Source organism: Flagellimonas chongwuensis (genome assembly GCF_013376415.1).
In the GTDB taxonomy this organism is placed as follows: Bacteria; Bacteroidota; Bacteroidia; order Flavobacteriales; family Flavobacteriaceae; genus Flagellimonas; species Flagellimonas chongwuensis.
The window spans coordinates 1-57,671 of record NZ_WYET01000002.1 but is presented as its reverse complement, the minus strand read 5'-3'; the positions used below and the strand labels follow the sequence as shown (position 1 = coordinate 57,671).

General features: G+C 42.6%; 38 protein-coding genes (1 of these 38 running past the window's edge). 29 read left to right on the top strand and 9 right to left on the bottom strand.

What is annotated here, in order from left to right:
* Positions 1-795: the 5' portion of an exo-beta-N-acetylmuramidase NamZ family protein gene (locus GUA46_RS05070; RefSeq protein ID WP_176619586.1), read on the bottom strand. 429 nt of this gene lie to the left of the window's left edge; 795 of the gene's 1,224 nt are visible here — the first part of the coding sequence; the start codon lies at positions 793-795; its stop codon lies off the left edge, out of view.
* A 3-nt stretch (positions 796-798) separates the two neighbouring features.
* Between GUA46_RS05070 and GUA46_RS05065 the strand changes: the two genes are divergently transcribed.
* From GUA46_RS05065 to GUA46_RS05055, 3 genes are all read left to right on the top strand, one after another.
* The gene (locus tag GUA46_RS05065; protein WP_176619585.1) at positions 799-2,040 is read left to right on the top strand and encodes an ABC transporter permease; all 1,242 of its coding nucleotides are present in this window, start codon (positions 799-801) and stop codon (positions 2,038-2,040) included.
* A 65-nt stretch (positions 2,041-2,105) separates the two neighbouring features.
* The gene (locus GUA46_RS05060; RefSeq protein WP_176619584.1) at positions 2,106-3,404 is read left to right on the top strand and encodes a M20/M25/M40 family metallo-hydrolase; all 1,299 of its coding nucleotides are present in this window, start codon (positions 2,106-2,108) and stop codon (positions 3,402-3,404) included.
* Entirely contained in the window at positions 3,404-4,180 is a 777-nt protein-coding gene (locus GUA46_RS05055) for an aldose 1-epimerase (RefSeq protein WP_176619583.1), read from the top strand. Before GUA46_RS05060 ends, GUA46_RS05055 begins: the two co-directional genes overlap by 1 nt.
* Before the next feature lie 3 nt (positions 4,181-4,183).
* Here GUA46_RS05055 and GUA46_RS05050 read toward each other — a convergent pair whose 3' ends face one another.
* Positions 4,184-5,554 (bottom strand): exonuclease domain-containing protein, encoded by a 1,371-nt coding sequence (locus tag GUA46_RS05050; protein ID WP_176619582.1) that lies wholly within the window; start codon positions 5,552-5,554, stop codon positions 4,184-4,186.
* Positions 5,555-5,930: 376 nt separating this feature from the next.
* Between GUA46_RS05050 and GUA46_RS05045 the strand changes: the two genes are divergently transcribed.
* Together GUA46_RS05045 and GUA46_RS05040 are read left to right on the top strand one after the other, a co-directional pair.
* Positions 5,931-8,930: a SusC/RagA family TonB-linked outer membrane protein gene (locus GUA46_RS05045; protein WP_176619581.1), complete on the top strand. Its 3,000-nt coding sequence runs from the start codon at positions 5,931-5,933 to the stop codon at positions 8,928-8,930.
* Positions 8,931-8,940: 10 nt separating this feature from the next.
* Positions 8,941-10,539 carry a RagB/SusD family nutrient uptake outer membrane protein gene (locus GUA46_RS05040; RefSeq protein WP_176619580.1) on the top strand — a complete coding sequence of 533 codons (1,599 nt, stop codon included), beginning with the start codon at positions 8,941-8,943 and terminating at the stop codon, positions 10,537-10,539.
* A 107-nt stretch (positions 10,540-10,646) separates the two neighbouring features.
* Here GUA46_RS05040 and GUA46_RS05035 read toward each other — a convergent pair whose 3' ends face one another.
* The gene (locus GUA46_RS05035; protein ID WP_108247101.1) at positions 10,647-11,489 is read right to left on the bottom strand and encodes an AraC family transcriptional regulator; all 843 of its coding nucleotides are present in this window, start codon (positions 11,487-11,489) and stop codon (positions 10,647-10,649) included.
* A 135-nt stretch (positions 11,490-11,624) separates the two neighbouring features.
* Here GUA46_RS05035 and GUA46_RS05030 point away from each other — a divergent pair, with 135 nt between their 5' ends.
* From GUA46_RS05030 to GUA46_RS04990, 9 genes are all read left to right on the top strand, one after another.
* Positions 11,625-12,548, top strand: coding sequence for a dihydrodipicolinate synthase family protein (locus GUA46_RS05030; RefSeq protein WP_176619579.1), 924 nt, complete (start codon positions 11,625-11,627; stop codon positions 12,546-12,548).
* Positions 12,545-14,068 carry an aldehyde dehydrogenase (NADP(+)) gene (locus GUA46_RS05025; RefSeq protein ID WP_176619578.1) on the top strand — a complete coding sequence of 508 codons (1,524 nt, stop codon included), beginning with the start codon at positions 12,545-12,547 and terminating at the stop codon, positions 14,066-14,068. The genes GUA46_RS05030 and GUA46_RS05025 overlap by 4 nt, the downstream gene beginning before the upstream one ends.
* A gap of 35 nt (positions 14,069-14,103) precedes the next feature.
* On the top strand, positions 14,104-15,111 hold the full coding sequence (locus GUA46_RS05020; RefSeq protein ID WP_176619577.1) for a 4-hydroxyproline epimerase: 1,008 nt from the start codon (positions 14,104-14,106) through the stop codon (positions 15,109-15,111).
* Positions 15,112-15,124: 13 nt separating this feature from the next.
* Entirely contained in the window at positions 15,125-16,369 is a 1,245-nt protein-coding gene (locus GUA46_RS05015) for an NAD(P)/FAD-dependent oxidoreductase (RefSeq protein ID WP_108247097.1), read from the top strand.
* 167 nt (positions 16,370-16,536) lie between these two features.
* On the top strand, positions 16,537-18,789 hold the full coding sequence (locus tag GUA46_RS05010; protein ID WP_176619576.1) for a S9 family peptidase: 2,253 nt from the start codon (positions 16,537-16,539) through the stop codon (positions 18,787-18,789).
* Positions 18,790-18,845: 56 nt separating this feature from the next.
* Positions 18,846-21,893 carry a beta-L-arabinofuranosidase domain-containing protein gene (locus GUA46_RS05005; RefSeq protein WP_176619575.1) on the top strand — a complete coding sequence of 1,016 codons (3,048 nt, stop codon included), beginning with the start codon at positions 18,846-18,848 and terminating at the stop codon, positions 21,891-21,893.
* Positions 21,894-21,970: 77 nt separating this feature from the next.
* The gene (locus GUA46_RS05000) at positions 21,971-23,668 is read left to right on the top strand and encodes a DUF885 family protein (RefSeq protein ID WP_176619574.1); all 1,698 of its coding nucleotides are present in this window, start codon (positions 21,971-21,973) and stop codon (positions 23,666-23,668) included.
* A 75-nt stretch (positions 23,669-23,743) separates the two neighbouring features.
* A complete protein-coding gene (locus GUA46_RS04995; protein ID WP_176619573.1) occupies positions 23,744-26,446 on the top strand; it encodes a DUF5695 domain-containing protein in 2,703 nt (900 codons plus the stop codon).
* Between the two features lie 62 nt (positions 26,447-26,508).
* Positions 26,509-28,620 carry a family 43 glycosylhydrolase gene (locus GUA46_RS04990; protein ID WP_218109513.1) on the top strand — a complete coding sequence of 704 codons (2,112 nt, stop codon included), beginning with the start codon at positions 26,509-26,511 and terminating at the stop codon, positions 28,618-28,620.
* A gap of 13 nt (positions 28,621-28,633) precedes the next feature.
* On the opposite strand, the gene GUA46_RS04985 is transcribed toward GUA46_RS04990, so the two are convergent.
* Positions 28,634-29,368, bottom strand: coding sequence for an NUDIX hydrolase (locus tag GUA46_RS04985; protein ID WP_417942536.1), 735 nt, complete (start codon positions 29,366-29,368; stop codon positions 28,634-28,636).
* A 241-nt stretch (positions 29,369-29,609) separates the two neighbouring features.
* Here GUA46_RS04985 and GUA46_RS04980 point away from each other — a divergent pair, with 241 nt between their 5' ends.
* The 7 genes from GUA46_RS04980 to GUA46_RS04950 are packed head-to-tail and all read left to right on the top strand — an operon-like array spanning position 29,610 to position 39,879.
* Positions 29,610-31,151 (top strand): alpha-N-arabinofuranosidase, encoded by a 1,542-nt coding sequence (locus tag GUA46_RS04980; RefSeq protein WP_176619571.1) that lies wholly within the window; start codon positions 29,610-29,612, stop codon positions 31,149-31,151.
* A 6-nt stretch (positions 31,152-31,157) separates the two neighbouring features.
* Positions 31,158-33,134, top strand: a complete 1,977-nt coding sequence (locus GUA46_RS04975; RefSeq protein ID WP_176619570.1) for a glycoside hydrolase family 127 protein — start codon at positions 31,158-31,160, stop codon at positions 33,132-33,134.
* A gap of 4 nt (positions 33,135-33,138) precedes the next feature.
* Positions 33,139-34,815 carry a ribulokinase gene (locus GUA46_RS04970; protein WP_176619569.1) on the top strand — a complete coding sequence of 559 codons (1,677 nt, stop codon included), beginning with the start codon at positions 33,139-33,141 and terminating at the stop codon, positions 34,813-34,815.
* Between the two features lies 1 nt (position 34,816).
* Entirely contained in the window at positions 34,817-35,518 is a 702-nt protein-coding gene (locus tag GUA46_RS04965) for an L-ribulose-5-phosphate 4-epimerase (RefSeq protein ID WP_108247088.1), read from the top strand.
* A 14-nt stretch (positions 35,519-35,532) separates the two neighbouring features.
* Positions 35,533-37,038: an L-arabinose isomerase gene (gene araA, locus GUA46_RS04960; protein WP_176619568.1), complete on the top strand. Its 1,506-nt coding sequence runs from the start codon at positions 35,533-35,535 to the stop codon at positions 37,036-37,038.
* A gap of 26 nt (positions 37,039-37,064) precedes the next feature.
* Complete coding sequence (locus GUA46_RS04955) at positions 37,065-38,249, top strand: aldose epimerase family protein (protein WP_176619567.1); 1,185 nt, start codon at positions 37,065-37,067, stop codon at positions 38,247-38,249.
* A gap of 10 nt (positions 38,250-38,259) precedes the next feature.
* A complete protein-coding gene (locus GUA46_RS04950; RefSeq protein ID WP_176619566.1) occupies positions 38,260-39,879 on the top strand; it encodes a sodium:solute symporter in 1,620 nt (539 codons plus the stop codon).
* A 50-nt stretch (positions 39,880-39,929) separates the two neighbouring features.
* Here GUA46_RS04950 and GUA46_RS04945 read toward each other — a convergent pair whose 3' ends face one another.
* The 3 genes from GUA46_RS04945 to GUA46_RS04935 are packed head-to-tail and all read right to left on the bottom strand — an operon-like array spanning position 39,930 to position 45,394.
* The gene (locus GUA46_RS04945; protein WP_176619565.1) at positions 39,930-41,237 is read right to left on the bottom strand and encodes a TolC family protein; all 1,308 of its coding nucleotides are present in this window, start codon (positions 41,235-41,237) and stop codon (positions 39,930-39,932) included.
* A gap of 3 nt (positions 41,238-41,240) precedes the next feature.
* Positions 41,241-44,327, bottom strand: coding sequence for an efflux RND transporter permease subunit (locus GUA46_RS04940; RefSeq protein WP_176619564.1), 3,087 nt, complete (start codon positions 44,325-44,327; stop codon positions 41,241-41,243).
* Between the two features lie 17 nt (positions 44,328-44,344).
* Positions 44,345-45,394 (bottom strand): efflux RND transporter periplasmic adaptor subunit, encoded by a 1,050-nt coding sequence (locus GUA46_RS04935; protein ID WP_176619563.1) that lies wholly within the window; start codon positions 45,392-45,394, stop codon positions 44,345-44,347.
* Positions 45,395-45,662: 268 nt separating this feature from the next.
* Here GUA46_RS04935 and GUA46_RS04930 point away from each other — a divergent pair, with 268 nt between their 5' ends.
* Both GUA46_RS04930 and GUA46_RS04925 read left to right on the top strand, forming a co-directional pair.
* A complete protein-coding gene (locus GUA46_RS04930; RefSeq protein ID WP_176619562.1) occupies positions 45,663-46,508 on the top strand; it encodes a universal stress protein in 846 nt (281 codons plus the stop codon).
* Positions 46,509-46,512: 4 nt separating this feature from the next.
* On the top strand, positions 46,513-47,373 hold the full coding sequence (locus GUA46_RS04925) for a universal stress protein (protein WP_176619561.1): 861 nt from the start codon (positions 46,513-46,515) through the stop codon (positions 47,371-47,373).
* A 1-nt stretch (position 47,374) separates the two neighbouring features.
* Here GUA46_RS04925 and trxA read toward each other — a convergent pair whose 3' ends face one another.
* Positions 47,375-47,674: a thioredoxin gene (gene trxA / locus GUA46_RS04920; RefSeq protein ID WP_108247080.1), complete on the bottom strand. Its 300-nt coding sequence runs from the start codon at positions 47,672-47,674 to the stop codon at positions 47,375-47,377.
* 159 nt (positions 47,675-47,833) lie between these two features.
* Between trxA and GUA46_RS04915 the strand changes: the two genes are divergently transcribed.
* Positions 47,834-48,598 carry a 3-keto-disaccharide hydrolase gene (locus GUA46_RS04915; protein ID WP_176619560.1) on the top strand — a complete coding sequence of 255 codons (765 nt, stop codon included), beginning with the start codon at positions 47,834-47,836 and terminating at the stop codon, positions 48,596-48,598.
* 132 nt (positions 48,599-48,730) lie between these two features.
* Here the strand turns inward: GUA46_RS04915 and GUA46_RS04910 are convergent, their stop codons facing one another.
* Positions 48,731-49,732 (bottom strand): DUF6340 family protein, encoded by a 1,002-nt coding sequence (locus tag GUA46_RS04910; RefSeq protein ID WP_176619559.1) that lies wholly within the window; start codon positions 49,730-49,732, stop codon positions 48,731-48,733.
* Positions 49,733-49,920: 188 nt separating this feature from the next.
* Here GUA46_RS04910 and GUA46_RS04905 point away from each other — a divergent pair, with 188 nt between their 5' ends.
* The 5 genes from GUA46_RS04905 to GUA46_RS04885 all read left to right on the top strand — a co-directional run bounded on the left by GUA46_RS04905 (position 49,921) and on the right by GUA46_RS04885 (position 57,391).
* Complete coding sequence (locus GUA46_RS04905; RefSeq protein WP_176619558.1) at positions 49,921-50,439, top strand: DUF5004 domain-containing protein; 519 nt, start codon at positions 49,921-49,923, stop codon at positions 50,437-50,439.
* A 242-nt stretch (positions 50,440-50,681) separates the two neighbouring features.
* Positions 50,682-51,263 (top strand): RNA polymerase sigma-70 factor, encoded by a 582-nt coding sequence (locus GUA46_RS04900; RefSeq protein ID WP_176619557.1) that lies wholly within the window; start codon positions 50,682-50,684, stop codon positions 51,261-51,263.
* 70 nt (positions 51,264-51,333) lie between these two features.
* The gene (locus GUA46_RS04895; RefSeq protein ID WP_176619556.1) at positions 51,334-52,278 is read left to right on the top strand and encodes a FecR family protein; all 945 of its coding nucleotides are present in this window, start codon (positions 51,334-51,336) and stop codon (positions 52,276-52,278) included.
* A 143-nt stretch (positions 52,279-52,421) separates the two neighbouring features.
* On the top strand, positions 52,422-55,799 hold the full coding sequence (locus tag GUA46_RS04890) for a TonB-dependent receptor (RefSeq protein ID WP_229418444.1): 3,378 nt from the start codon (positions 52,422-52,424) through the stop codon (positions 55,797-55,799).
* 17 nt (positions 55,800-55,816) lie between these two features.
* A complete protein-coding gene (locus tag GUA46_RS04885) occupies positions 55,817-57,391 on the top strand; it encodes a RagB/SusD family nutrient uptake outer membrane protein (RefSeq protein ID WP_108247073.1) in 1,575 nt (524 codons plus the stop codon).
* Positions 57,392-57,671 lie beyond the last annotated feature (280 nt).

The following is a 57,671-nucleotide window of genomic DNA, read 5'->3' as shown; positions in this document are numbered from 1 at the left end:
CGAAGTATCGTTGGGTAAGTTCGGAGAAGGCCGTATGGGCAAGTGGTATTCGGACTCGTGGGTGTAGTTTTCCAGTTCGATCACGGTCAAATCGGCTTTGCTGCCGTTTTCCAGCCATCCTTCACCGTTCAACATTTGGGCGTATTCGCCCATCGTCATCCCATACACCAGAGGAATCGTGTTCAAACCTAAGTAGCCAGTATGTTCTTTCATCATGGTAGGGCCATCAACATAATGTCCGTTGGGGTTGGGGCGGTCCAACACAATAATGGGGACGTTGTTTTCGGCACAGGCCTCCATTACTAGCTGCAATGTGGCAATATAGGTGTAGAACCGCACGCCCACATCCTGAATATCAAAAACAACCACATCCAAATCGCTCAGTTGTGCTGCGGATGGTTTTCTGTTTTTACCATACAAGGAAATGATGGGCAGGCCCGTTTGGGTATCCACACCGTCCTTTACATGTTCTCCGGCATCCGCTGTTCCCCGGAAACCATGTTCGGGCGCAAAAACCTGCTTTATATTTATTCCTGAGGACAGTAAAGAATCTACCAAGTGGGTATGTCCTTTATCATTAAAAACTACACTCGTGGGGTTGGCCACCACAGCTACGGATTTTCCCTGCAGCATGGGCAGGTACACCTCGGTTCTGTTGGCCGCAACTTTTATGGGAGCAGGAGCCTCAATTTCAGGTTCCGTGGCCGAAATGGTTTCTTTTTGTTGTCCCTTACATGCGGAAAACACCAAAAACAACAATAAAACTGTACTTTTGATTCTAGATAAAATGGGCATTCGTTGAATTTAGAATTATTTATTGCCAAACGCCTTGTTACAGGGAAGGAACATAAAATTAGTATTTCCGCCCCGATAATAAAAATTGCCATTGCCGCAATCGCAATCGGTGTGGTGATGATGCTCATTGCCATTGCTACGGGCACGGGCCTTAAGAATAAGATTCGGGAAAAGGTGGCGGCCTTTAACGGCCATATCCAGATTTCAAATTTTGATAACAACAATTCCGAGGTTTCCCTGACGCCGGTTTCCATGGATCAGGATTTTTATCCCGAATTTAAAACTGTTGATGGGGTAAGGCATGTTCAAGCGGTCGCCACCAAAGGTGGGATTATCCGAACGGCCGAAACGTTTGAGGGGATGCTGGCCAAAGGAGTGGGCACCGATTACGATTGGAGCACTTTTGAAGAATATCTGGTCGATGGAAGGCTTCCCGATTACAGCGGCGACCTTAATGAAGAAGTGCTTGTTTCCAGTTTGATGGCCAATAGGTTGCAATTGAAAGTTGGCGATAGTTTCTTTTCCTTTTTTCTGCGTGATGGGGATGCGTCCAAACCACCGAACAATCGTAGGTTCGAAATTGTTGGCATTTACGATAGCGGTTTTGAGGAGTTTGATGAAACCTACGTTTTTGTGGACATTCGTCATATACAACTGATGAACCGATGGGAGGAGAATCAAATCGGCAACTTTGAGGTCTTTATCGACGATTTTGGGCAAATAGATGAAAAAAGCAACGAAATCTACAACAATACCCTATCGGTCTTGGATACCCAGAACATCAAATCCAAATACTTCCGCATATTTGAATGGATAGGTTTGTTCGATTTTAATATTGCCCTCATTATTGGTATCATGATTATTGTGGGCGGCATCAATATGATCACCGCTTTGCTGGTCCTTATTTTGGAACGTACCCAAATGATAGGGATTTTAAAGGCATTGGGCTCTGCCAACTGGAGCATTCGAAAAGTGTTCTTGTACAACGCGGCCTATTTAATCGGTATTGGGCTTTTTTGGGGTAATTTGATTGGTCTCGGGGTAATTTTTCTTCAGAACAAGTACCGGATGTTCAAGTTCCCGAACCCCGAAGAGTATTACATAGATTACATTCCTGTCTACATAGACGTACCTACCATTTTGTTATTGAATGTTGGGGTAATGTTGCTTTGCTTGCTGATGCTTTTGATACCGTCCTATATCATCACCAAGATTACACCTGTTAAGGCCATCCAGTTCGAGTAGAAGATGTTGTCCAACTTGGTGTTTATCATTCTAAATTGATAACTTGGCAGACAAAATAACCCACCATGAAAATTCAATATACTTCCAGCCTTATTGCAATGCTTTTTGTTGCTTTTGTTTCTGCACAAAAACTTTCCAGAACAGAAAAAAAGATTGTCTCTACCATAGAGCAGAACAATACCGAAGCCATAGATTTTTTGGAAAAAGTGGTCAACATTAATAGTGGTACCCTGAACGCCAAAGGTGTGAAGGAAGTGGGTATGGTTTTTAAAGATGCCTTTGACCAAATTGGTTTTGAGACCAATTGGATAGAAATGCCCGCAGAGATGAACCGTTCAGGTCATCTTTTTGCGGAAACCACCGGAAACAAGGGAAAAAAACTGTTGCTGATAGGGCATTTGGATACTGTTTTTGAAGAAGATAGCCCATTCCAGACGTTTGAAATGGTCAACGATAGCATTGCCCATGCCCCCGGCGGAAACGACATGAAAGGTGGGGATGTCATCGTACTCTATGCCTTAAAGGCACTTTCTGATAATGGCCTGCTGAACGATGCCCAGATTATCGTTGCGTTTACAGGGGATGAAGAAAGTACGGGGAAACCTCTGTCAATAAGCAGAAAAGATTTGATTGATGCTGCCAAGCGAAGCGATATTGCCCTTGGCTTTGAAACCTCCACCGGATTTAACTATGCCACCGTGGCCCGAAGAGGAGCTTCTGGCTGGGCCGTAGAGGTGGAGGGAAAACGGGCCCATTCCTCTGGAATTTTTAGTGAAGGTACGGGTGCCGGAGCCATTTTTGAAATGTCGAGGATCCTTCATCAATTTTATACCGATGTCAAAGGTGAAGACCTGTTGACCTTCAATCCAGGTGTTTTGCTTGGGGGCACCTTCGTAAACTATGATGAATTGACCAGCAAGGGCGATGCTTTTGGGAAAACCAATGTGGTCGCTCAAAAGGCGATTGTTAAAGGCGGTCTCCGTTTCATATCCGAAGAGCAAAAGGAGCGTGCTAGGAACAAGATGAGGGAAATCGTTGCCAATAACTTGCCGCAGACCTCTGCAAGTGTAAGTTTTACGGATAGTTATCCTGCCATGCAGCCAACGGAAGGTAATCTAGCTTTGCTACAAACTTTGAACGAAGTGAGCTTGGACCTAAAACAAGGAGAGGTGTTGGCCTACGACCCAGGAAAAAGGGGAGCGGCCGATGTGTCCTTCGTGGCTGAATATGTGGATGGGCTGGACGGTCTGGGAACCATGGGAAGTAATGCGCATACGCCTCAAGAAACCGTTAACCTGAACACTATTGAAGCCTTGACCAAGCGTACAGCAATTCTCATCTACCGATTGATAAATACAAAATAATGGTAACACTTAGCGTAAATAATACCACAGTAAAAATTGATGCAGGAGAGCTGGTAGGCTACGAAGTTAACGGTCACCAATTTATCCACCAAAAGGGGAGCCCTGGTTGGGGAAGCGCCGATACGGAAATGTTTCCCATCATCGGTCCGGTGAACGAGGCCGGGTTTCGCGTAAAAACACCGAAAGGAGAAGCTGTGCAGGATCAACATGGGCTTTTACGCCAAATGGATTACCAATTGGAACATCAAACAGAGACATCCGCGGTTTTTGTCAAGGAGTATCAATCGGGAACAGGAGTGTATAACTCAAAGTTCCCAGAGAAATCAACAGAAGAAAAACTTACCTGGCCCTACGATTTTAGGTTTGAGAAATCATTTTTGTTGACGGATAACAGCCTTGAAATCCATTTTAAGGTTTCTGGAGAAGAGGCAATGCCATTTATGTTGGGATACCATCCAGCATTTAAACTGCACTCAAAATCACCTGTAATTTTGGCAAAGGGCAAAGAGATTTCGTTGGATGAGGTGTTGGCCGTTGGGAGCCGAGCATTACAAGTGGATGATTGTACTTCCATCACATTAAGGGATGAAAAGGAAATCACCATAGAAACCGAAGGTTTTGGCAATTTTATGTGTTGGACGGAGGTTCGGAACATGGTATGCATAGAACCGATTACCTTCTACCCCTATGCCGTGGAGCAATCCAATTTGCACCAAGGTTTCCAAGAGTTGAAGGATACAGCTCAATTCAAAGTGGTTCTGAGGCCTAAATCATAACTTTTATGTGGCAAGCACTTGACTTTTGCTATGCTTCAAAAAATATTGGGTAAGAATACTTTCTGTTTCCAAAGTATGCTTCTGTGGTGTAATAAAAGCTTCGATATCCTCCAATGTGGATATTTCGATATCGGTATCAATAAAACCAAAGCCTTTGTAGATTCCGTCGGCAATTAAAACCACCGCACTCTCATTTTCCGCCCTGCCTTTTTCTTTGATTATGCGAACTTCCGATGATAGCATTTTCATGTGAACTATCGCTTCCTCGACTTTTTGGTTGTAATCCTGTGACGTTTCTTCGCCCCTGCAAATTCCTTCGCAGGTATCAATTTCATGATGTGAGCAAGCGGTAGTTGTCTCTTGTAGATGGCAATATTTAGGACAGAGCGAAAAACTTTTGCAGACTTCTTCCAAATACGCTCGGCATTCAGTTTGATTATGGAAGACTTTCAACGGACTTGGAACACCCTTAATAATATTGTATGCCAAGTGCATAATCCCGTTTCTATCCTCGTAGGTGAAAATGGCATATTGCTTGCCCTGTCTTTTTTGAGCGCGGTTGTAAGGAGGGAAAAGTCGTTTTATTTCTGCGGACTCCATCAATAGGGCCACTAATTCGCTGCCTGCTAACTTAAAATCAATATTGGCCGTTTCACTGCACATTTGAAGTTCTTTGCGGCTCTTGTCATAGAAGTGCCCCAACACCCGTTTTTTTAGGTTGATGGCCTTTCCCACATAGATAATTTCCCCTTTCTGGTTCATAAAATAATAGATGCCCGGTTGTTGAGGGATTTTATCAAAAACAGCTTTGGACAAATGGGGCGGGAGGGTAGCTTCTTGACTTCTGGCGTTCAAAAACCTTTTGAATACCAGTTCGGATTCAGGTTGCTCCAAGAGTTTTTCGAACAGCAGAACGGTGGCATGGGCATCTCCGCGAGCACGGTGCCTATCCACCAATGGAATGTTCACTGCAGAACATAGTTTCCCCAAACTATAGGAGCGAAGGCCCGGTATCAACTTTCTGGATAGGCGGACCGTGCAAAGTTTTTTACGGGTAAAGTCCACTCCGATTTGTCGAAACTCCTCTTTGATCACCCCGTAATCAAAGTTAACGGAGTGGGCCACAAAAATACAGCCGTCAGTAATGCGCAAAACGTTTGGGGCAATCTCCTTAAACGTAGGTGCATTTTGAACCATTTGATCATCGATTCCCGTAAGTCCTGTAATAAAATAAGGGATGGGGCTTTCAGGGTTGACCAAGGACGTGAACTCGCCCACAATTTGACCACCATCATATTTAAAAATGGAAATCTCGGTAATCTTGTTGCCCTTGATTCCGTTCCCTGTGGTCTCTATGTCTATTATCGTGTACAATCAATTTGAATTGAATCCTTAAAGTTAATGTTTTGTATAATTTTTTTAGAAACGGGAATTATTTAAAATGATGACTTTTTGTTCTGAAGGGCAGATTGTTTTCGTCTTCTCATGAAATAACGATTTAATAACTATTAAGTGTTGAAAACATACTTGTTATTTTCTGACTGATAGGATTAAAACGGTTATATATGTAAAATACCCACCTATTGGTCAATATAGTATCAAAACCGGATAATATTTCCCGAAAACTTAGTATTCAGAAGATTACATTTACAAGTGTAAATTTAACGCTTCTTAATTCTTAACTCATTTTAAAGAATAACGGAGTATCGATTTTATGAAAGCAATTAACTAAACAAACTAAACATGTATTATGAAATTGGCTAGCTTTTTATTCAAAAAATGTTTGGGAAAAAAACAGTTTCTGTTTTCCGTGTTTTGCCTTTTGATTTGGCAAGCTGGATACTCTCAACAAACAATTACAGGTAGCGTTACGGACGAGCAGGGTATCCCGATTGCCGGTGCGGCCGTTCTAGAGAAGAACACTACCAACGGAACTGCAACCAACTTTGATGGTAACTATGAAATTACCATATCCCAATCGGATGCTGTACTTGTCTTTTCCTATCTAGGCTTTTTGACCCAAGAGATTGCTGTTCAGGGAAACAGTTCTATCAATGTAGTATTGAAAGAAGATTTACAGCAATTGTCAGAAGTAGTTGTGATAGGTTACGGTACGCAAACACGTGCCGATGTAACCAGTTCCGTGGCAACAGTAAAGTCCGAGGACTTTGTACAGGGAAATGTAAAGGATGCCGCGCAGCTTATACAAGGTAAGGTTGCTGGTCTGTCCGTTTCCGCGCCTTCGGGCGACCCCACGGAAGGAACGCAAATCAACTTACGGGGTTTTTCCTCGCTAACAGGTGGGTCGAATCCGTTGGTTTTGGTAGATGGAGTTCCCGGAAGTTTGAATACCGTGGCACCAGAAGATATTGAATCGATAGATGTATTGAAAGACGGTTCGGCGACAGCTATTTATGGAACGCGTGGTACCAATGGTGTAATCATCATTACCACAAAAAAGGGTAGTGCAGATATGAAACCGACCATTGAATATAACGGCTATGCGTCCTTATCTACAATTGCGGATAGACTGGACTTTCTGGATGCTGGAGAGTTGAGACAAAAATTTAATGAAGGTTACACTTTTAATGGTGCAAATGTTGAGGACTTTGGATCCGATACAGATTGGGTTGACCAAATTACCCGCGATGCCTACAGCCAAGTACATAACCTGATTTTCAGGGCAGGTAATTCAACTTCCAATATGACGGCCTCATTGAACTACAGGGATATCGAAGGTATTTTTCTAAAATCCGATAACAAGAGGCATACCGCAAGAGTAAGTGTGAACCATGCCATGTTCGATGACAGATTAAAGGCAAACGTTGGGGTGATATTGAGCGAACAGACCTTTAATGCCTTGGGCGACGGAACAAGCTTTAACCCGTACATATACAGACAGGCCTTGATTAGGAACCCAACGGAGCCTGTTTACAACGGAGATGGTACCTGGTACGAAAGAGATGTGTACTTCTATGATAACCCTGTTGCCTATATACAGGAAACAATTGGTCAGAACAGATATAGGAACACTAGGTTCGATTTTTCCCTGAGCTATGATTTTGGGGATAATCTTACGGTGAAAGGACTCTATACACGCAAAGGAGATTCAAATATTAGAGGTTTTTATCAAACAAAAAACCATGTTTCCACTACTAAAAATGGGCAAGAGGGCTTTGCATCAAGGGGGACCAATGATTATGTTGGAAACTATGGGCAGTTTACCGTGGATTATGATAACAGTTTTGGAAAGCATAAAGTTACCGGTCTGGTAGGATATAACTACGAGGACAATACCACCGAGGGCTTTTGGGCAACCAACCGTCGTTTCCCAACAGATGGATTCACCTACAATAATTTAGGCAGTGGTCAAGGTCTGCAATTGGGTGAAGCAGGTATGGGAAGTGATAAGTATTCCGATAAATTGATCGCATTTTTCTCGAGGGTCACCTACAACTATGATGACCGTTATCTTTTAATGGCAAGTATGCGTCGTGAAGGATCTTCCAGATTTGGTGAAGATAACAAATGGGGAAACTTTCCTGGTATTTCTCTAGGTTGGCGTGTAGATCAGGAATCTTTTGCAGATAACTGGGATTGGTTGTCCAATCTTAAGTTAAGAACAGGGTTTGGTATTACAGGAATCAATGCGGGAGCAAATTACCAAGCTTTGAGCGGACTAACGTATGGAGATTATTTCTTGAACAATGGCCAATGGGTAAGAGAATTGGTGCCTTCGCGTAACGCAAATCCAAACCTGCGTTGGGAGAAAAAGGAAGAATTTAACCTTGGGTTGGATTTTGGGGTGCTGGATGGGCGCATCAATGGTTCCGTAGATTATTATAACAGAACCACAAAGGATGCACTGCTCAATTATAGCGTGCCAACTCCTCCTTACTTTTTTGGTACAATTGCGGCAAACGTAGCGCAGATTAAAAATACAGGTCTGGAATTTCTATTGAACGTAACCCCTTTTCAAACGGATAACTTCGAATGGACCGCAAACCTTACCTATTCCACAAATACAAACGAAGTAGTATCATTGTCCAATGGCGAGTTCCAATTGACCAATGATTTCTTTGACGAGGGATATACGGGCGAGCCAATACAGATTAGTACGCACAGGGTACAGGAAGGTCAGCCCATAGGGAACTTTTATGGATTAAAAAGTGTGGATATTACTGATGACGGCATATGGGTCATAGAACGTCCTGATGGCACACTTGTTCCTGCAACCGAGGCCACAACCGACGATAGACAAGTACTGGGGAACGGTTTGCCAAAAGCCTACTATAGCTGGAACAATACGGTTAAGTATAAGAACTGGGACTTGATGGTAAATTTAAGAGGAGCATTGGATTATCAAATATTGAACTTTTCCAGAATGTTCTACGAAAATCCAACCATCAGTTACAATACATTGGACTCCGCTTATGATATGGTTTATGGTAAGGCTGTCCTGCAAGATGTACAACGATTTGTGAGCTACTATGTGGAAGACGGGGATTTCCTAAAGATAGATAACGTTACCTTGGGATACACTCTGCCCAAGGATGCCATCAAGTTTGCTCAAAGCTTCCGTATATATGCATCCGGACTCAACTTGGCGACTATTACGGGATATAAGGGGATAGACCCAGAAGTAAATAGAAACCGCACTCCTAACGATGGAATTGTTCCAGGTAATGATAACAGGGATAAGTACCCCTCCATCAGAACATTTACATTGGGAATCAACTTCACATTCTAAAAAAAATATCATGAAAAATATATTGAACAAAGTGAATTCACTTATACCAAAAATTTTGACGCTCCTGGCAAGTTTATTGCTCTTGCCAATTGCCTGTACCGACTTGGAGGAAGAAGTGTTCTCGGAAGTGACAGAATCCTCTTTTGTGCCTTCGGAATCCGATATCATTTCGGTTATGGCATCCGCTTACACGCCAATGCGATTTGTAATGGGTTGGCAAGGGTATTTTGATTTGCAGGAAGAGCCCGGCGATATGTTCGTGACTCCAACACGCCCCAATGGTTGGGATGATGGAGGTACATACAAAAGAATGCACTTTCATGAATGGACAGAGACCCAATGGCAACCAAGAAACACATGGATTACCTGTTTTAATGGGATCAATAGTGCCAATAGGGTGATTCTACAAGTCGAATCTGGAGAACTACCGGTGAGCGAAGAGCAGGCATCTGCCATTATTTCAGAAATGAGGGCCTTAAGGGCATTGTACTATTCTATGTTGGTAGACACCCATGGCAACGTTCCCATTATAGCTAGTTATAGTGATGAACTTCCGGTACAGAGCCCACGTGCAGAAGTGTACAACTTTATTGTATCCGAGTTGACAGAGGTTATACCCAACCTTACTGAGGTCGTAGATCAATCGACCTATGGCCGTATGACGAAGTGGGCTGCTTATCATGTTCTGGCACGTGTGTATTTAAACGCCGAGGTATATACAGGAACCGCCCAATGGGGAAACGTTATCGATGCGTGTGATGAAATTATATCCAGCGGAGCTTTTGAGCTATCGTCGAATTACTCCGATATCTTTAGTACAGAGAACCAAGGAAATCCGGAAATGGTGTTCGCGATTCCTTACGATCAAATATTTGCAGGAGATTGGAGCGCCCATATGAAAATGCTTTTGCCAGATCATAGATTGGTTTTTGATATGCAGGCCCAACCTTGGGGAGGGTCTAGTTGTAATCCACAATTTATAGATAGTTATAATGCCAATGATAAACGCTTGGCGGATACCTGGTTGATGGGAGACCAATTGAACGCTTCCGATGGCAGTGTGGTAATGACCCTAAGAAAGGAGATGCCAAGTATTTACGATTGTGATTTTACAGACGGTTTTAGATGTGGTAAGTATGAAATAGAATCTGGTGCCACCGGAGGACTCAGCGTTGATTTCCCTTTTCTTAGATATACAGATGTACTTATGATGAAGGCCGAAGCTCTCCTAAGGACTAACCGAGCCGATGAAGCAGCTACCATAGTAACGCAGGTTCGTTTACGTTCTTTTGAAGATCCTGCCGAGGCCACCGTTACAGGAACTGAACTTGAAGGGGATACCACGGTGGAGTATGGAACGTTGGCCGAAGATGGAACCATAGACGAACCAGGAGACCAATCTGCTGTGCCATACGGTCGATTTTTGGATGAATTGGGATGGGAGTTCGCTGCAGAGGCAAGAAGAAGATCCGATATGATTCGATTTGGTGTGTACCAGACAAAGAATTGGTATAACCATACTCCACAAGGAGAACACACTATTTTGTTTCCCATAGGTCTGGAAGAACTTAACACCAACACAAACCTGAGCCAGAATCCTGGCTACTAGGGAAAAGGTGTAAACGATAAAACAAATTGTTGTAATTGTTTTGAGTTTGTTATTTAGTGCATAAGCGGATGGGGTTTCCCATCCGTTTTTTTATATAGATATGGATTTTAAAATTGCGCCCGGAACTGGGTGGGGGAACAGCCTTTCAATTCCTTGAATTTTCTGTTAAAGTTGGCAATGTTGTTAAATCCGCATTGATCGGAAATCAATGAAATAGCCAGTTCTGGACTTCCTAGAATAAGCTTACAGGCATTTTCTATTCGAATCTCAATAAGAAACTGGAAAAAAGTCTTGTTCGTCCGTTTTTTAAAATACCTACAAAATGCATTTTTGCTCATATTGGCCACATCGGCTATTTCATCCAAACTAATAGGTTCGTGGTAGCGGTCCATGGCATATTTAAAAACATCGTTCATGCGCTTGCCCTCATCATCGGAAAAAGACTTGCGGTAAACAAATGAGGAGAGGGGTGTTGTTTGGGATTGTGTTATACGGTTTATAATGACCAACAGAGTGGCTATTTGCTCTATTTTATTTTGAGTCTTTAGTTTGTTGAACTCTCCAATAATGATGTCTTTATTGGATATGACCCGCATTCCAAGTTCCGATTTTTTGAAGAATTCCTTTGTGGATGCAAGGTCTGTAATACGGAAAAACTCCTTTCCAAAAGAATTGATGTCAAAAAAAAGAGTGTACATAAGCGATGTTGGAGAAAAGGAGACATCACTCTTAAAAGCATGTGGGACATATCCTCCTATGACCAAGATATCACCCTCCTTATAATCACTAATGGAGTCGCCCACGATTAAGGACCCTGCACCTTTGGCAATATAACTTATTTGTATTTCTGCATGTTGGTGAAGTTGGTCATAAAAAACCCGTTCCCGGTCTACTTGATAGACCAAGGCTTCATCTTTGGGTTTCGGAATTTTAAACGGAAGAACTTTCACTACTTTTTTATACGAATATCATCATAATTATGACCTGAACCAATATTTGGGTTAATATAGTATTAGTATTCGTTAATAATGAAGCTTATCCTTGAAATTTAGTCATCTATTTTTGTATTCAAAATATATAGCATTATGATACATTGGGAAGGGGTTATGCCCGCTGTAACCACAAAATTCACAAGCGAGGACGAATTGGACCTTGCCATGTTTGAGAAAAATATTAACGCACAACTGGATGCCGGTGTACACGGGATAATTCTTGGAGGAACCTTGGGTGAGGCAAGTACACTTACCAAAGAGGAAAAAGAGACCTTGATAAAAACCTCGTTAAAGATAGTCCATGGTAAAGTTCCTGTGATTATCAATATAGCCGAGCAAAGCACAAAAGAAGCCATAGAAGTTGCCCAACATGCAGAAAAGGTAGGGGCGCAGGGACTAATGCTTTTACCTCCAATGCGCTACAAGGCAACTGACTACGAAACCGTTGTGTATTTTAAAGCCATCGCAAACAGTACATCTTTGCCTATCATGATTTACAATAATCCGGTAGATTATAAAATTGAGGTAACTTTGGATATGATGGAGGAGTTGTCAGAATGTGATAACATCCAAGCCGTAAAGGAATCGACACGGGACATCACCAATGTAATACGTTTAAAAAACCGTTTTGGCGATAGGTTCAAGGTATTCACAGGTGTTGATACTTTGGGACTTGAGAGTCTTGTGATAGGAGCCGATGGTTGGGTGGCAGGATTGGTTTGTGCCTACCCTGCAGAAACGGTAGCCATTTACGAACTCGTCAAGGCAGGTAAAATAAACGAGGCCCTGTCCATATATAAATGGTTTATGCCATTGTTGGAACTGGATATAAGCCCGCAGTTGGTACAGAACATAAAATTGGCCGAAGTGGCCACAGGAATTGGAACTGAAAATGTTAGGGCCCCAAGATTGCCCTTGCAAGGAGAAGAAAGGGAGCGGGTGCTCAAGGTTATTGAGGAAGCCATGAAAAACAGACCAGAGCTCCCAGAATATAAAAACCTAAAAAGTGTAGTATGATTACAGGTAAAAACTGTATCGCAGGAGAATTTAGTGCAAATGGAGAGGTTGAGTTCAAGACCATCAACCCTAAACTAAACAAGGAAAACCCCACAACTTTTGTAGAAGTAACAAAGGAGGAAATTGAAAAGGCGGTAGATGCCGCATGGGATGCCTTTAAAGTGTATAGAAGTGTGCCCGGTAAGCAAAGGGCAGCTTTTTTAAATGCCATTGCAGATGAGATTCAAGCATTGGATCAAGAATTGATAGATACCTATACCAAGGAATCAGGACTTCCCGAAGGTAGGGCGATTGGTGAGCGTGGCAGGACCATGAACCAATTGCGTTCCTTTGCAAAACTGGTGGAAACCGAGGATTGGAGGAGCAATACATTTGATGCGGCCGAGCCGGATAGAAAACCTATGCCCAAGGAGGACTTGAGAAAAACAATGATTCCTTTGGGCCCCGTGGCTGTATTTGGAGCAAGTAACTTCCCATTGGCCTATTCAACGGCCGGAGGTGATACGGCAAGTGCACTGGCAGCCGGTTGTCCAGTTATCGTTAAATCCCACCCCATGCATGCAGGTACATCCGAATTGGTGGCTTCAGCCATTGTTAAGGCAGTAGAGAAAACAGGCATGCCCAAAGGAGTGTTTTCCAGCATCAACGGAGGGATTCAGGCAGGAGTGGATTTGGTAAACCATCCCAAGGTCAAAGCAGTGGGCTTCACAGGTAGTATTACAGGTGGAAGGGCATTGTTCGATATCGCTGCAAAAAGAGAAGAGCCTATTCCGGTATTTGCAGAGATGGGAAGTATCAATCCGGTAATCATAACTCCGGACGCCATATCCAAAAGAGGAGGAGAGATTGCAAAGACTTACGCAGGATCTATCACGTTGGGAACTGGCCAATTTTGTACCAACCCAGGTCTGTTATTGACCATAAAGAATGACCACACAGAAGGTTTCATAGCCGAGTTGGCGAAAGAAACGATTGCGTTGGATCCGCAATGCATGCTGCACCCGAACATTAAGAGCGGCTACGAGAAAAAAGAAGCTGATGTAACATCCCAATCTGGGGTTGAAGTAGTAGGTAAAGTAGATGCTGATTTGGAACCGAATTATGCAGCTTCAGCGGTAGCAACGGTTTCAGGCAGAGAATTTTTGGCCAACCCAAAATTGCACCAAGAAGTCTTTGGCCCATTTTCCTTAGTGGTACAATGTAAGGATGATGCCGAACTCCTTCAAATAATCGAAGGATTGGAAGGGCAGTTGACAGGCACCCTTATCGCGGAAGAGAATGATACCATCAATTTGATAGAAGTGGTGGATGCTTTGCAGAATAGAGTGGGCAGGATCATTTATAACGGTGTTCCTACAGGAGTGGAAGTATGTCCATCCATGCAGCACGGAGGACCCTATCCGGCATCTACGGATTCTAGGTTTACGGCAGTTGGTGTGCATGCCATTAATAGATGGGTCAGACCGGTTAGCTATCAATCCTTTCCGCAGTCGTTGTTACCAGAACATCTCAAGGGATAGAAAATAAAAATAAGATGGTTTTTTAAAGATTGCTAGTGGCAAGAAAGACTTTTTTTTGTGTTGATGCACATACCTGTGGCAACCCCGTACGCGTAGTGGCAGGTGGAGGTCCCAACTTGATCGGGGCGAATATGAGTGAAAAAAGACAGCATTTTCTCAAGGATTTTGACTGGATCAGAAAAGGATTGATGTTCGAGCCACGTGGGCACGATATGATGAGCGGGAGCATTTTGCTTCCGCCGCATAATCCGGATAATGATTTTGCAATACTTTTTATTGAAACTTCAGGCTGTTTGCCTATGTGCGGACATGGAACCATCGGCACCATTACCGTAGCAATAGAGGAGGGATTGATTGTTCCCAAAATACCGGGAAAAATTAAAATGGAAGCTCCAGCAGGCCTCGTAGAGATTGAGTACCGCCAAACGGGCAAAAAAGTGGATTGGGTAAAATTGGTCAATGTAAAATCCTATTTGGCCGCTGAGAATTTGACGGTGGAGTGTCCGGAACTGGGACAAATTACATTTGATGTGGCCTATGGTGGAAATTACTATGCAATCGTTGATCCCCAGGAAAACTTTAAGGGCGTACATAATTTTACCGCTGGCCAAATTATACATTATTCCCAAGTGGTGCGGAAGCGCATCAATGAAAAGTATCCCGAGATGTTTGTGCATCCCGAGGATCCTACTATCAGGGATGTGAGCCATATGCTTTGGACCGGGGACCCTTTGGACCCGACATCTTCGGGTAGAAATGCCGTTTTTTACGGGGATAAGGCCATAGATCGCTCTCCCTGCGGTACTGGAACATCGGCTCGTATGGCACAATTATATACCAAAGGAAAGTTGGGCGCGAACGAGAACTTTATTCATGAAAGTTTTATTGGGAGCAAGTTTATCGGAAGGATAGAGCAGGAGACCACCTTGTCCGGTAAAAAAGCCATTGTGCCAAGTATACAGGGGTGGGCACAGGTAACAGGCTATAATAATATCATTATAGATGACGATGACCCATACGCACATGGGTTCCAAGTACTGTAAATCAATTTTCAGAATGAAGAAAGTAATAGTTGTAGGGGGAGGGATCTCCGGGCTTTGTAGTGCATATTATTTGGTGAAAGATGGACATAAAGTCACAGTTTTGGACCAAACCAATATGGATGGCGGAACATCTTATATCAATGCAGGATATATTACACCAAGTCATTTTGTTCCTTTGGCCGCTCCGGGAATAATTACCCAAGGTCTTAAATGGATGCTCAATAGTTCCAGCCCATTTTATATGAAGCCCAGATGGGATATGGATTTCTTCAAATGGGCACTATTATTTAAAAAGTCTGCAACAGTTTCCAATGTTGAAAAAGCATTGCCCGTGCTCAAAGAACTCAATTTAAAAAGTAGGGCACTTTATGAAGAATTATTGGCTTTTCACGATTTCGACTTTCATTACGAAAGAAAAGGGGTCTTGATGGCGTATTGTACCGAGAAATCTGAAAAGGAGGAGCATGAAGTGGCCAAAAAAGCCATAAAAGAAGGTTTGGAGGTTTCCATATTGTCGCAAGAAGATTTAAAAAAAGTACAACCTGTACTATCCGACCAAGTAAGGGGAGCCGTTCATTACAAGTGTGATGCCCATATGACGCCCAATCATTTTATGGAGGAACTAAAAACTTGGCTACAGGAACATGGAGTAGATTTTAAGTTGGGTCAAAAGGTTGAAAACGTTAACGTAATGGGGAAGCAAATAGTCTCATTGAGGACTCAGGATAGCAATTATGAGGCTGATGAGTTCGTATTGGCCAGTGGGAGCTGGACATCAAAACTAGCGAAAACAATGGGGCTTAAAGTTCCTATCCAAGGTGGAAAAGGCTACAGTGTGGATGTTAGGAGACCAACGGGAATAACCTTACCCACTATTTTGGTGGATGCTCGAATGGCGATTACCCCGATGGATGGCTTTACCCGATTTGCAGGTACGATGGAGTTTTCCGGCAATAACGACACCATTCAAAAAGAACGTGTAGCGGCTTTGGCCAATGCCGTTAAGACGCACTATAGAGATTTTACCATACTTTCAGAAGAACAAGATTGTGCTAGCTCTGGACTCAGGCCGGTATCACCGGATGGATTGCCGTTTATTGGCAAAACCACAACATATAATAACCTGACCATAGCGGCAGGTCACGCTATGATGGGTTGGAGCTTGGGGCCAATAACTGGAAAGCTGGTGTCGCAAGAAGTGAATGGTTCAAAACCACTAATGGACATCGCCCCGCTCTCACCGGAAAGGTTTCATTAAAATTGTTTTCTTCCCACAGGTTTTCTTTTGCATTTTGGAGGTTCTTAATCAATTAATCGCTTTTTTGCGCAGTAGTGAAGGCGTTAAGGGTAATATAGTATAAGTATCTGGTAATTTGAATCGATGTACAACCAGAGATTATCTATAGTTTTAGACTTATTTAAACTATGGAATCTTTTGTCAAAAAAATAAGTGTATTTTTTATACTTATAAACTTCGGTACATCATTAGCCCAAGGAACTTTAGCGGAATATAAAAAGGCGATTTCGCTGGATTCTTTGTTTCGGGACAAGGTCACAAACTCGCCTAAGAATTTTCATTGGCAAGAAAATAACCTACTATGGTATGTAAACAATACCCCGGAAGGAAAAGAATACTTATGGGTAAATCCCTCGGAGAAAACCCAAGAAAAATGTTTTGATCATGCTGTATTGGCCAAATTGTTGTCCGAGAAATTTGAGAAAGATATAGATGCCAATCACATAGACATCAGCGAACTGGAATTTGATGCCGATATGGCAGCGTTGAAATTTACTTTTGATGAAAAGATAGTTTCCTTTAATCCCAATCAGCAGGAATTAACAATTGTAGAGTCAAAAACTGAAGACCCAAAAAGAGATTGGGGCTATTGGGGCAGCAGGTTCGATGAGACCAATAATCCACCTGTGATGTCCCCCGATTCCACTATGTTGGCATATATCAAGAATCACAACCTTTATATCAAAAATACCTCGACAGATGAAGAAACCCGGTTGAGCTATGATGGCGCTCCGGGTTTTTTCTATTCCACCTACATAAAATGGGCACCGGATGGGGAAAAAATCATGGCATACAAGGTGCGTCCAGGAGATGAACGTAAAATATATTTTGTGGAATCCAGTCCAGGGGACCAGTTTCAGCCCAAATTGCAATCCAGGGATTATTTAAAGCCAGGAGATGAGCTCCCGTTCAAAAGCCCACAATTGTTTTTGGTTGGGAAAAAGAAACATATCCAAGTTCCTACCGATGAGTTTAGCCATCAATTTGGGTTGAATAATATAGAATGGAGAGAAGATAGCAGTGCCTTTACCTTTGAATATAATCAACGAGGTCACCAAGCTTACAAAGTAATAGCGGTTGATGCAAATACTGGAGCGGTAAAAGTGCTGGTAAATGAGGTCAGCAAAACCTTTATCGACTACAGCAGCAAAAAGTACAGGTACGATGTTGAGGATGGTAAGGAGATTATATGGACATCGGAAAGGGATGGGTGGAACCATATTTATTTGTATGATGGAGAAACGGGAAAAGTAAAAAAACAGCTTACCAAAGGAGAATGGGTAGTGCGAAATGTCATTCATGTGGATGAAGAGAATAGAGAGGTGTACTTTACGGCCAGTGGGATGGATAAAGGGCAGGACCCATACTTCCTTCATTACTTTAAAATAGATTTTGATGGTAGGAACTTGACCCGATTCACCAAAGAAAACGGGAACCATCAGCTTACTTTCTCGGAAGACTATGAATATTATGTAGATCAGTACTCTAGGGTGGATGCCCCGCCTGTAACACTTTTAAAATCTTCAAAAAATGCCAAGACCTTAATGCAGTTGCAAAAGGCCGACCATTCCGCATTATTGCAGGAGGGGTGGATAGCCCCCGAGGTTTTTACGTCCAAAGGCAGGGATGGTGTTACCGATATATGGGGAGTCATCATAAGACCGACTTCTTTTGACCCCAACAAAACATACCCTGTAATAGAATATATTTATGCAGGGCCACACAGTTCGTTTGTTCCCAAGGATTTTAGGTCGTACTACTGGTCCATGTCATCTTTAGCGGAACTGGGATTCATTGTGGTACAGATAGATGGTATGGGGACTTCCAACCGCTCAAAAGCCTTTCACGATGTATGCTGGAAGAACCTCAAAGATGGCGGTTTTCCCGATAGAAAAATTTGGATTCGCGAAGCCGCTAAAAAATATCCGTATATGGATGCTGAAAACGTGGGCATTTTCGGGACTTCGGCAGGTGGGCAAAACGCAGCTGCAGCATTGGTGTTCAATTCTGATTTTTATGATGTAGCCGTATCTTCCTGCGGGTGCCACGACAATAGAATGGATAAGATTTGGTGGAACGAGCAGTTTATGGGCTATCCCATAGGGCCACATTATGCCGAGTGCTCCAATGTTGAAAATGCAGGTCAAATGGGTGGTGATTTAATGTTGATACTGGGAGAAGTGGATGATAACGTAGATCCCGCCAGTACTATGCAATTCGCCAATGCATTGATCAAAGCCAATAAAGATTTTGAGTTGGTCACCATACCCGGCATGGGACATTCCTCCGGCGGGGAATTTGGTGAGAGGAAGCGTAAGGACTTTTTTGTAAAACATTTGATGGATGTCGACCCGCCCTCATGGGAGGAAATCTACAATTAGAAAAACAACAACAGTAAACCATTGGTTAGTAAAATTATAGGAGTAAACGAGTTATTATGAATGTAAGTAAGTTTTTTGTCGGTGCAGTATTTTTTCTATTCACTGCCCAAATGAGTTTGGTGCACGCGCAGAGTGGTAACCAGATTTTGGATGGAATTGGGGAGACCGGAATGATTGCCAGATATATTTTTGATGGAGATGCCAAAGATTGGTCCAGGAATAATTTGCACGCAAGGGCTTACGGCGAAGTGGATTTTAAAGATGACGAGCAATTTAAAAAAGTACTTTCACTCCCAGGTGACGGTAAATCCTATATTTCCATTCCGGGTGAATCTGTGCAAAACGAGGAATCCATCAGCATTGCAACCTGGGTGAATTTTCAGTCGAAGGAACTGGGACAGCTTCTTTTTGATTTTGGAAAAGATGATAGGACACATTTTTTTGTCGCTCCATTCGGAATCAAAGAACAGGAAGGGTTCCAAGCCCAGGTCATATTGGATGGCAAATCAGGATATGAGGTGCTTTCCCCAGATGTGGAAATTGAAACGAATCAATGGGTCCATCTAGCACTTGTCTTTGATGTTCCATCAAAATCCATAAGTGTTTTTGTCAATGGACAGGAAGCAGGAAAGACTGAAAATGTTGAAATGGAATTGGAGGATTTGTTCACTCATGAGAATTTACTCTATTTAGGAAAACCGATTGTGTCGGGAAATCCTTACCTCAAAGCAAAGATTTACGATTTTAGGTTGTATAGGATTCCTTTGAGTGAAAAGCAGGTTTCAAGGATTCGATATATTGCTCTCAAAGGTGGGGATGCTGTGGTAAGACGGGAAAAACCTGAAGACAACCTGCCAAAATTCTCTTCTGATGTACCTCAATTATACAATGAGTTCCTGACCGGCGTGTCCGATGTTGAGGTAGAAACGGAACTGGGCTATTTGCCCAGATTGCCGCGCCATGTCAAAGGAACATATCGTGATGGAGTCAAAGGGCCGGAGGTCAGGGTTCTATGGCCTTCACCGATAGATAACAGCGAGGTGACCAAAGCGGGAAGTTATGTGGTCACCGGCAGGGTTCCGGGGACGGATTTTAAGCCCAAGGCAAAAATTAGTGTAAAGGCAAAACAGGATGTGAAAACGCCTGACATGAAACTGGAAGTGTTTGGATTGAATCAAGTAAGATTGGATTCGGATACTGATGGTCAACAAACAAAGTTTATAGAAAATAGGGATAAGTTCATCAACACATTGGCAGCGACCAACCCGGACTCATTTTTGTACATGTTCCGGAATGCCTTTGGACAAGAACAGCCGGAAGGAGCTGAACCATTGGGCGTGTGGGATAGCCAAGAAACAAAGTTAAGAGGTCACGCCACGGGCCATTATTTAACAGCCATCGCCCAGGCGTATGCAAGTACTGGTTACGATGAGGAACTGCAGGCCAATTTTGCCAATAAAATGGATTATATGGTAGAAGTGCTCTACAAACTGTCTCAAATGTCCGGTAAGCCTACCAAGGTTGGTGGAGAGCATGAATCGGACCCGACTAAAGTTCCCCACGGCCCAGGAAAATCCACCTACGATTCGGATTTGAGCGAAAATGGTATTCGAACGGATTATTGGAACTGGGGAAAAGGGTTTATAAGTGCCTATCCGCCGGACCAGTTCATCATGTTGGAAAATGGTGCATCCTACGGTACGCAGCCAACTCAAGTTTGGGCACCATATTACACTCTACACAAAATATTGGCAGGCTTAATGGATATCTACGAGGTAAGTGGAAACAAGAAAGCTTTGGAAGTGGCCAAGGGAATGGGAGATTGGGTGTATGCCCGATTGAGCTTATTGCCAACGGATACATTGATCAGTATGTGGAACAGCTACATTGCCGGGGAATTCGGTGGGATGAACGAGGCCATGGCCCGATTGGATAGGATTACCGATGAACCGAGATACCTTAAGGTCGCACAACTGTTTGACAACATCAAAATGTTTTTTGGAGATGCGGAGCATTCCCACGGATTGGCCAAAAATGTCGATTCCTTCCGAGGGTTGCATGCCAACCAGCATATACCACAGATCATGGGGGCGCTTGAAATCTATCGCGATTCCGAATCTCCGGAGTACTATCGCGTAGCCGAAAATTTCTGGTACAAGGCCAAGCATGATTATATGTATAGCATTGGGGGCGTGGCTGGAGCAAGGAATCCCACAAATGCGGAATGTTTCATCGGCCAGCCTGCTACCTTGTACGAAAATGGTTTTTCTGCGGGAGGGCAGAATGAAACCTGTGCTACCTACAATATGCTAAAGCTGACTAAGAACTTATTCTTGTTCGACCAGCGGACGGAGCTCATGGATTATTATGAGCGTGGACTATACAACCATATTTTGGCATCGGTAGCAGAGGACAGCCCGGCAAACACCTACCATGTGCCATTGCGGCCAGGTTCCGTCAAAAGATTTGGAAATGCGGATATGACAGGATTTACCTGTTGTAATGGTACGGCCTTGGAAAGTAGCACTAAGCTTCAAAACTCCATTTATTTTAAGAACAAGGACAATAGCGCACTATATGTAAACCTTTTTGTGCCCTCAACCTTGGAGTGGACAGAGAAGAATATTGCCATAGAGCAAAAAACGGATTTTCCTAAAGCGGATAACACCCAGTTAATAATTAAAGGCGAAGGAAAATTTGATTTGAACATACGTGTTCCACAGTGGGCGACCAAAGGATTTTATGTAAAAGTGAATGGTAAAGAGCAGAAGATAAAAGCAGAACCCGGTTCCTACATGACCCTGAACCGTAAATGGAACAATGGTGATGTCATTGATGTTCAAATGCCATTTCAATTCCATTTGGACCCAGTAATGGACCAACAAAACATTGCAAGCCTTTTTTATGGACCGGTACTTTTGGTGGCCCAAGAACCCGAACCACGAAACGATTGGAGAAAGATAACATTGAATGCCAAGAATATAGGCAGTACTATTGAAGGAAACCCAAAAACATTGGAATTTACCATTGATGGAGTTGTTTTTAAACCATTCTATGAAACATACGGCCGCCATTCGGTGTATATGGATGTTACATTGGAATAATAGGGGAAGCCATCAAAATTTAGAAAAACCAATCATTACCTTTAGGAGGATAAAGTAAGAAACTAAACTCGAACAAAATGGATTTAAAAAGAATAGGAATCATAGCTGTAGCGTTGGTCAGTTCGTGCACTTTCGCGCAGAACAGCAAAATGGCTGATATCGTTACCGAATTTGAAGCGGATAACTGGGCCTTGAACCGGACTTATATCGTTCAAGAGTCCGAAGAGTACTATCAGCGGTTTTCCACATTTTATAATGACTGGAACAAAAAGTTGTCTGCTGTTGATTTCAACGCTCTGTCACAACAAGGAAAAGTAGATTACGTACTGTTGAAGAACTTGGTGAATAAAGGAGAGTATTTTTTAAATCAGGAATATGATGCATTTAAGGAAGTTTCCGAAGTAAGCTCTTTTGCAAAAGATATTTTTCCGTTCATAAAAAATCGTAGAAGAGGCAAAAAGCCCGAATCAAAAGAGTTGGCACAAATATTTCAAGATGCCTCGCAATCCGTTGATTCTGAAATGGAGTCATGGAAAGCCAAGCCATTTAAGGATTGGCAAACTGCTGATAAAGCTTCCCAACTTATCGTTTCGTTCCAAAAGGGATTGGAAGAGGCTTATAATTTTTACTACGGATATGACCCTGATTTCACGTGGTGGGTAGAAAAACCTTATAACAAATTAAATGAAAAGTTGACTGCTTACGCCGAGTTCCTAAAGGAAAATTATTTGGAAGGAAGCGTTAAGGATGATGGAAGCGGCATCATTGGAAAGCCTATAGGAGAAGAAGCACTCAAGGAGAGCCTTGCCTTGGAATTTATTCCTTACACACCCGATGAACTAATTAAAACAGCGGAAGCACAATTTGAATGGTGCAAAAATGAAATGATTAAAGCGTCTCGGGAATTGGGATATGGCGATGATTGGAAAAAGGCATTGGAGCATGTAAAGAATACCTACGTTCCTGCAGGAGAGCAGCCACAGGCCATTATGGATCTGTACTCCCACTCTGTGGATTTTATAGAGGAAAGGGATTTGATTACATTGCCAGAACTTGCCAAGGAAACCTGGGGCATGAAAATGATGAGCCCAGAAAGACAAAAGGTCAGTCCGTTCTTTTTAGGGGGAAGGGATATCATCATCTCATACCCGACCATGGAAATGGATCACGATGACAAATTGATGAGCATGCGGGGGAACAATCCCAATTTTTCATTTCCCACCGTCCAGCACGAATTGCTTCCAGGCCATAATCTACAGTATTTTATGACGAGCAGGAACAAAAGTTACAGAAGACCTTTTTCCACACCTTTTTGGACTGAAGGGTGGGCCCTCTACTGGGAAATTATTCTTTGGAACAAGGATTTTCCCCAGACCCCAGAGCAAAAACTAGGCATGTTATTTTGGAGAATCCATAGATGCGCTCGGATTATTTTCTCTCTCAAGTTCCATTTAGGAGAAATGACCCCACAAGAGTGCATAGACCTTTTGGTTGATGAAGTGGGTCACGAATATGCCAATGCGGAAGCAGAGGTGAGACGTTCGTTTACCACCAATTATCCCCCATTGTACCAACTGGCATACATGATGGGAGGTCTTCAGTTCTACGCTCTAAGAAATGAAATGTTGGACAAAGGATGGACGGAGAAGCAGTTCCACAATCAGGTGATGAAAGAAGGTAGAATGCCGGTTGAGGTATTGCGTGCTCTGTTGCAAGATCTTCCCTTGAACAAAAATTATAAAACAAAGTGGAAATTTTCCACAGCCTTCAAATAGATAATCACAACATATTTCTATAAGCAAGGGAGTTTTGATGTGATCACGGCTCCCTTAAACCAAACTATCACTATAATGAAGCAGATAAAGTATTGGGTGGTCTCGGCATTTTGCATGGCCTCTTTTTCGACTATAATAGCACAGAACACCTATTGGAGTAGGGTGGAGAAAAGGGAATCTACTTTGGGTGTGGCCGATGTCTATCAAAAATTTGATACCCCTGACTTTAAGTTAAAATTGGTTAGGGCTTCACAAACTATTGCCGCATTGAGCCCCAATAGCGACCCTTATTTTGACTTTACTCCCGGCGACCGCTTGGAAATAAGGGACAAGGACAGTCTTTATCACTTGGGAGACATCAACCTACGTATAAAAGAGGCAAACGGAATTTGGAAAAGCTATTCCACGGCCACCACTAGAGCAAAAGTAGAGCCATTGGAAACCAACGGAAATGTTTTGGCAGCTGCCGACTTGGCCAATACCTTGCCAACTGATATACCAGTTACCATCAAAAGGTACTACGAATTGGACAATGACCAATTGGTCATGCGTTTTGAAATTACCAATAAACAAGACAAACCATTGGAAATAGGAGCATTGGGAGTTCCAATGGTGTTTAATAACATTCTTGAAGGCAAGTCCTTGGTGGAAACCCATGCCCAAAACGTCTTTTTTGACCCCTATATTGGTAAAGATGCAGGGTATCTTGAGGTAAAAAGGTTGAGCGGGAGAGGTCCGGCCCTATTGGTGCTGCCCAAAGAGAATATGCCTTTTGAGGCTTATCGACCATTATTGGACGATCCTACTCCCAAAAGCATCGTCTTTGAAGGGTTTCACGAGTGGATGGCATATAGCAAAGCATATTCCGAAAACGAATGGAAAGGAGTGGAGCAATGGAACGAACCAACTTCGCTTGTTCTTCAACCAAACGAAACCAAAAACTTTGCCTTAAAATTTGTACTTACCGAAGGAATCAAGAATATACAAGAGACACTTGTCAAGGAAAAACACCCTGTTGCGGTCGGCGTTCCAGGTTACGTATTGCCGCAAGATATTGAAGGGCAATTGTTCATCGATTATAACCAAAGAGTTGCTTCCATAACGGTTGAACCTAGCGGAGCATTGGAAATTAAAGAAAATGGCACTACTGCCTTGGGAAAGAAAAAATACCATGTCCAAGGAAAAAAATGGGGCAGGGCCAGACTTACCATCACCTATACTGATGATACGGAACAGACCATCAACTATAAAATCATTAAACCGGAGACTGAGGTTATTGAAGATTTTGGACATTTTTTAACTACGGAACAATGGTTCGACGACCCCAATGACCCATTCGGACGAAATCCATCACCAATAAGCTATGATTACGAGAAAAAGGAAAAGGTAGTTCAAGATGGTAGGGTTTGGATAAGTGGATTGAGCGATGAAGGTGGAGCAGGTAGTTGGTTGGCAGCTGTTATGAAGCAATTGGTTCAACCCGACAAGGAGGAAATCCAGAAGTTGCAAGGTTTTGTGGATGAAACACTGTGGGGAGGAATCCAGTATAATGAAGGTCCTAATAAGTACGGAGTCAAAAAGAGTTTGTTTTATTACGAACCCGACTCTTTGCCCAAAGGCACGTATAATGATAAAATCAATTACGATACTTGGGCGGCATGGGACCACAAGCATGCGAACGACCCCGGAAGGTCCTACAACTATCCCCATGTAGCGGCCGCATATTGGGTAATGTACCGCTTGTCTCGTTACTACAAAGGTTTGGTGGATAACAGGTCTTGGGATTGGTATTTGCAAAATGCCTATCACACCAGCGTAGCCATGGTGGAACAGGCACCGTATTATGCCCAGTTCGGACAAATGGAGGGTTCGGTGTTCTTATTTATTTTGGAAGACCTGAAGCGCGAAGGGCTAACCGAAATGGCCTCGGATTTGGAAGCAAGAATGAAAGAGCGAGCAGACCATTGGCGAGCATTGGATTACCCTTTTGGCAGCGAAATGCCATGGGATTCCACTGGACAAGAGGAAGTGTATATGTGGTCCAGTTATTTTGGATATGACCGAAAGGCCTATGTTACACTTAGTGCCATTTTGGCCTATATGCCAACAATGCCTCATTGGGGCTACAATGGTAACGCCAGAAGATATTGGGACTTTTTGTACGGTGGAAAAGCAGGTGAAACTTCACGTGTGGAACGCCAAATTCATCATTATGGTTCTTCATTGAACGCCATTCCCGTTTTGAATCATTACCGAAAAAAACCAGAAGATCTGTACCTGTTGAAAGTGGGTTACGGAGGTTTGTTGGGAGGAATTTCCAATATTACACAAGATGGTTTTGGACCGGCCGCGTTCCATTCATATCCTTCAACTTTAAAAATCGACGGTATTTCCGGTGATTATGGCTCCGGGTTTTATGGCTACGCTGTAAATACATCATCCTACCTTACCAAGGATGATGATATGGGATGGTTGGCCTTTGGGGGTAATCTATCCCAAAAAGGATCTGTTGTGGAATTGGAACCGACCACGGCTTCAAGGTCTAGAGTGTTCATAGCGCCTGAGAAGCTTTGGCTAACCTTGGATGCAGGTTCGTTTAAAAAAGTGGTCTACAACAGCAAAACTGGAGATGTAACCCTGACTTTGGATAGCAAAAGCACACATGTTCCTTATGCTTATTTGCGTGTGGAGGGCATGGATGTTGATTTGCCGTATAAAAAGGTCAGAGGGGCGTATCAAATCGAATTGGGGAAGAAAGAAATAGAAGTCAAACTATAAATCCACAAGGGTGATTGTTGCCAATTGTGAAGGATAGGGTATTGTACATATTACTTTTTGTTATGGTCTTAGGCAATGTCTTTGGTCAAAGAAAGAAAGGTCAATTGCCTGTTGGGAAGGTAGACCCTATTCTTCCAGGTTATTTTGCTGACCCTACAATCAAAAAATTTGGGGATACATACTATATCTACGCTACCACCGACAATGAAATGTTGGCCTCAGGAGTACCCACGGTATGGTACAGCAAAGATTTTGAGCATTGGTACAACCATACTATGGAAGTTCCCTCATTGGAATCCGTCAACCTTAGAAATTTTTGGGCACCAGACATTATTGAAGGGAGTGATGGCAGGTTTTACCTATATTTTGGTAATTGCCAAGCAGGCTGCAATATTTATGGATATGTATCCAGTTCCCCAGTAGGTCCTTGGGAAAAATTGAACGAAGATGATACTCCAGTGATTGCCCACAATTATCCCAAGGAAGGATTTCCATCATTGGATGCACAGTTTTTTACCGACGATGATGGTAAAATCTATGTGTATTGGGGCACGTGGGTACATTATAACGGAGGCTATGCCGTGGGAGAGTTGGATAGTGAAAGTATGTCAAAAATCAAAAACCCGAAGAACATACCCTTGGAACAGACCCCTGAACCTTTTGAAGCTGCTTACCTGATGAAGAAAGGGGACAAATACATTTTGATATACTCTGGAGGCTCCTGTCACGACGAAACCTATAATGTGAGATACTCCTATTCGGATAGTCCCTATGGACCATTTACACCGGGAGCAAACAATCCCATACTTAGTTCCAATGATAATGAAACGGTACACGGCCCAGGGCATCATTCTGTTTTGGAGGAGGACGGGAGTTACTATATTGTTTATCACAAACACGATTATCCAATGACAAGAGGCGGTTTATCCCGCCAAGTAAGTGTGGATGAACTTATTTTTGAAAATGATTCCACCATACAACAAGTAGTGCCTGGAAGTAAAAGGCTGGGAAAATCAATAAAATCGAATGTTCCGCCCAACCTAGCATTGAATGCCAAGGTGTCCACATCTTCATTTTATCAATTGGAGTCACATGAATACGAGTATGCATACCGACCATCATTTGCCACGGATGGTTACAATGCGACCATGTGGAAAGCAGGAGATAATTCTTTTCCACAAAGCCTGACCATCGATTTGGGTAAGCCTACCCATGTAAAAAGAATAATGACACAATTTGAGTTCGCTGGATACTATTACCAATACAAATTGGAATATTCATTTGATGGGAAGAGTTGGGAGGTTTTTGCGGACCGTTCGAAGAACAGGATTGCAGGCAGTCCAATGATAGATGATTCCGATGTGATTGCTCAATATATCAAACTTACAGTTTTGGATACCGAAAAAACAGGCTTATTGGCAGCAGTTTGGAACATTAAAGTATTTGGCTCCCTTTTCGATGAGCCTTTGGATATTGAGGGTAGACCTTCAAAACAAGGCCTTGTGGCAAAAAGTTCCCATCAAAAAATTGTAAGTATCAATGCTCAAGAAGTCCTTGCCAAAAACAGCCGGGATAACTTGGCCAACAAAGGAAGTATTGGTGGAATTTTTGAGAAAAAGGGAGAAGTGTCAATATATCAAGAAGACGGTGTTGCTGCATTTGATTTTAAAAAAGGAGCACTGGTACTTGACCAACCCGTTCCAAAAAGTTTGCAATGGAATGGAGCATTTACGGTGGCCACATGGGTGAAAAACCCGGAAATATCAGCTGAGGGCGAGTGCTTGTTGTCGTGGTGCGACCGTTTTAAGTTCAATTTGGCAAACTCCTATAATGCGCTGCATTACAACAGTGGCAATTATGGGGCTGTGGCACATTTGGATGCCCATTTTGATATGAAGTTCAATAACCTTCCCCCAGCTAACCAATGGCATCATATCGTGCTGACTTTTGATGGGGTAGTTGAAAAAATGTATGTCAACGGAAAACTGGACAATTCCCAGATAATGGTATTGGCCTCACAAATTGAAAATGCCAAAATACGGATAGGAGCTTCGGATATAGGCGAGAACTTTTCGGGTTATATGGCATCTTTGCAGATGTACGATTATGCTTTGAACAAAATGGATATTCAAAAGCTAATGGAAAAAACAAAACCTTCTGAAAGTAAAAACTAATAGCTGTGGAGAATCAGATTTTAAAGATAAATCCGTCTTCCTCCACTTTTTTCTCATATTTGTCCTTGTCAAAAACGTATAGATAGGCGCCTTTCCGAGATACGCTCATATCTTTTTCGTCCAGTTTTATAAGCACATCCAAAGAATTTATCTTGTTGATAAAGTTTCGCTTGTCCAACTTCTTGTCCAAAATGGATTCGTACAGGTTTTGTAGCTGTCGCATGGTGAATTTTTCTGGGAGTAGTTCAAAGCCGATAGGTTTGCTCAAGGCACGTCTTTTTAATCGAGCTTTGGCCTTCTGAATCATTTCGTTGTGATCAAAAATCAAGTTTGGAGCTTCTTTTACATCGAACCAATGTGCAGAATCAATCTGAATTCCGTCAAAACGATGACTGTCCACATCAATTAGGGCAAAATAGGCAACAGAAATAGTTCGCTGCCCCGGATCTCTATCAATCTTGCTGTATGTATGTATTTGTTCAAGATAAATGTCGTTCAAACCGGTTAAGGTTTCCAAAACTCTCACAGCTGCCTCATCAAGGTTTTCATTTTTTTTGAGGAATCCCCCGATCAAAGACCATTTGCCCTTTTCCGGTTCAAAATTTCTTTTGATCAGTAAAATTTTCAGGTTTTCTTTGTCAAACCCAAAGATGATACAATCGACTGCTAGTAAAACCTGATCTTCTTTTTGATAATAATTGAGATGCATGTTCAGGTTTTCTGGCGCCTCCAAGTTTTCTTCAAACATTTCTTCACGTATAAATTCCGATTGCTAAAATATAAACATTTCTGAATACTGGTCTTTTGGGAACTTTTTTCGATTGAAACATCATTTTTCTTGTTTTAACCAAAAAACTTTCGTTATTTTAAAAATGTAAATACAACACTTGTAAAAAAATACCCCTCTAATTTGCTTTTTTTAGAAAGCACATTAGGTGAGAATTTTGTTGTTTTTGACATGAAACTAAAACAAATCAAACCAAATGCACATGAAAATTTTAAGGTACACCACCATTACGGCCGCCTTGTTTTTAATTACTTTTTCCAATGCACAAGACCCAATTAAGATCAGTGTTCAGGAAGATGCGGAAGCACCCATAGTCAGTAAACATATTTATGGCCATTTTGCAGAACATCTTGGGCGTTGTATTTATGAAGGACTATATGTTGGGGAAGAAAACAAAATCATTCCCAATACCGAGGGAGTTCGAAATGATATCATAGCGGCCTTAAAGGAGCTTGATATACCCAATTTAAGATGGCCGGGAGGCTGTTTTGCTGACACCTATCACTGGAAGGACGGTGTAGGTCCCAAAGAAAATCGACCAACCATTGTAAACCGTTGGTGGGGCGGGACCACAGAGGATAATAGTTTTGGGACCCATAACTTTTTAAATCTTTGCGAAGTGCTCGAAGCAGAGCCCTATCTCTCAGCGAACGTGGGTAGTGGAACCGTGCAGGAGTTGATTGACTGGGTGCAGTATACCAATCATGACGGTATAAGCCCAATGGCCGATTGGCGCCGTGAAAATGGAAGGGAAGAACCTTGGAAGGTCAAATATTGGGGTGTGGGTAACGAAACATGGGGTTGTGGCGGAAACATGACCGCAGAGTACTATGCAGATATCTATCGTCAGTATGCCACCTTTATGCCAGGTTGGTCCGGGGAGACCGAGGTATATAGGATTGCCTCTGGAGCATCGGAAGATGATTACCATTGGACCGAAACCTTGATGAAAAATGTTCCTCACGAACTGATGGAGGCCGTAGCGCTGCACGATTATGCTGTGTTCGATTGGAACGATAAAGGCCCATCTATCAACTTTGATGAAGAGATATATTTTAAAACGATGGAACAGGCGCTTAACATGGAAGAATATGTGGCCAAGCATATCGAAATCATGGATAAGTACGACCCTGAAGGTAAGGTAGACCTTTTTGTCGACGAATGGGGAGGGTGGTACGATGCCGAACCAGAAGTGGCAAACGGGGTGCTTTTCCAACAGAATACCATCCGTGATGTGATGATTGCAGGCACAGTGCTCAATACATTTAACAATCATGCACGAAGGGTCAAAATGGCCAACTTGGCGCAAATGGTCAATGTGCTACAGGCAGTGATACTCACCGATGAAGAGAAAATGATCAAAACGCCTACCTACCATGTCATGCACATGTACAAAGTGCACCATGATGCAAAACTGTTGCCAACCAAAGTCGAAGATAATATGGAGTATAGAGGACTTCCGGTAGTATCCGTATCTGCGTCAAAGGATGAAGCAGGGAAGGTCCATATTTCTTTGGTAAACATTGACCCAGAAAAGAATGTTGAGGTAGAGGTGGACATTTCCACATTGGATATCAAAAAGATTGAAGGAAATATTTTGACATCGGAAAAGCTTCAAGATCATAATTCCTTTGACAATCCCGAAAAGGTGACTCCGAAAGAATTTAAAGATTCCAAATTGAAAAAAGGGAAAATTTCTATCGCCATCCCCGCACATTCACTTATAGTCTTACAAGGAAGTTAAGAGAACATGAAAAAAAATTTATTTACGCTGGCAGGTCTTCTTTTGTTGACCATATCCTGCAAGGAAGATTCCAAAAATCAGGCAAGTAATGAAAACATGGCTGGTGAGTCACCGGACTATCCCATTGAGTCTGTGAACATACAGAATGTAAAGCTGAAGGATGAGTTTTGGTTGCCTATCATACAGCGAGTCCAGGAAAAAACGATAGAATATGCTTTGGCCAAATGCCAAGAAGAAGGTCGTTTTGACAATTTTCTGATTGCAGGGGGAGAAATGGAAGGGGAGGTAAAAGGTGCCATGCCTTTTGATGATACCGATGTCTATAAAATTATTGAGGGAGCCTCCAATTCCCTAATCAGTGCTCCAAACCCAAAACTGGAAACTTTGGTGGATTCTTTGATATCGATTATTAAAGTAGGACAGGAAGCAGATGGTTATTTGACAACTTGGAGGACTATCAACCCAGGAAAGCCCCCTGCACCGTGGGTGGAGGTAAAAGAAGGAAAGCGTTGGGACGGTCTTTTTATGAGCCATGAACTTTACAATGCAGGCCATTTATACGAAGCTGCGGCCGTTCATTACAAGGCAACGGGAAAAAGAAATTTCTTGGATATTGCTATCAAAAATGCAGACTTAATGGTAGAGACTTTTGGTGATGGCAAAGGAAAAATTGCTGCTGTCCCTGGGCACCAGATTATCGAAACAGGGCTCATCAAACTGTATCGGATTACCGGGAAAGAGGATTATCTAAAACTTTCCAAATACTTTTTGGACAACAGGGGAAATCCCGACAATCATGAGCTTTTTGGATGGTATTCTCAAGACCATGTGCCAGTTGTTGAGCAGAAAGAGGTAGTGGGACATGCTGTTAGGGCTGTGTACATGTACGCGGGTATGACCGACATCGCAGCCATTGAGAAAGATACAGCATACCTAAAAGCCGTAGAAATCCTTTGGACTAATATGGTAAACAAAAAAATGTATATCACAGGTGGAATTGGAGCAGAACATGATGGCGAACAATTTGGAGACAATTATGAACTCCCAAACTTAACGGCGTATAGTGAAACATGTGCAGCTATTGGTAGTGTATATTGGAACCATAGGTTACATAACCTCACGGGGGATGTAAAATACTTTGATGTTATTGAAAGGACATTGTACAACGGGTTGATCTCTGGATTGTCACTGGATGGGCAAGAGTTTTTTTATCCCAATGCCTTGGAATCGGATGGGGTTTACAAATTTAACCGTGGAGCATGTACCCGTCAATCTTGGTTCGATTGCTCTTGCTGCCCTACCAATGTGATTCGTTTTATTCCTGCCATGCCAGGGCTAATCTATTCCAAAACGGGCAATACCCTTTATACGAATCTATATGCGAGCAATGAGGCAAAGGTGGAATTGCAGAATCAAGACATAAGGGTCACTCAAGACACATCGTACCCATGGGACGGGAAAGTTAAATTCACTGTAGAACCAGAGATGGAAGGAGAATTTACCATAAAGTTCAGGATACCTAGCTGGTCCAGGAATACCGTTTTACCTGGAGATTTGTATCAATATGTTTCCAAAGATGAAGCAAGCAATAAGCTCAGTTTAAATGGGGAGGAGATTGATATGGTCGCCGATAATGGCTACTTCACGCTGACCAGAACATGGAAATCTGGTGATCAGGTGGAATTGGAGTTCCCAATGTCCGTAAGAAAAGTGAAGGCCAATCCAGAAGTTGAAGAAGACCTGGGGAAAATGTCCCTTGAGTATGGTCCTATAGTTTATGCGGTAGAGGAGATTGACAATAAAAACACTTTTGATGATATCCGAGTCACTCCCAATGAAGAATACAAGGTGGAGATGCAGCCCGAATTATTGGGAGGCGTCAAAACCATATCAAATGAGAAGTTAACCGCCATACCCTATTACTCATGGTCCAATCGTGGTATTGGTAAAATGAAGGTGTGGTTGCCAACGGAAGAAAAATAAAATAATGAAAAAATATGTAATAGGACTCGATTATGGTTCCGACTCAGTAAGAGCGGTACTGATTGATTCCCAAAACGGAGCAGAACTGGCTTCCGAAGTATTCTGGTACCCTAGGTGGAAAGCACAAAAATACTGTGACCCCGCCATCAACCAGTTTAGGCAACATCCTTTGGATCATATCGAGGGATTGGAGCATACCGTAACCTCCGTGATGAAACAAGGCGAGGTGTCCCCAGAAACTGTAAAAGGAATCTGTATAGATACCACAGGTTCCTCGCCAATGCCAGTGACTCAAGACGGTACAGCATTGGCCTGCACGGAAGGTTTTAAAGAAAATCCAAACGCCATGATGGTACTTTGGAAGGATCATACCGCGGTTAAAGAAGCCAACGAAATCAATGATTTGGCCAGAAGCTGGGGCGGAGAAGATTATACCAAATATGAAGGAGGAATCTATTCTTCCGAATGGTTCTGGGCCAAAATTCTGCATGTGGCCAGAGAAGATAAAAGCGTAGTTGATGCTACCCATACTTGGATGGAGCATTGCGATTTCATCACCTATCTCTTGGCGGATGAAAAAGATCTAAAGGCATTTAGAAGAAGCCGATGTGCTGCAGGGCATAAAGCTATGTGGCACGAGAGCTGGGGCGGACTTCCTGACAAGGAATTCTTATCCAAACTGGACCCATATTTAGCATCACTTCGTGATAATCTGTATGAAGAAACCTTTACGTCAAACGAAATCGCAGGTCATCTAAATGAAGAATGGGCAGGCAAATTGGGCTTAACAACAGAAACAGTGATTGCCGTAGGAACTTTTGATGCCCATGCAGGCGCGGTAGGAGCCAAAGTAGACCATCATGCACTGGTAAGGGTAATGGGAACATCCACTTGTGACATTATGGTATCTTCCAACGAAGCAGTAGGTGATAAAACCGTCAAGGGAATCTGTGGACAGGTCGATGGTTCCGTAATCCCTGGTATGGTTGGTCTGGAAGCAGGTCAATCCGCTTTTGGTGATGTATTGGCATGGTTCAAGGACGTATTGCAATGGCCGATGGATAACTTGGTTTTAAACTCCAAAGCACTATCAGAAGAACAAAAAGCAGACCTTAAAGTTGAGGTCGAATCAAGGTTCATAAGGCTTTTGGCGGAACAAGCCGAGGCAATCCCGTTGTCAGAATCCGTGCCAATCGCATTGGACTGGGTGAACGGGCGAAGAACCCCGGATGCCAATCAAGAATTAAAAAGTGCCATTTCCGGAATATCGCTGGGTACGAAGGCCCCCCATATTTTTAAATCCTTGGTCAATGCCATTTGTTTCGGGGCCAAAATGATTGTGGACCGTTTTGAAGAAGAGGGGGTAAAAATAGAGACCGTTATCGGCATTGGAGGAGTGGCCAGAAAATCACCATTCATCATGCAGACTTTGGCCAATGTGCTCAATATGCCCATTAAAGTGGCCGAATCGGACCAGGCACCCGCACTGGGAGCCGCTATTTATGCAGCAGTTGCCGCTGGGATCTATGATAATGTCATTGAGGCCAGTAAGGTAATGGGAAGTGACTTTGAAGCAGAATATTTTCCGCAAGCGTCCCAAGTGGAGGTATATGCCCAGTTGTTGGAAGCGTATAAACAGCTTGGAAACTTTGTGGAAGAACAAACGAACAAAAACACATAAGATGAGCTCTAAATACAAATTGCTGAAAGAAGAATGCTACGAAGCAAACATGGAACTCAATGCCTTGGGACTTGTTATATATACCTTCGGTAATGTGAGTGCTGTGGACAGGGAAAATGCTGTTTTTGGCATCAAGCCCAGTGGTATTCCCTATGAGACATTAAAACCAGAGGATATCGTTATCATGGATTACGATAATAATGTGGTAGAGGGCAACATGAGACCGTCGTCCGACACCAAAACACACAGCTATCTATATAAAAACTGGGAGAATATAGGGGGAGTGGCCCATACCCACGCCATGTATTCCGTTTCATGGGCACAGGCCCAAAGGGATATTCCCATTTTTGGGACCACGCATGCGGACCACCTTACCCAGGATATTCCCTGTGCGCCGCCGATGGCAGATGAACTTATCGAAGGGAACTACGAGCACAATACGGGAATCCAAATTTTGGACTGCTTTAAGGAGAGGAGTTTGGACTATAATGAGGTTGAAATGGTTTTGATCGGAAACCACGGCCCTTTCGCTTGGGGCAAGAATGCTGCCAAAGCGGTATACAATACCAAAGTGTTGGAAACGGTTGCCCAAATGGCGTATTTGACTTTGCAGATCAATCCTCAGGCAACAAGATTAAAAGATTCTCTCATAAAAAAACACTACGAGCGTAAACACGGTAAAAATGCGTACTACGGTCAATAAATAAACTTTAATAAATGAAAATATCCCAAAAAGAAATCTGGTTTGTAACAGGAAGTCAACATTTGTATGGACCAGAGACTTTAAAACAAGTGGCCAGCAATTCCAAAGCAATAGTGGATGGATTGAATGCAGAAGGAAAACTACCCGTCACCTTGGTTTTTAAACCGATTGTTACCACGCCTCATGAAATAACGACAGTATGTCGCGAAGCCAGTAACGAACCATCCTGTATTGGGGTGGTAACGTGGATGCATACCTTTTCACCAGCAAAAATGTGGATTGCAGGACTTTCCATTTTAAGCAAACCACTTTGCCATCTGCATACACAGTTCAATGCAGAAATCCCTTGGGATAGTATTGATATGGACTTTATGAACTTGAACCAATCGGCTCATGGCGACCGCGAATTTGGTTTTATGATGTCCAGAATGCGCAAGAACCGTAAAGTGGTGGTAGGCCATTGGAAAGATGAGCGAGTTCAACAAAAATTGGCCATTTGGGCGCGAGTTGCTTTGGGAGTTGATGAATTGCAACATATGAAAGTGGCCCGTATTGGCGATAATATGCGCGAAGTTGCCGTTACCGAGGGAGATAAAGTTGCGGCCCAAATGCGTTTTGGCGTTGCGGTAAATGGATACGATTCATCAGACATTACCAATATTATTGATGGATTGGAACAAAAGGCCGTTGATCAACTGATTGAAGAGTATGAATCGAGCTATAATCTGTCCGAATCGCTTCAAAAGAATGGAGCACAAAGACAGTCTTTGATAGATTCAGCCAGAATAGAATTGGGACTCAGAACCTTTTTGGACGAAGGTGGTTTTAAAGCCTTTACCGATACTTTTGAGAATCTGGGCGTTCTAAAACAGCTGCCAGGTCTCGCCGTCCAGCGTTTAATGGCCGATGGATACGGTTTTGGAGGCGAAGGTGATTGGAAAACGGCAGCCTTGACCAGAACCATGAAGGTGATGGCCGAAGGCTTAGAGGGGGGAACATCCTTTATGGAGGATTACACCTATCACTTTACACCTCAAAAAGACTATGTTTTGGGGTCGCACATGTTGGAAATATGTCCGTCCATTGCCAGCGCAAAACCATCGTGTGAAGTACATCCGTTAGGGATTGGCGGTAAGGAAGACCCTGTTAGGTTGGTCTTCGACTCTCCCGCAGGTGATGCATTGAATGCTTCATTGATAGATATGGGCAACAGGTTCCGTTTGATCGTGAACGAAGTGGAAGCAGTGGCTCCCATGGCCGATTTGCCAAAATTACCAGTGGCACGGGTACTTTGGGATGCGAAACCAAACTTGGATATTGCCGCAACCGCTTGGATTCATGCTGGAGGAGCGCACCACACGGTATATACACAAGCATTGACCACAGAATATATGGAAGATTTTGCCGATATTTTCGGAATAGAACTTTTGGTAATAGATTCGGATACGAAACTAAGGACATTCAAAGACCAACTGCATGCAAACGAGGCATACTATCACATGTTTCAACATGGAATGTAGTCAATAACTAATATAAATTTGTAACCATGAGGATAACCAAACCAGTTATATTGTACGGTATTTTACTTATGAGCCTTATCAATATAGCTTGTAAGCAAAACAAAAAAGAAAACCAATCAGAAATGGAGATTGAAACCACAGCAAACCAACCGAATCCCATCGAGGAAACCACCTTTGGTACAATGCCCGATGGTACGGAAATAAAGAAATTCACCTTGAAAAATGAAGCGGGAACAGAAGTGGATGTCATTACCTACGGGGGTATCATTACTCGTTGGACAGCTCCTGATAGAAATGGATCTTATGATGATATTGTATTGGGTTTTGACAACCTAGATCAATATCTGGAAGGAAACCCATATTTTGGGGCGCTCATTGGTAGGTACGGTAACCGTATCGCTGAAGGAAAATTTTCTTTGGACGGGGAAAGCTATACCTTGGCAACCAACGATGGGGACAACCATCTTCACGGTGGAGAAAAAGGTTTTGATAAAGTGGTATGGAACGCCGAACCCAAAACTACCGATGAAGGAGCAACCTTGGAACTTACCTATACCAGTAAAGATGGCGAAGAAGGCTATCCGGGTAAATTGGATGTAAAGGTTACCTATATCCTTACTGATGATAACGCCCTTGACATCCAATATGAGGCCGTTACCGATAAGTCAACCGTAGTAAACTTAACGCAGCACAGTTATTTTAATCTTTCAGGACAACTTTCCAAACCAGTTTTGGACCATAATATTTATTTGAATGCCGATACCTACTTGCCCGTTGATGGAGGTTTGATTCCGACTGGAGAATTAAGGAAAGTAGCGGGAACGCCTTTCGATTTCACGGAGCCCAAACTCATTGGTAAGGAGATAGAGGCCGAAAACGAGCAATTGGGACTTGGTGGCGGTTATGATCATTGTTGGGTGCTTAATGAGGGTAAGGACAACTTTCGTTTGGCCGCCTCGGCATATCACGAAAAAACGGGACGTTTTATGGAAGTATACACCAACGAGCCCGCGATTCAGTTTTATAGCGGAAACTTTTTGGATGGAACCTTGCCTGCAAAAGCAGGGGGTACTTATGTCAAGCGTTCAGGCTTCTGTTTGGAAACCCAACACTATCCAGATAGTCCCAACCAGTCAGATTTTCCATCGGTTAGGCTGAATCCTGGTGAAAAATATACTTCGAGGACCATGTATAAATTATCAACCAAATAAAATAACTGCCATGCAGACATTGGATACGTTTGATTGGGTAGCCATATCCATATACTTTTTAATTCTTCTGGGAATTGCACTATGGGTAATTCGGAAAAAGGAGAACAATACCGAAGACTATTTTTTGGCTGGTAGAAATGTAGGATGGTTCGTTGTCGGAGCGTCTATTTTTGCCTCGAACATAGGGTCGGAACACGTTGTGGGATTGGCAGGAGCTGGTGCCGGGGACCGTTTGCCCATGCTGATTTATGAGATTCAGGCCTGGGTCGTTTTAATCTTAGGTTGGGTATTTTTACCGTTTTATGCACGGGCAGGAGTTTTTACAATGCCCGAATTTTTGGAAAAGCGATTTGATGCCAGGGCAAGATGGATTCTTTCCGTATTTTCTATCGTAGCATACGTTCTTACCAAGATTTCTGTGACAATTTATGCAGGTGGTGTGGTCGTTTCTGCACTCTTGGGGATAGATTTTTGGACAGGAGCCATTGCTACTGTGGTACTAACGGGAATTTATACCGTACTTGGAGGAATGCGTGCAGTAGTTTACACGGAGACCTTACAGGCTGTGATTCTAGTAATCGGAGCAGCGGCACTTACATTTATTGGATTGAACCACGTAGGTGGATGGGAGAGTATGAAACAGACCGTTACCCCGGAATACCTTAATATGTGGAGAGCGGCCTCCGATCCGGACTTTCCTTGGCCACCCTTGTTGATAGCAAGTACCATAACGGGAATTTGGTATTGGTGTACAGACCAGTATATAGTGCAACGTGCATTGACGGCAAAGAACATAAAAGAGGGTAGGAGAGGAACCATTTTCGGGGCTTTATTGAAGTTGCTGCCCGTGTTCCTATTCTTGATTCCAGGTGTAATTGCTTTGACCTTAAAAATGAGAGGGGAATTGAACTGGGACAGCCCGGACCAAGCATTTCCTGTATTGATGAGCAACTTATTGCCATCCGGACTTAGAGGACTGGTGGCCGCAGGTCTTTTGGCTGCATTGATGAGTTCCTTGGCCTCGGTTTTTAATTCGTGTTCCACACTCTTTACAGTGGATATCTATAAAAAGTTACGTCCCGATGCGCCAGAAAAGAAATTGGTGCGTACAGGACAGATTGCAACGGTGATTGTGGTAATTATAGGAATCATCTGGATTCCAATTATGGCCAATATATCTGGAGTGCTTTATGAATACCTGCAAAGTGTCCAGTCTTATATAGCACCTCCGATTACAGCAGTATTCCTATTGGGTATTTTTCATAAACGAATCAATGCGCAAGGGGCATTCGTGACCATGGTGGTCGGATTTATCGTGGGAGCGCTTCGTATTGTGTTGGAGTTGGTGAAGGGTTCCTTGAACCCTGATAGTTTCTGGTTCTTGTTGGGTGATATGAACTTTCTGTCCTTTGCTTCATGGTTCTTCTTGTTCTGTATTATCCTGATTTTGGTCGTGAGCTATGCTACGGCGCCGCCATCAGAAGAAAAGCTCAAGAACCTTACCTATGCCACTATTTCGGAAGAGGAAAGAAAGCAGAACAAAAACAGTTACAATTGGAAAGATATAGCCATTTCCATCGTTATTATAGCCATTGTGGCCTATGTGATGATATGGTTCAATGGAAAATAAATGCTTTGGAAAGTATGTAATTTGAAAAGGGGCGCCAATGGCGTCCCTTTTTATATCTGTAGGCTTCCGGCCAATTGTTTTAGGATAATCTCCGAAACCTTTGCCTGGTACTTGGCGTTGCTATTTCTAACCTTGGCATTGATGTAGTTAAGTTGAGCGGTTCGGAACTCAATTGTAGGGATAATACCAATACGGTACTTCTCGACGGTGATGTCAAGGTTTTCCTTGGCGATGGATTCGTTTTTTTCCTCCAGTTCCATTAAACTTATATTGGTTAGATAGGTTTGGTAGGTGCTGTTTACCATAGAAGTTAAGCTCTGTTCCTGTTCGGCAATCGCTATTTCGGCATTCTCCAACGCAATTTTCCCGATTTTTTCGTTCCTGTTCTGATTGAATCCGTCAAACAAGTTTAAAGAGGCCCCAAAACCATAGTTGAAGCCATTGGATTGTGAACGCGTGCTAAATCCAAGCTCCGAGGTGGAATTTCCGATGTTGTAACCCGTGGTCACATATATTGAAGGATACCGCGAAGCCTTAATTTGTTTAAGCTGCAATTCACTTATCCGTTTGCTTATTTTTTCGGCCTGCAACTGAGGGTTCTCTTCAACCACCTGATTTTCCAATTCTTCAAGATTGAGCTGCTGGTCAACAAAAATTTCTGGAATGACCTTAAAATCGATTTTTAGATCGCGGGCCAATTGTTCGTTCAGTTGGATTTTTGTGTTTTTGTGGAGTTCCTGCTGACGTTGCATTTGGGTTTTATCCGTATTCAAATCTACCTGGGCGTTCAACACCTCTAACTTGGAGGCTTTGCCTATGGTAAAACGGTTCTGTGCCAGTTCCACCCGTTGTTCGGATATCAATAGGGTGCTGTCCAAGGCGGAAAGTTGCTGTTGCTGTTGCACCAAATCGTAGTAGGTAGTCATTACATCGCCCACTTTTCCCAAAATAGCTTGTTTTAGTTCAGCTTCTCCTAGTTTTTGGGTTTCCTCTAACTGTTCGTAGTTGGCAAACATCCGTAAACCATCGAAAATGGTCCATTCCAGGGCAACTCCGTAGTTCAGGTTGCTGTTCTTGGCATTATCTCGTTCTACTTCCGTTCCATCTACCCGTGTTTGCGATAGGTTTTGAACACTATTGTTGTCCACTACGCTAGCAGTAACTTGTGGCAGCATACCTGCCTGACCTGGACTCACGCCAACTTCATCCATACGAAGGTCGTTTTTGGCGGTCTTTATTTGGTAGTTGTTCTCTAGCGCAATCTTTACGGCTTCTTCAACGGTAAGCACTTCTTGAGCGTTAGAGTAAAGTGCTGTGGCTAATATTAGTAAGAACAGTAGGTAATTTTTAAAATCCATAAGTTATGTTAGCTCGAGGGTTTTAAATTCTGGTCTTTGGACTTTTTTTCTAGACCACATGACATACAATGCTGGAATAATGAACAAGGTGAGCGCAAGGGAGAACATAGTTCCTCCAATGATTACCACTCCCATTCCGGTTCTACTTTGTGATGCCGCACCAAGGGACATTGCTATCGGCAAGGCACCAAGGGCAACGGTCAAACTTGTCATTAAAATAGGTCTTAGCCTTGAGACAGAAGCTTGCATTATAGCCTGATATTTGGAAATATGTTCGTTTTCCTCTTGTAACTGGTTGGCAAATTCCACAATAAGGATTCCGTTCTTGGTTACCAGTCCAATTAACATAATGGTTCCGATCTGACTGAAAATATTCCATGTTTCGCCAAACAACCATAGAGAGAACATGGCTCCGGCGACCGCCATCGGTACGGTTAGAATAATAATGAAAGGATCTATAAAGCTTTCAAACTGAGCTGCCAGAATCAAAAATATCAGTACAAAAGCAAGGCCAAACGCAAATGCAGTATTTGAGCTACTTTCCACAAAATCCCTGGACTCCCCGCCAAGGTCAGTGGTAAAGGTATCGTCAAGAACCCTATCCTTTATCCGTTCCATGGCTTCGATTCCATCTCCCATGCTCATACCTGGAGCAAGAGTAGCCGAAACAGTGGCGGACATATATCTGTTGTTGTGATACAACTGTGGTGGACTGCTATGTTCTTCGGTATTCACCAAATTGTCCAATTGGATCATTTGTCCATCGTTGTTCTTAACGAATATCGAGGTCAAATCCATTGGTTCGTTCCTATCCTGTTTATCGAACTGGCCAATCACCTGATATTGTTTTCCGTTCATTAGGAAGTAACCGAACCGCTGTCCACTTAAGGATAGCTGCAAGGTCTGTGCAACATCCAATACGGATACCCCAAGACTCTCTGCTTTTTCTCTATCGATGGTTACATAAAGTTCGGGCTTGTTGAATTTTAGGTTTACATCAACAAAAGAAAAGGTAGGGTCTTTTTCGGCCTCGGCCATAAATTCAGGTACTTTCTCCTCCAGCTTTTCAAAGTTTTTTGCCTGTATGATAAATTGTAGCGGTGCACCACCACGTTTGTTTACAGAAATGGTGGGTCTTTGAAAAACACTTGATCTACCGCCAACGTAAGATTTTGCCCATTTACTGAACTCATCTGCGATTTCGGCCTGTGAGCGATCACGTTCGCCCGGTTCGGACAATATGATACTCGCCCTTCCGCTATTTACAGAGGATGCACCAAAGCCCGGCGAGGTCATGATCAAACCGACCTGTGCTTCGGGTATGGAATCCAGCACCAATCTGGTAATGCCATCCATGTATCTCTCCATATATTCATAGGAAGATCCTTCTGGCGCGTTGACTACCAAACGGACGTAGCTTCTGTCATCATAAGGAGCTGTTTCTTTTTGTAATAAGTTGTAAAACAGTACGATTACGCCGATACAGGCGAACAACAACGGGAAGCTCAACCATTTCCTTGCCATAAATCCCTTCAAAGCCCTTTCATAGGATTCGTTCATTTGAATAAAGAACTTTTCGGTGGTCTTGTAGAATTTGGATTGACCTTGCTTGCCTGGTTTTATCAAGTAGGCGTTCAACATGGGTGTCAATGTCAACGAAACAAACGCGGAAACCAGAACGGCTGCGCTGAGGACGACCCCAAACTCCCTAAACAGCCTTCCAACAAAACCCTCCAAAAATATTACCGGAAGAAATACGGCGGCTAGGGTAACAGATATGGATATGACCGCAAAAAATATCTCTTTGGAACCTTTTACGGCAGCTTCAATGGGCGTCATACCTTCCTCTACTTTCTTATATATGTTTTCCGTGACCACAATTCCATCGTCTACCACTAGGCCTGTGGCAAGAACAATGGCCAATAAAGTGAGCACGTTGATGGAAAATCCGAACATCCACATGATAAAGAACGTGGCGATCAAGGAAACAGGGATATCGATCAATGGTCTTATTGCCATGGACCAGTTCCTAAAGAAAAGATAGATAACTAGGATTACCAATATTATGGAAATCAACAAGGTTTCGGCTACTTCGGTAACTGCTCTTCTTACAAAAACAGTGTCATCGACAACAATGCCCAACGATATATCATCCGGTAGATCTTTTTGCAACTGCTCATATTCTTCGTAAAAAGCGTCGGCAATTTCCAGATAGTTGGTACCGGGTTGCGGAATTATGGCTGTTGCGACCATGGGCTGGCCCAAATTCGTCATCTTGGTCTCCATGTTCTCCCCTTCCAACGAAGCTTTTCCGATATCACTCAAATGCACCAGTCTTGCTCCATCCGACTTTATTACGATATTGTTGAAACCATCTTCGGTATTAAGGTTGCCAATGGTCTTTACCGTCAGTTCTGTATTGTCACCTGTCAATTTACCTGATGGGAGTTCTACGTTTTGGGCCAGTAGCGCAGCTCTTACATCGGCCACGGTTAGCCCATAAGCCGCAAGTTTTACCGGGTCTATCCATAATCGCATGGCGTACCTTCGCTGACCCCAGATTTGAATACTGCTCACTCCCGGAATGGTCTCCAATCGCTGCGCAATGACATTCTCGGCAAAATCGGACAGTTCTAATATGTTCTTGTTATCACTCTGGATAGTCATGGAGAGAATCCTTTCGGCATTGGAATCTGCTTTTGATACTACCGGTGGGGCATCAAGGTCATCGGGTAGGCTTCTGACCGCTTGCGAGACTTTATCGCGAACGTCGTTGGCCGCTTCCTCTAAATTTTTATCAAGATTGAACTCTATACTAATGGAACTGGAACCCTGTACACTTGAAGAGGTAATATTTCGTATTCCATCAATGGAGTTGATGGCCTTTTCCAAAGGTTCCGTTATCTGCGATTCTATAATGTCCGCGTTCGCACCGGAATAATTGGTTCTGACCGAAACTATTGCCGGGTCGATGGAGGGGTACTCCCTGATTCCTAAAAAGGTATAGCCAATGGCTCCGAAGAGTACAATGGCTATGTTCATAACTATCGCAAGTACAGGCCTTTTTATGCTTAAGGTTGATAAATTCATAGCTCAGCGTTTACGATTTATTCTAGGGTTACTTTGATGGGCATTCCATTTTGAAGCGCCATAACCCCATAGGTAATGATGGTATCTCCCGGTTGTAGTCCAGAAATTACCCGTACGGACGATCCCGTTCTGGAGCCAATTTCCACGTCTATTTCTTTGGCCTTGCCATTTTCAACGATATAGATTCTTTTTCCGTTCTGTACAGGGATCAAAGATTCCGTTGGTACAAGAATGGCATCCTCCGCGGTTTCCAGCGGCAGGTTTACATTGGTGTAGGCCCCGGGATATAACCTGTGGTCCTTGTTGTCGGTAATCGCCCTTACCCTAAGGGTTCTTGTGGCAATGTCCACTTCTGGGTCTATGGCATAGATAGTTGCCTTATGGTTTTCCTTGGAATCTGACGTGGTAAATGTCATTTCGGTACCCACCTGAATTTGGGAGGCGTATTTTTCAGGAACGGAAAAGGTGATTTTTAAATTATCGGTATTTACCAACTTTGCCACCACGGTCGTAGGGGTCACATAGGTTCCTTTTGAAATGGACCGTAACCCGATGGTGCCAGAAAACGGTGCCCTAACATTGGTTTTGGACAATTGCGCGGATATAAGTTCGGACTCTGCATTGGCTGATTGATAATCGGCGCTGGCAATATCATATTCTTCTTGGCTAATGGCCTGTTTTTCCAATAAAAGTTTTGCGCGTCTTTCGTTTTCAGAGGCCAATTTTTTTGCGGTAACAGCCTTGGATAACTGGGCCTGTAGCTCTATGTCGTTTACCTTGAAGAGAATCTGACCTTCCGACACTTGGGAACCTTCTTTGAAATTGATGCTTTCCACAATTCCGGAAACCTCGCTTCTTATATCTATCTGTTCATTGGCTTCCAGTGTACCTGAAATGGAGATGTTGTCCTCGAATTTAGAAGGCTTCAATATGGTTCCGGAAACCGTAGAGATATTTGGTCCGGAGTTTCCGGACTTACCGATTTCTGAATTGGACTTTATTCTATAAGCTATAAGAGCACCTACTCCAACAACTAATAGAGTGTAGACAATGTATTTTACTTTCATTTTGGTTTGGTGGCGGTTACGCTATTTTTATATAAAAACAGACGGTCCTCAAAGATAAAACGAGTCTAATATGCAATGAAAGTCACTATAGCTATTTTAACATAGTAATCCTCTCAACAACTATATGTTAGGGGTTAACGACATATAATTCCGTACAAACTGAAAATTTAAATTTCTGGTTTGTTAAAATTTAACAACAATCGTCGAGTGACCAATGTCATTTTTTATCAGATTTCGTGGATTTATCTTTGATAAAAGCGAATTAGTCATGAAAACTGTGCTCATACCTACCGATTTTTCAAAAAATTCACTCCATGCTTTGCAATATGCCCAACAGCTTTTTAAATGTGAACGGGCCTGCTTTTTTTTGATGCACACTTATGGGGAAGAGGTGTATGGAGCTTACAAAACAGTTGCCAAGGAAGATGTTGAAAGATTAAAGGAAGAAAAGGAAGCACAGGCTCAGAAAAAACTGGATGAAATGGTCAACTCAGTTATTGGGGAGCCGCCAAACCCACTGCATAATTTTGAGACCGTTGCCAGTTTTGATACTCTTGTGGATGGCATCAATGATTTTGTGGATGAGATGAACATTGATTTGGTGATCATGGGAACCAAGGGCGAGACCAGTAATCACAATACCACATTTGGGAGCTATACCATTGAGGTTTTTAAATATGTAAAATGCCCAGTAATCGCAATTCCCGAGGACTTTGAATACAGACAGCCCAAGGCCATTCTCTTCCCTACGGATTACTTGTTACCGTATAAAAGGCGCGAACTTAAACTTTTGGGTGATCTTGCCGGTAAGTTTAAATCAAAAGTCCACTGTTTGTATATCACGGACTTTGATGAACTCAGTCCACGACAGGAGGATAACAAATTATTTTTGGAAGGAACCTTGAGCAAGCCTTATCTGTATTTTGAAACGGCCCCTGTAAAAAACAAGGTGGATATTATTTTGGAAGAGATAGCAAAAAAAGAAGCAGGAATGTTGGTGATGATGAATTCCCGGCACTCCTTTTTTGAAGATATGCTATACCGTTCCACGGTGGACCTGTTGGGGCTCAAGATTAAAATACCGTTCATGGTAATGCAAAATATAAAACGATAGGCAAGTGAGGAAGAAACGAATTATATTGCCTACGGACTTTTCTGAAAATGCTTGGAATGCTGCGATATACGCCTTGGAATTATTCAAGCATGTTCCTTGTGACTTTTTTCTGCTAAACTCTTATCAAGTGGGAGCCTCTGGTCTTTCTACTAAAATGGCCGGTGCCAATGATACGCGATTGTACAATTTGATGAAAGAACAATCGGAACGTGATCTTGAACGAGAGTTGGAAAGAATCAAAAAGGTTGATAAGAATCCAAAACATACTTTTACATCCAAATCCATAATGGATACTTTGGTCAATGCTATTGGAAAAACGGTTTATCAGGAGGAAATCGACTATATCATCATGGGAACCAAAGGGGCATCCGGACTTAAGGAAGTTTTTATGGGCAGCAATACCTACAACATCATCAAGGAAATGGACTTTTGCCCGGTCATAGCGGTCCCGGAAGATTACCGACCGAATGGAAAGTTGGATTCCATTTTGCTCGCTACAGGTTATGAGCATCTTTTTGAAAATTACGAGCTAAAACCACTGTTGAACCTAGTAAAAAGTTTCAATGCGAAACTTTGGATAGCTCATGTGGGTAATGAAACATCCTTTACTTCGGAACAGAAAGCTTTCAAAAGCGCATTGGAAAAACGCTTGCGATCCATCGATTTTGAATTTGTGGAAGTGGAGAAAGATGTTTCGGTCAATAATACCATTCAAAGATTAATTCAAGAAGACGGTAATATTGACATGGTAGCTATGATCAATCAAGATCACTCATTTTTTGAGAGGCTGACCAGGGAACCGGTAATTAAAAAAGTAACCCTTAATTCCACAGTTCCTTTCTTGGTCATTCACCTATTTGAATAGGCTATAAAAATGATTTGGCCAATTGAACGATTTCCCCTTTTTGCAAAACACCGGATTTTCTCCAGAGTTGTTTCCCGTTCTTGAAAAAAATCATTGTTGGCACGCCTTTTACCTGATACGTGTTTGCGAGACTTTGGTTCTTGTCCACATCTATTTTCACAATTTTCAACGAATCGCCCATTTCATCCTTCACTTGTTTTAAAATAGGTGCCAACATTTTACAGGGGCCACACCATTCTGCGGAAAAATCGATGAGCGTCAATTGGTCACTATTGATCAAATTGACAAAGTTTCCTTTCATAAAATCTACATTTAGCGTACGCAATTTATAAAAACCGACTAAACCACAAAGTGACCTAGGTCACATGGAAATTGATAGCGTAATAAAAAGTGGTTTCGTTTCGGGTCGGATACTTTTTCTATCTTTAGCTGCTACATAACTAAACAAACTAAACCTTACATGTACACAAAACTTACAAGTTGTCTTCTTTTGATTTTAATATTATCATCTTGCAAAAACGAAAATAAAAAGGAAGACGCCGATACTTGGCGCACCAAAAAATCCGCGGTGGAAAATGCTACACACAACCAATTGCTGCAAGTGGAAAAGGAAGAAGGCTGGAAGCTACTTTTTGATGGGGAGACCTTGAGTGGGTGGCATTTGTACAACGATCCGGATGCCACTTCTGTTTGGGAGGTAGTGGATGGGGAATTGCATAGCAACGCAAATGATGAATCTTTGACAGCAGGAGATTTGGTCACTAACGATGCTTACGAAAATTATGAGCTTACTTTGGAGTGGAAGATAGCAGGAAATGGTAACAGTGGTATTTTTATCAATGTTCAGGAGTTACCGGATGTACCTACGGCTTGGCAAAGCGGACCGGAGTATCAGATTTTAGGTGCGGACCATATGGATTATGATATACCCGAGAAGCGTCCCGGCTCCCTTTATGTTTTCCTGCCCCAACAAAACAAAGTAGAGGTTGAACAAGGAGGGTGGAACAAGACCAGGATAAAACAGGAGAATGGTAAAATAGAGTTCTACCTCAATGGGGTCCTCACGGCAGAGAAAGATTTTAGCTCACCCGAATGGAAGGAAGAGATTACCGGTACTCATTTTTCCAAATACCCCGAGTTCGGCAAGACCACAGAAGGTAAAATCGCTTTGCAATATTGGTATTTTGAAACTTGGTTCCGAAATATTAAGATTAGGGAACTTTAGAAGCAATTTTTTAAATCAATTTAGCCGTTGAAGAAGTTTCTCCAAACTTTCATCTTTTCCGTGCAATATAATGGCCTATAAGGCAAGTGCAAAATGGCGGTTAAGTTAGCCTAATTTAAAGTTTTCAACTTTTTAATACTCCAAGCTTTTGCGACGGAGCAACACCTTGGCGTAGTCGCGGGCCATTTTATCCCCGAACTCTTGGTAGCCACGTTGTGCCCACTCTAGTGCCATGTCCGTTTTCCCTTTGACCTCGTAGGCAACTGCCAGGTTATGGGCTGCCCTTCCTGCAGACTTTCCCCTATTGTTGGCAACATCGGTCCATATTCTAATGGCTTCGTCCCAGTTGGCCACTTCACTGCTTCTCCAGCCAGCGGCAAATAGGCTTTTGTCCCTGCCTTTTCCTTTTTTGTACATATCCCGTCTTACACGGTAATAGCTGGTAAAGAAACGGTTGGTATACTCCATTCCCGCGGCATAGGCCGTTTCGGGTAGTGCAGATAGGGGTGCAGCGCCACTTAACAGGTCAAAATCCATAAAATAGGTCTGTTGGTACTGATCCATAATGACTTTTGAATGTGGATCGTAGAGTCTCCAAAAGCTTCTGATATTTACACGAGCTCGACGGGGGAATCTTGTATCGGTACGTCCGGTTTCCAAAACAGAGGTAACTTGATTGACCGCATTGGCAATTACAAAATCAGAATTGGAATCAAAGTTTTCCAGAACGAGCAGAACGTCTGCGTTGGCCGATTCACAAATTTCGTTTACTTCGTCCCAACCCAATATCTCTGGAGTTTTTCTGGTGCCGGTACCGTATATCCTAACTTTTGGAGGTATCACAGCTTTTAAGTGATTACTGTTCCGTAGACCATCAAAAATACCTTTGACGGCTTCATCTGAGGCAAGTTTGTCCGATCCTGCTATTTCGCCCGTGGCTATGGATTCCAAAGTTCTGTTTTTCTTGTCCTCTTCTTTGGTCAGTGAACGGTTGACGACGGCTACACTTTCGATTTCTTGTGGCAAAATAAGTTCGGGTTCTTGAGGGTAGTTCAAATTCACAAATCCAGAACTTGCACAGGAAGCCATACTTAAGAAAACAAAGGAAAGCAGAATAAAGTTGAAGTTTTTCATGATTGTAAGATTTTGGTAAAGTATGGGTTACAACAAACGTGCCATAGCTTTTTTCCTTGGAGCTGTAGGTTTTAAAACGAGAAAATAGATGCTTTATTTTTATAGGGGTTTGAATGTTTTTTTACTTCCACAAACAACCATTTGTATTCTTGTCCATCCTAATAGCGAACAATAAAATTTAATTGAAGATGAAACGAATGTTTTTTAATGCTTTTTCCCTAATGAGTATTTCGGCAATCCTTATGTCATGTAGTTCGGATGAAGGGCCCGAATGTGCACCGGATTTTACTGGTGATCTAACCACGACCGAAGAAATATTGGTCGGGGAATGGATTCTTTCCGGCATTGAAGCTGCCAAGGAAGTGGATTTGACCGATGATGACACGGACAATGCATCAACAGACCTTTTTGAACAATACGAAGAGTGTGCTAGGGACGCTGCCTATACTTTTGATTCCGATAGGACTTTTGCCTATGAAATAGGAAAATATGGGGAAGATTGTGACTATGTGGTTCCTTCTACAGGTACATGGGAATTGACTTCACAAAACCTTAGCTTGGTATCTTCATGCTCCATGCAAACCACTAATTTGGAGTTTAATGAAGATTTAACGGCATTTACATTCTCGGAAATATACAATATAACCGAGGTGACCGGTTCAGTGGTGCAAACAAGGATCGATTTTACATACACCTTAACTCCATAGGATTAAAAACAAAGATCATACGGCTAGTATGGAGCAGGTTTTAAGTATACCTTGGTCAACTAAACTCACTTTGTTGGGTGAATTACTTTTATGAGATAAAAAGATGGGCTGTAACCTGTCTGATAATGTTATAACTACACTGTTGCTTCAATTTGGGCTACGCAAGTAAATAAAGAGATTAAAATTTGTCGTTAATCCGAAATTTGTAAATTGCAGGTGTAAAATGTTTGCATTTACCAAAAATGAAGCCAGAATATTTGCATAACCTCAAAATCGACCCCCTATCGGAGAATACCGTGGAGGATGATTTTAGCATAATATATGAGTTTTATAGGCCTAAACTTGTTGTGATTGTAAACAGTTATATTCCTTCTCAAGAAGATGCCGAAGAAATCATCCATGATGTCTTTGTCAAATTATGGGAAAAGTGGGATACATTACAGATTACCACCAATTTTACAGGTTACATTTACAGTATGACCCGAAATGCCTGTTTGGATTATCTTCGCGCCAAAAAAAATAAGCTCACCAAAGAAATGTCTGTTGAACAGCAAGAGTTTTGGTTGAACCATGGTGCGTTGGCAGATGATATGGCTTCTTCGATTTTAGCAAACGAGCTTCAATCTCTGGTGGATAAGGCCATAGAGCAACTCCCTGAAAAATGTAAGAAAGTTTTCAAAAAGAGTAGGATGGAGGGATTGTGCCATAAAGAAATATCAGAGGAAATGGAAATATCTCCTAAAACCGTGGAAAACCATATGAGCAGGGCCTTAAGGCAACTTCGAGTGGCCCTGAGCGAGTACCTGCCTTCTTTGTTTTTATAAAATTTACTTTCCGACTAGGGGGTGACCCTATTTTTTACGTCATGCTATTGAATACTGTTCCTATTTTAAGATGAACAACAAGGATATCAATGCATTGGTAGAAGGTCGACTGCCAGATGATAAAAAGGCTGAAGTTGTAAAGTGGTTGCTCAAGAACCCTAAGCAACAACAACGTTATCATGTTCTCAAAGCAAGGCATGTCGCCAAACTGCTAAAAGAAGGTGAGCGTAAGAACGTATTGGGGCCCAAAAGAAAATTTGCCGATTGGTATAAATATGTAGGATATGCAGCTTGCGTTTTGCTAATGGCTGCCTTGGCATTTACGTTGATTTCGCCAAATAAACAATTGGAAGAAAGAAGTTCACAAATAATTTTGGCTTCTACCTCTATAGGGGAGAACAAAACCATAACCTTGTCAGATGGTACAAAGGTTACATTGAATGCGAACACCACCTTTTCTTATCCCGAAAAATTTTCCGAAGAATCAAGAGATGTCAGTCTTCAAGGAGAGGCGTTTTTTGATGTGGCCCATAATCCGGAAAAACCCTTTAAGGTGGCTACCGGAAATGGCATGAATATTCAGGTGCTGGGAACGGTTTTTAATGTGAAATCCTATCCGGAAGACCAAAATGTGGAAACTACTTTGGTGTCTGGAAAGGTAAAAGTAGTGGAAGAACAAAATCAAAAGACCGTGGTGTTGGCCCCATCACAAAGGGCTACTTATGTCAAGGATGCCGATAAGCTTATTGTTGACAACGTACAGACCAAAAAATTTACTGCTTGGCGAGAAGGTAAATTTATTTATGATGAAACGCCCATAAGGCAGGTCATAAGCGATTTAAAAAGAAAATACAAGGTTGATATATCGGTAGAATCCCCTGGGATAATGGACTATAAATATACCGGGGAGTTCGATAATCTTGGTATTGAACAGATTCTGGATCTTTTTGAGGTGTCGTCACCTATACTCTATAAAATGCACAATAACCAAATAACACTATTTATGAAGCAATGATTTAAAAAGAGAGAGGAGGGTGTTCCCGCACCCTCCTCTCAGAAACTATTTAACCACATAAAAATGTAATTAAACATCGTAAACTCATCAAAATTATGGAAAAAAAGGAACTTTTTTTACCAAAGGTCCCAATTATCAGGATAATGAAAATCTATTTGATCTTAGTGGCGCTTACTTTGGCCAAGTTATTTGCTTCGGAAGCAAATGCCCAAAGCATTTCGTTGGAGGCGAACAATGTAAGATTGAAGCGGATATTGAACGAAATCGAACGTAAGAGCGATTATAGTTTTTTCTACAACAACAGCATTGTGGATGTCTATTCCAAAAAATCGCTTAAAGTTGAAAATAAAACATTGGACGCCGTATTGAACGAACTCTTCTCCGAGTCCGATATAGCCTTCAGTTTTGTTAGGAACCAGATTATTCTTTTTCCAAAGAACAATCCGGAGATAAAGGATAAAATTGAAAGTCTCCTGAGCAAGCATAATGTAGATAAAGTGCCGACCGCATTGAGCCCGGACAAAATCAACGAGCTCATTAGAACCAATGTACAGTTTACTGTAAACGGAAAGGTTACGGACGATGCCGGTACTCCGATTCCTGGGGTGTCGATACTGGTAAAAGGTACTTCCAAAGGTACTACCACCGACTTTGACGGGAACTACAGTATTATGGCAGATGCCGGTGATGCGCTTATGTTTAGCTATATAGGTTTTGTGACCCAGGAAATCGAGGTTACTGGAGAACAGACCATTGATGTAACCCTTAAAGAAAATGTTGCTGCTCTTGATGAGGTGGTTGTCGTGGGTTATGGTACCCAAAAAAAATCTGACCTTACTGGTGCTGTTGGGGCAGTGGACAGCGAAACACTTTTAAAAGCGCCGGTGAGCAACGCCTTGCAAGGAATGAGAGGTAAAGTGGCAGGTGTAAACGTATTCCTAAATTCAGGTTCACCCACAGGTTCGCCAAGAATTGTGATTCGTGGTGTTGGTACCATCAATTCCTCAACAGATCCGTTGTACGTTGTTGATGGCGTTGTAATGGACGATATCCAGTTTATCAACCCTAACGATATTGAGCGTATGGAGGTGTTAAAAGATGCATCTTCTGCAGCTATTTATGGTGCCAGGGGTGCTAATGGTGTTGTTTTGATTACGACCAAGAGAGGTTCGAAAGATGAAAAAATATCCATTGGTTACGATGGTTTCTTGAGCGTTGGAAGCATTCGCAAAAAGATGGACTTGCTGAACGCAGAGGAATGGTTGGAAGTAGTTCGTACAGGTATGGAGAACACTCCAAAGTACCGTCCTGGCGATCCAGCACCCGTATTTACGACAAACGACCCCAATTTGTTCGATGCGCAAGGTAATCCACTGTACGATACCGATTGGCAAGATGAAGCCACTAGAACAGCTTACTCTAACAATCACCAATTATCTATTCAGCAAGGAAGTGAAAAATCATCTATCGGGGTGTTCTTGAACTATTCCCACATAGAAGGGATAATGCTGAACAACGAGTTGGATAGGATAAGCGGTAAAATTGCATATGATGTTACTCCAAAAGATTGGTTGAAATTGGGTGTAAACCTTCTAGTAAATGACGTCAAGGATACCGAGTTCGAAGAAGGCGGTGGAGGTCAAACGCCAAGAAGGACCATGATTGAAATGCCTCCAATTTTCCCTGTAAAATTCCCTGATGGAACATGGAGCAATAGCCAAATGATCAGCGATGCCTACAACTTGGAGTCCATGTCCAACCCGGTTCACGTATTGGAAACACAGGAAAGATTCTGGGAGAGAAACCAGCTTTTCGGAAACTTCTACGCGAATTTCACTATTATGCCAGGTTTGGAGTTCAGAACACAATTTGGTTTTGATAAAAATATCAGAAACAAAAAGGAATATTCGCCACGTGACTTGGTAAACATTTCCGCTCCCAATGGTTTTGCCCGTATTTTTAACGAAAAAAGCACATACTGGCAACAAGAGAACTACCTAACGTACAACAAGGAGTTCGGTGATCACAGAATCAACACCATGTTGGGTATTAGCTGGCAAGAGCGTGTATATGAGTCCTCTAACATTTTTGCCAGAGGATTTAGCGACGACTTTTTCCGTTATAACAACATTGGTTCCGCCAGTAACCCAAGTGCACCGGAATCCGAAACAAACGAATGGGCGTTGAACTCTTACTTCTTACGTGCCGGTTATACATTTAAGGATAAATATCTGTTGACTTTGACAGGAAGGGTCGATGGTTCTTCAAGATTTGGTGAAGACAATAAATACGGTTTCTTCCCTTCAATCGGTGCTGGTTGGAACATTAGTGAAGAAGCTTTTATGCAGGATGTGACCGCTATCAACAGACTTAAGCTACGTGGTAGCTACGGTATCACCGGTAACACAGAGATTGACCCGTATAGTTCATTGGCAACAGTTTCTTCAGGAACAGTTTTGCTTAACGGTACAAGGGTAAGTTCCAGTTCCGTCAACCGTTTGTCCAATCCAGGGTTGGAGTGGGAGAAAACCAGCCAGTTTGATATAGGTTTAGATCTTGCTGCCTTTGACTACAGACTTCGTCTGGAGTTCGACTACTATGATAAGTTGACCAAAGACCTTCTATTGGACAGACCAGTTCCTTATACAACCGGATTCACATCGGTAAGAGACAATATAGGTTCTGTTTCCAATAAAGGTATCGAGGCCATGGTCACTGCAGAAATTATCCGCAAAGCGGATTTTGGTTGGGAAACATCCTTTAACATGAACTACAACAAGAACAGGATTGAAAGTTTGGGTGAAAATGATGAGGATATAGAGCCAGGACCATTTTGGGTTTCAGGAAGTCAAACTATTCTTAGAGTAGGGGAGTCCTTAAGTTCTTTCTGGGGTTACGAGCGTTTGGGAACTTGGGGAACCGACGAAGCCGCTGAGGCTGCCGAAGTTGGCGCTGTTCCTGGTGAGGCCAAACGATCTGCTGAAAAGAAAATCCTAGGAAAAGGTTTGCCGGATATCACAGGTAGTTTTATCAACACCTTCAGATATAAGAATTTCGATTTCACCGCCGATATACAATTTGTTGCAGGTGTAGAGATCATGCAGCAGTTCTATCACTCTACCGAAGACCGTTCAGGTATTGCCAACGGACTTGCTACAATTCTTTATGATGGTTGGACCGAGAGCAACCAGAACACCCAAGTTCAGGAAATCAGGAACCAAGCGTATGCAGGGCAAAACAGTCAGGTAGATAGCAGATGGGTGGTTGATGGTTCCTACATCAGAGGAAACCTATTCTCTTTGGGTTATAACTTCAATCAGCAGTTTTTGGATATCATGGGCTTGAACAGACTACGCGTATATGCCAGTTTGGAGAATGCTTTCGTGATCCACTCCAAGGACTTTCAAGGGTACGACCCAGAAGCTACTTCATGGGGGGATAATCAATGGGGACAGAATATTTTCTTCTTCCAGTATCCCAAGCCAAGAACATTTACCATTGGATGTAGCCTCAAATTTTAATACATAAAAAAGATATCATGAAAATTAAATATATAGTTTTTCTAATCGGAATAATTGTATTGGGTTCCTGTTCGGACTTTCTGGAAGAGAAACCCTTGAGCGAACTGGATTCCAATCAGTTCTTCTCAGAACCAGACCAGGCCTACAGTGCGGTAAATTCACTGTACAGGACCGGTGCTCCCAACATGACGGATGGTGGAGTGTATAGTGGAACCCCAATGATGCTGGGAGGATACATGTCCGGGTATTTCGTTAACGAATATGCAGGTCAGGAACTCCATGTGAGCAATTCACAAGAGCTTACCCTTAATGGGGATAACATTGGAGGTTACCTTCAAGATAGATGGAGGGAACTTTATTTGGGAATCTCCAGGGCAAATAACGCCATCAAGTATATTCCTGAAACACCTGGGTTGAGCGATTCAGAAAGGTCACAACTAATGGCCGAAGCCAAATTCTTTAGAGCCTTTGCCTACTATTTCTTGGTAAGATGGTTCGGTCCCGTACCATTGACCACGGAGCCATACGAATCTTTGGAAAATCTGTATTTGGAGAGAAGCCCTGTGGCCGATATCTATACGCTGATAGAGCAAGATTTAACCGATGCTCTAAATGGTGGACTGCCAACAGTAAGTATGGTGGACAACGGTAAGCGCGTAACTGCAGGAGCAGTTGCGACACTATTGGCCGATGTTTACCTGACCATGAGTGGAAACCCATTGAATGCGGACCGATACAGTGATGCAGCCAGCTTGGCACAGGACATAATCAATGGAACTTACGGTTCTTATGATTTGGTGCAGCATGATGAGCTGTCTCCGGGAGTTGTGGATTTGGAAAATTCCGCCTACAACAAGATTAGAAAGTCAGATGCATCTGCCGTAGAACATATTTATATCAAAGAATATGACCCAGAGATAGGAACTTCCGTTTATCCAAGGTACTCTTACCCTGTAGCACTTGCTTCAGAAGTACTTTATGATATTACTAACGGAGGGTATCTGCCTTCAGATGGATTTATGGATTTATATGACCCGGCAACTGACCTAAGAATTCAGGAAAAGCAATATTTTCATTCCACCTTTCAAGATTCAGGACAAACCTTTGCAACAGCACCTTACGTCTGGCATGATGATACCGCCATTTTTGAAACAGCAAACTCAGGAAAAGATTTTGCAGTATACGGGTATGCCGATGTATTGTTGATTGCGGCCGAAGCCATTGCAAGATCTAGCGGAGTCACCCCAGATGCCATTAACTATTTGGCCCAAGTGCGTGCCAGAGCTTATTGGGAATCCGACATTGCCACAGTTCAAGCGGATTTATCCGGTTTGGGAACAGAGGCCTTTGTACAGGAAGTTTGGAAAGAAAGACACAGGGAATTAGTTTTTGAATTCAAAACTTGGTTCGATATTGTTCGTACAGGACAGTTCCCAGTAGCGGATACACCTGGTTCCATATCCTTTGTGAATGCAGTTGGGCATACCACAGAAAGAGGTAAACAGATTGAAGAAAAGCATATGTTATTGCCTTTGCCAGGGCCGGAACTTCAGCGTAACCCAAGTTTGGGTACCGACAACAACGGTTATTAATACATTAGTATTAAACTATGAGGCCCATCATATCCTTTATGGATGGTGGGCCTCAATTTTAATATATAAGATACTCATGGGAATCAAGAGCATGGAACATACGTTCTGTGCAAGCATTGATAATGATTGCCTTTAGATTGATTCATATTTTACTCATTTATAATTAAACCAAACTAACAGATGCAGATAATAGAGAATTCTACGGTGTACGATGCGATCATCGTGGGCTCCGGGGCCGGTGGCGGCATGTCGGCGAAGGTGCTGTCGGAGGCGGGCCTCA

Bases quoted from the DNA above. Each gene is read 5' to 3' on its own strand.
- GUA46_RS05060 (WP_176619584.1), top strand. From the start codon at position 2,106: ATGAAAATTCAATATACTTCCAGCCTTATTGCAATGCTTTTTGTTGCT.
- GUA46_RS05055 (WP_176619583.1), top strand. From the start codon at position 3,404: ATGGTAACACTTAGCGTAAATAATACCACAGTAAAAATTGATGCAGGA.
- GUA46_RS05045 (WP_176619581.1), top strand. From the start codon at position 5,931: ATGAAATTGGCTAGCTTTTTATTCAAAAAATGTTTGGGAAAAAAACAG.
- GUA46_RS05040 (WP_176619580.1), top strand. From the start codon at position 8,941: ATGAAAAATATATTGAACAAAGTGAATTCACTTATACCAAAAATTTTG.
- GUA46_RS05030 (WP_176619579.1), top strand. From the start codon at position 11,625: ATGATACATTGGGAAGGGGTTATGCCCGCTGTAACCACAAAATTCACA.
- GUA46_RS05025 (WP_176619578.1), top strand. From the start codon at position 12,545: ATGATTACAGGTAAAAACTGTATCGCAGGAGAATTTAGTGCAAATGGA.
- GUA46_RS05015 (WP_108247097.1), top strand. From the start codon at position 15,125: ATGAAGAAAGTAATAGTTGTAGGGGGAGGGATCTCCGGGCTTTGTAGT.
- GUA46_RS05010 (WP_176619576.1), top strand. From the start codon at position 16,537: ATGGAATCTTTTGTCAAAAAAATAAGTGTATTTTTTATACTTATAAAC.
- GUA46_RS05005 (WP_176619575.1), top strand. From the start codon at position 18,846: ATGAATGTAAGTAAGTTTTTTGTCGGTGCAGTATTTTTTCTATTCACT.
- GUA46_RS05000 (WP_176619574.1), top strand. From the start codon at position 21,971: ATGGATTTAAAAAGAATAGGAATCATAGCTGTAGCGTTGGTCAGTTCG.
- GUA46_RS04995 (WP_176619573.1), top strand. From the start codon at position 23,744: ATGAAGCAGATAAAGTATTGGGTGGTCTCGGCATTTTGCATGGCCTCT.
- GUA46_RS04990 (WP_218109513.1), top strand. From the start codon at position 26,509: ATGGTCTTAGGCAATGTCTTTGGTCAAAGAAAGAAAGGTCAATTGCCT.
- GUA46_RS04985 (WP_417942536.1), bottom strand. From the start codon at position 29,368: ATGTTTGAAGAAAACTTGGAGGCGCCAGAAAACCTGAACATGCATCTC.
- GUA46_RS04980 (WP_176619571.1), top strand. From the start codon at position 29,610: ATGAAAATTTTAAGGTACACCACCATTACGGCCGCCTTGTTTTTAATT.
- GUA46_RS04975 (WP_176619570.1), top strand. From the start codon at position 31,158: ATGAAAAAAAATTTATTTACGCTGGCAGGTCTTCTTTTGTTGACCATA.
- GUA46_RS04970 (WP_176619569.1), top strand. From the start codon at position 33,139: ATGAAAAAATATGTAATAGGACTCGATTATGGTTCCGACTCAGTAAGA.
- GUA46_RS04965 (WP_108247088.1), top strand. From the start codon at position 34,817: ATGAGCTCTAAATACAAATTGCTGAAAGAAGAATGCTACGAAGCAAAC.
- araA (WP_176619568.1), top strand. From the start codon at position 35,533: ATGAAAATATCCCAAAAAGAAATCTGGTTTGTAACAGGAAGTCAACAT.
- GUA46_RS04955 (WP_176619567.1), top strand. From the start codon at position 37,065: ATGAGGATAACCAAACCAGTTATATTGTACGGTATTTTACTTATGAGC.
- GUA46_RS04950 (WP_176619566.1), top strand. From the start codon at position 38,260: ATGCAGACATTGGATACGTTTGATTGGGTAGCCATATCCATATACTTT.
- GUA46_RS04945 (WP_176619565.1), bottom strand. From the start codon at position 41,237: ATGGATTTTAAAAATTACCTACTGTTCTTACTAATATTAGCCACAGCA.
- GUA46_RS04940 (WP_176619564.1), bottom strand. From the start codon at position 44,327: ATGAATTTATCAACCTTAAGCATAAAAAGGCCTGTACTTGCGATAGTT.
- GUA46_RS04935 (WP_176619563.1), bottom strand. From the start codon at position 45,394: ATGAAAGTAAAATACATTGTCTACACTCTATTAGTTGTTGGAGTAGGT.
- GUA46_RS04930 (WP_176619562.1), top strand. From the start codon at position 45,663: ATGAAAACTGTGCTCATACCTACCGATTTTTCAAAAAATTCACTCCAT.
- trxA (WP_108247080.1), bottom strand. From the start codon at position 47,674: ATGAAAGGAAACTTTGTCAATTTGATCAATAGTGACCAATTGACGCTC.
- GUA46_RS04915 (WP_176619560.1), top strand. From the start codon at position 47,834: ATGTACACAAAACTTACAAGTTGTCTTCTTTTGATTTTAATATTATCA.
- GUA46_RS04910 (WP_176619559.1), bottom strand. From the start codon at position 49,732: ATGAAAAACTTCAACTTTATTCTGCTTTCCTTTGTTTTCTTAAGTATG.
- GUA46_RS04905 (WP_176619558.1), top strand. From the start codon at position 49,921: ATGAAACGAATGTTTTTTAATGCTTTTTCCCTAATGAGTATTTCGGCA.
- GUA46_RS04900 (WP_176619557.1), top strand. From the start codon at position 50,682: ATGAAGCCAGAATATTTGCATAACCTCAAAATCGACCCCCTATCGGAG.
- GUA46_RS04895 (WP_176619556.1), top strand. From the start codon at position 51,334: ATGAACAACAAGGATATCAATGCATTGGTAGAAGGTCGACTGCCAGAT.
- GUA46_RS04890 (WP_229418444.1), top strand. From the start codon at position 52,422: ATGAAAATCTATTTGATCTTAGTGGCGCTTACTTTGGCCAAGTTATTT.
- GUA46_RS04885 (WP_108247073.1), top strand. From the start codon at position 55,817: ATGAAAATTAAATATATAGTTTTTCTAATCGGAATAATTGTATTGGGT.